Annotated in this window: 53 protein-coding genes, 1 pseudogene and 1 riboswitch (2 of these 55 running past the window's edge); of the genes and pseudogenes, 14 read left to right on the top strand and 40 right to left on the bottom strand. The window is 37.3% G+C overall.

Features of this window, described 5'->3' with window-relative positions:
• From MOK21_RS09575 to MOK21_RS09555, 6 genes and pseudogenes are all read right to left on the bottom strand, one after another.
• Positions 1–8, bottom strand: the start of a protein-coding gene (locus MOK21_RS09575; RefSeq protein ID WP_249073707.1) for a histidine--tRNA ligase. 1,273 nt of this gene lie to the left of the window's left edge; the window shows 8 of its 1,281 coding nt (coding positions 1–8); its start codon is at positions 6–8; its stop codon lies beyond the left edge, outside the window.
• Between the two features lie 698 nt (positions 9–706).
• Positions 707–841: a hypothetical protein gene (locus MOK21_RS23750; protein WP_283164668.1), complete on the bottom strand. Its 135-nt coding sequence runs from the start codon at positions 839–841 to the stop codon at positions 707–709.
• Positions 842–1,144: 303 nt separating this feature from the next.
• A complete protein-coding gene (locus MOK21_RS09570) occupies positions 1,145–1,531 on the bottom strand; it encodes a DUF5071 domain-containing protein (protein ID WP_249073706.1) in 387 nt (128 codons plus the stop codon).
• A 132-nt stretch (positions 1,532–1,663) separates the two neighbouring features.
• On the bottom strand, positions 1,664–2,101 hold the full coding sequence (locus tag MOK21_RS09565) for a VOC family protein (RefSeq protein ID WP_249073705.1): 438 nt from the start codon (positions 2,099–2,101) through the stop codon (positions 1,664–1,666).
• A 322-nt stretch (positions 2,102–2,423) separates the two neighbouring features.
• Positions 2,424–2,852 carry an NUDIX hydrolase gene (locus tag MOK21_RS09560; RefSeq protein WP_249073704.1) on the bottom strand — a complete coding sequence of 143 codons (429 nt, stop codon included), beginning with the start codon at positions 2,850–2,852 and terminating at the stop codon, positions 2,424–2,426.
• Positions 2,853–3,078: 226 nt separating this feature from the next.
• A pseudogene (locus MOK21_RS09555) lies at positions 3,079–3,252 on the bottom strand (VOC family protein); the annotation flags it as partial.
• Positions 3,253–3,977: 725 nt separating this feature from the next.
• Here MOK21_RS09555 and MOK21_RS09550 point away from each other — a divergent pair.
• Both MOK21_RS09550 and MOK21_RS09545 read left to right on the top strand, forming a co-directional pair.
• On the top strand, positions 3,978–6,077 hold the full coding sequence (locus MOK21_RS09550) for a hypothetical protein (protein ID WP_249073703.1): 2,100 nt from the start codon (positions 3,978–3,980) through the stop codon (positions 6,075–6,077).
• Between the two features lie 358 nt (positions 6,078–6,435).
• Positions 6,436–7,170, top strand: a complete 735-nt coding sequence (locus tag MOK21_RS09545; protein WP_249073702.1) for a hypothetical protein — start codon at positions 6,436–6,438, stop codon at positions 7,168–7,170.
• A gap of 154 nt (positions 7,171–7,324) precedes the next feature.
• Here the strand turns inward: MOK21_RS09545 and MOK21_RS09540 are convergent, their stop codons facing one another.
• Positions 7,325–8,560 (bottom strand): DNA polymerase IV, encoded by a 1,236-nt coding sequence (locus MOK21_RS09540; protein WP_249073701.1) that lies wholly within the window; start codon positions 8,558–8,560, stop codon positions 7,325–7,327.
• Positions 8,561–8,704: 144 nt separating this feature from the next.
• A complete protein-coding gene (locus MOK21_RS09535) occupies positions 8,705–10,102 on the bottom strand; it encodes an aminotransferase-like domain-containing protein (RefSeq protein WP_249073700.1) in 1,398 nt (465 codons plus the stop codon).
• A 133-nt stretch (positions 10,103–10,235) separates the two neighbouring features.
• Here MOK21_RS09535 and MOK21_RS09530 point away from each other — a divergent pair, with 133 nt between their 5' ends.
• Positions 10,236–11,399: an aminotransferase-like domain-containing protein gene (locus tag MOK21_RS09530; protein ID WP_249073699.1), complete on the top strand. Its 1,164-nt coding sequence runs from the start codon at positions 10,236–10,238 to the stop codon at positions 11,397–11,399.
• A 311-nt stretch (positions 11,400–11,710) separates the two neighbouring features.
• Here the strand turns inward: MOK21_RS09530 and MOK21_RS23745 are convergent, their stop codons facing one another.
• From MOK21_RS23745 to bioD, 5 genes are all read right to left on the bottom strand, one after another.
• Entirely contained in the window at positions 11,711–11,836 is a 126-nt protein-coding gene (locus MOK21_RS23745) for a hypothetical protein (protein ID WP_269079327.1), read from the bottom strand.
• Between the two features lie 727 nt (positions 11,837–12,563).
• Entirely contained in the window at positions 12,564–13,556 is a 993-nt protein-coding gene (gene bioB / locus MOK21_RS09525; protein WP_249073698.1) for a biotin synthase BioB, read from the bottom strand.
• Positions 13,557–14,114, bottom strand: a complete 558-nt coding sequence (locus tag MOK21_RS09520) for a biotin transporter BioY (RefSeq protein ID WP_249074088.1) — start codon at positions 14,112–14,114, stop codon at positions 13,557–13,559.
• Positions 14,114–15,517 carry an adenosylmethionine--8-amino-7-oxononanoate transaminase gene (gene bioA / locus MOK21_RS09515; RefSeq protein ID WP_249073697.1) on the bottom strand — a complete coding sequence of 468 codons (1,404 nt, stop codon included), beginning with the start codon at positions 15,515–15,517 and terminating at the stop codon, positions 14,114–14,116. The genes MOK21_RS09520 and bioA overlap by 1 nt, the downstream gene beginning before the upstream one ends.
• Positions 15,498–16,202: a dethiobiotin synthase gene (gene bioD, locus MOK21_RS09510; RefSeq protein ID WP_249073696.1), complete on the bottom strand. Its 705-nt coding sequence runs from the start codon at positions 16,200–16,202 to the stop codon at positions 15,498–15,500. Before bioD ends, bioA begins: the two co-directional genes overlap by 20 nt.
• 365 nt (positions 16,203–16,567) lie before the next feature.
• On the opposite strand from bioD, the gene MOK21_RS09505 reads away from it, so the two are divergent.
• From MOK21_RS09505 to MOK21_RS09490, 4 genes are all read left to right on the top strand, one after another.
• Positions 16,568–17,032, top strand: coding sequence for a hypothetical protein (locus MOK21_RS09505; RefSeq protein ID WP_249073695.1), 465 nt, complete (start codon positions 16,568–16,570; stop codon positions 17,030–17,032).
• Positions 17,033–17,171: 139 nt separating this feature from the next.
• Positions 17,172–17,891 (top strand): GNAT family N-acetyltransferase, encoded by a 720-nt coding sequence (locus MOK21_RS09500; RefSeq protein WP_249073694.1) that lies wholly within the window; start codon positions 17,172–17,174, stop codon positions 17,889–17,891.
• A gap of 130 nt (positions 17,892–18,021) precedes the next feature.
• The gene (locus tag MOK21_RS09495) at positions 18,022–18,720 is read left to right on the top strand and encodes an ABC transporter ATP-binding protein (protein WP_249073693.1); all 699 of its coding nucleotides are present in this window, start codon (positions 18,022–18,024) and stop codon (positions 18,718–18,720) included.
• A complete protein-coding gene (locus tag MOK21_RS09490) occupies positions 18,713–19,825 on the top strand; it encodes an ABC transporter permease (protein WP_249073692.1) in 1,113 nt (370 codons plus the stop codon). Before MOK21_RS09495 ends, MOK21_RS09490 begins: the two co-directional genes overlap by 8 nt.
• 53 nt (positions 19,826–19,878) lie before the next feature.
• Here MOK21_RS09490 and MOK21_RS09485 read toward each other — a convergent pair whose 3' ends face one another.
• The 4 genes from MOK21_RS09485 to MOK21_RS09470 all read right to left on the bottom strand — a co-directional run bounded on the left by MOK21_RS09485 (position 19,879) and on the right by MOK21_RS09470 (position 23,082).
• Positions 19,879–20,916, bottom strand: coding sequence for a beta-carotene 15,15'-monooxygenase (locus tag MOK21_RS09485; RefSeq protein WP_249073691.1), 1,038 nt, complete (start codon positions 20,914–20,916; stop codon positions 19,879–19,881).
• Between the two features lies 1 nt (position 20,917).
• Entirely contained in the window at positions 20,918–21,400 is a 483-nt protein-coding gene (locus MOK21_RS09480; RefSeq protein ID WP_249073690.1) for a MarR family winged helix-turn-helix transcriptional regulator, read from the bottom strand.
• Between the two features lie 213 nt (positions 21,401–21,613).
• Positions 21,614–22,012, bottom strand: a complete 399-nt coding sequence (locus MOK21_RS09475; protein ID WP_249073689.1) for a hypothetical protein — start codon at positions 22,010–22,012, stop codon at positions 21,614–21,616.
• A gap of 182 nt (positions 22,013–22,194) precedes the next feature.
• Complete coding sequence (locus MOK21_RS09470) at positions 22,195–23,082, bottom strand: AraC family transcriptional regulator (protein WP_249073688.1); 888 nt, start codon at positions 23,080–23,082, stop codon at positions 22,195–22,197.
• A gap of 110 nt (positions 23,083–23,192) precedes the next feature.
• On the opposite strand from MOK21_RS09470, the gene MOK21_RS09465 reads away from it, so the two are divergent.
• Positions 23,193–24,155, top strand: a complete 963-nt coding sequence (locus MOK21_RS09465; RefSeq protein WP_249073687.1) for a DMT family transporter — start codon at positions 23,193–23,195, stop codon at positions 24,153–24,155.
• Positions 24,156–24,166: 11 nt separating this feature from the next.
• Here MOK21_RS09465 and MOK21_RS09460 read toward each other — a convergent pair whose 3' ends face one another.
• Both MOK21_RS09460 and MOK21_RS09455 read right to left on the bottom strand, forming a co-directional pair.
• Positions 24,167–24,799 (bottom strand): LysE family transporter, encoded by a 633-nt coding sequence (locus MOK21_RS09460; protein ID WP_249073686.1) that lies wholly within the window; start codon positions 24,797–24,799, stop codon positions 24,167–24,169.
• Between the two features lie 893 nt (positions 24,800–25,692).
• On the bottom strand, positions 25,693–27,159 hold the full coding sequence (locus MOK21_RS09455) for an amidase (RefSeq protein ID WP_249073685.1): 1,467 nt from the start codon (positions 27,157–27,159) through the stop codon (positions 25,693–25,695).
• Positions 27,160–27,293: 134 nt separating this feature from the next.
• Between MOK21_RS09455 and MOK21_RS09450 the strand changes: the two genes are divergently transcribed.
• On the top strand, positions 27,294–28,025 hold the full coding sequence (locus MOK21_RS09450) for a response regulator transcription factor (protein WP_249073684.1): 732 nt from the start codon (positions 27,294–27,296) through the stop codon (positions 28,023–28,025).
• Positions 28,026–28,210: 185 nt separating this feature from the next.
• On the opposite strand, the gene MOK21_RS09445 is transcribed toward MOK21_RS09450, so the two are convergent.
• Positions 28,211–28,948 (bottom strand): tetratricopeptide repeat protein, encoded by a 738-nt coding sequence (locus tag MOK21_RS09445; RefSeq protein ID WP_249074087.1) that lies wholly within the window; start codon positions 28,946–28,948, stop codon positions 28,211–28,213.
• A gap of 501 nt (positions 28,949–29,449) precedes the next feature.
• Here MOK21_RS09445 and MOK21_RS09440 point away from each other — a divergent pair.
• The 3 genes from MOK21_RS09440 (at position 29,450) to nspC (ending at position 32,237) form a co-directional block, all read left to right on the top strand.
• Complete coding sequence (locus MOK21_RS09440; protein ID WP_249073683.1) at positions 29,450–29,656, top strand: hypothetical protein; 207 nt, start codon at positions 29,450–29,452, stop codon at positions 29,654–29,656.
• Positions 29,657–29,871: 215 nt separating this feature from the next.
• On the top strand, positions 29,872–31,101 hold the full coding sequence (locus MOK21_RS09435; RefSeq protein WP_249073682.1) for a saccharopine dehydrogenase family protein: 1,230 nt from the start codon (positions 29,872–29,874) through the stop codon (positions 31,099–31,101).
• Positions 31,098–32,237 carry a carboxynorspermidine decarboxylase gene (gene nspC, locus MOK21_RS09430; RefSeq protein ID WP_249073681.1) on the top strand — a complete coding sequence of 380 codons (1,140 nt, stop codon included), beginning with the start codon at positions 31,098–31,100 and terminating at the stop codon, positions 32,235–32,237. The genes MOK21_RS09435 and nspC overlap by 4 nt, the downstream gene beginning before the upstream one ends.
• Before the next feature lie 166 nt (positions 32,238–32,403).
• Here nspC and MOK21_RS09425 read toward each other — a convergent pair whose 3' ends face one another.
• From MOK21_RS09425 to aepX, 9 genes are all read right to left on the bottom strand, one after another.
• Entirely contained in the window at positions 32,404–33,615 is a 1,212-nt protein-coding gene (locus MOK21_RS09425) for an MFS transporter (protein ID WP_249073680.1), read from the bottom strand.
• A gap of 258 nt (positions 33,616–33,873) precedes the next feature.
• Entirely contained in the window at positions 33,874–34,461 is a 588-nt protein-coding gene (locus tag MOK21_RS09420; protein WP_249073679.1) for an O-methyltransferase, read from the bottom strand.
• Between the two features lie 540 nt (positions 34,462–35,001).
• The gene (locus MOK21_RS09415; protein ID WP_249073678.1) at positions 35,002–35,889 is read right to left on the bottom strand and encodes an amidase; all 888 of its coding nucleotides are present in this window, start codon (positions 35,887–35,889) and stop codon (positions 35,002–35,004) included.
• 43 nt (positions 35,890–35,932) lie between these two features.
• Positions 35,933–36,022: riboswitch (cyclic di-GMP riboswitch) on the bottom strand.
• A 232-nt stretch (positions 36,023–36,254) separates the two neighbouring features.
• Entirely contained in the window at positions 36,255–36,461 is a 207-nt protein-coding gene (locus tag MOK21_RS09410) for a DUF6366 family protein (protein WP_249073677.1), read from the bottom strand.
• 248 nt (positions 36,462–36,709) lie between these two features.
• Positions 36,710–37,201: a chemotaxis protein CheW gene (locus MOK21_RS09405; RefSeq protein ID WP_249073676.1), complete on the bottom strand. Its 492-nt coding sequence runs from the start codon at positions 37,199–37,201 to the stop codon at positions 36,710–36,712.
• A gap of 25 nt (positions 37,202–37,226) precedes the next feature.
• Positions 37,227–38,342 carry a M20/M25/M40 family metallo-hydrolase gene (locus MOK21_RS09400; RefSeq protein ID WP_249073675.1) on the bottom strand — a complete coding sequence of 372 codons (1,116 nt, stop codon included), beginning with the start codon at positions 38,340–38,342 and terminating at the stop codon, positions 37,227–37,229.
• A 554-nt stretch (positions 38,343–38,896) separates the two neighbouring features.
• Positions 38,897–40,003 (bottom strand): 2-aminoethylphosphonate aminotransferase, encoded by a 1,107-nt coding sequence (locus MOK21_RS09395; RefSeq protein WP_249073674.1) that lies wholly within the window; start codon positions 40,001–40,003, stop codon positions 38,897–38,899.
• Positions 40,004–40,131: 128 nt separating this feature from the next.
• A complete protein-coding gene (gene aepY, locus MOK21_RS09390) occupies positions 40,132–41,259 on the bottom strand; it encodes a phosphonopyruvate decarboxylase (RefSeq protein ID WP_249073673.1) in 1,128 nt (375 codons plus the stop codon).
• A gap of 4 nt (positions 41,260–41,263) precedes the next feature.
• The gene (aepX, locus tag MOK21_RS09385; protein WP_249073672.1) at positions 41,264–42,166 is read right to left on the bottom strand and encodes a phosphoenolpyruvate mutase; all 903 of its coding nucleotides are present in this window, start codon (positions 42,164–42,166) and stop codon (positions 41,264–41,266) included.
• Positions 42,167–42,429: 263 nt separating this feature from the next.
• Here aepX and MOK21_RS09380 point away from each other — a divergent pair, with 263 nt between their 5' ends.
• A complete protein-coding gene (locus MOK21_RS09380) occupies positions 42,430–43,200 on the top strand; it encodes a YheC/YheD family protein (protein ID WP_249073671.1) in 771 nt (256 codons plus the stop codon).
• A gap of 473 nt (positions 43,201–43,673) precedes the next feature.
• On the opposite strand, the gene MOK21_RS09375 is transcribed toward MOK21_RS09380, so the two are convergent.
• From MOK21_RS09375 to mce, 3 genes are all read right to left on the bottom strand, one after another.
• Positions 43,674–44,639: a hypothetical protein gene (locus MOK21_RS09375; RefSeq protein WP_249073670.1), complete on the bottom strand. Its 966-nt coding sequence runs from the start codon at positions 44,637–44,639 to the stop codon at positions 43,674–43,676.
• A 482-nt stretch (positions 44,640–45,121) separates the two neighbouring features.
• Positions 45,122–46,669: an acyl-CoA carboxylase subunit beta gene (locus MOK21_RS09370; RefSeq protein ID WP_249073669.1), complete on the bottom strand. Its 1,548-nt coding sequence runs from the start codon at positions 46,667–46,669 to the stop codon at positions 45,122–45,124.
• Positions 46,670–46,674: 5 nt separating this feature from the next.
• On the bottom strand, positions 46,675–47,088 hold the full coding sequence (gene mce, locus MOK21_RS09365) for a methylmalonyl-CoA epimerase (RefSeq protein ID WP_249073668.1): 414 nt from the start codon (positions 47,086–47,088) through the stop codon (positions 46,675–46,677).
• 125 nt (positions 47,089–47,213) lie between these two features.
• On the opposite strand from mce, the gene prli42 reads away from it, so the two are divergent.
• On the top strand, positions 47,214–47,309 hold the full coding sequence (prli42, locus tag MOK21_RS23740) for a stressosome-associated protein Prli42 (protein ID WP_283164667.1): 96 nt from the start codon (positions 47,214–47,216) through the stop codon (positions 47,307–47,309).
• Between the two features lie 20 nt (positions 47,310–47,329).
• On the opposite strand, the gene MOK21_RS09355 is transcribed toward prli42, so the two are convergent.
• From MOK21_RS09355 to MOK21_RS09320, 8 genes are all read right to left on the bottom strand, one after another.
• Complete coding sequence (locus MOK21_RS09355) at positions 47,330–48,307, bottom strand: aromatic acid exporter family protein (RefSeq protein ID WP_249073667.1); 978 nt, start codon at positions 48,305–48,307, stop codon at positions 47,330–47,332.
• A 223-nt stretch (positions 48,308–48,530) separates the two neighbouring features.
• Positions 48,531–48,971 (bottom strand): BrxA/BrxB family bacilliredoxin, encoded by a 441-nt coding sequence (locus tag MOK21_RS09350; protein ID WP_249073666.1) that lies wholly within the window; start codon positions 48,969–48,971, stop codon positions 48,531–48,533.
• Between the two features lie 234 nt (positions 48,972–49,205).
• Positions 49,206–50,303 (bottom strand): methylmalonyl Co-A mutase-associated GTPase MeaB, encoded by a 1,098-nt coding sequence (gene meaB / locus MOK21_RS09345; RefSeq protein WP_249073665.1) that lies wholly within the window; start codon positions 50,301–50,303, stop codon positions 49,206–49,208.
• A complete protein-coding gene (scpA, locus tag MOK21_RS09340; RefSeq protein ID WP_249073664.1) occupies positions 50,303–52,456 on the bottom strand; it encodes a methylmalonyl-CoA mutase in 2,154 nt (717 codons plus the stop codon). Before scpA ends, meaB begins: the two co-directional genes overlap by 1 nt.
• Entirely contained in the window at positions 52,453–54,144 is a 1,692-nt protein-coding gene (locus MOK21_RS09335; protein WP_349294138.1) for a methylmalonyl-CoA mutase family protein, read from the bottom strand. Before MOK21_RS09335 ends, scpA begins: the two co-directional genes overlap by 4 nt.
• A 133-nt stretch (positions 54,145–54,277) precedes the next feature.
• Complete coding sequence (locus tag MOK21_RS09330) at positions 54,278–55,621, bottom strand: dihydrolipoamide acetyltransferase family protein (protein ID WP_249074085.1); 1,344 nt, start codon at positions 55,619–55,621, stop codon at positions 54,278–54,280.
• A 481-nt stretch (positions 55,622–56,102) separates the two neighbouring features.
• On the bottom strand, positions 56,103–57,086 hold the full coding sequence (locus tag MOK21_RS09325; RefSeq protein WP_249073662.1) for an alpha-ketoacid dehydrogenase subunit beta: 984 nt from the start codon (positions 57,084–57,086) through the stop codon (positions 56,103–56,105).
• Positions 57,086–57,671, bottom strand: partial view of a thiamine pyrophosphate-dependent dehydrogenase E1 component subunit alpha gene (locus MOK21_RS09320; protein WP_249073661.1) — the 3' portion only. It continues 431 nt past the right edge of the window; only the last 586 of its 1,017 coding nucleotides appear in the window; the start codon falls outside the window, past its right edge — the gene reads right to left on this strand; the stop codon is at positions 57,086–57,088. The genes MOK21_RS09325 and MOK21_RS09320 overlap by 1 nt, the downstream gene beginning before the upstream one ends.

The following is a 57,671-nucleotide window of genomic DNA, read 5'->3' as shown; positions in this document are numbered from 1 at the left end:
TTTTTCATAATGAAAACCTCCTTATTTTTTTTGCAAATAAAAAAATCGTATAACCATAAAGCTCCCAAGTCGGCTTTATTTATACGATTCCACAAAGAATAGTCTTCCTATGCAATATTAAAAATTTAATAAAGATAGCAAGACTATTAAATATGATGATGTGTTGTAATAAAGTTATTAATCCTCGTTTTTAACATAATATTCCTCCCTTAGAGTTTAGAAAGACTATACCTCATATCCCCCAAAAAATCAAAACTTTTTATATATAGGGTCTTTACCACCTTCTAATTTCAAATGGTTCTATGAGATTTCTCAAGTTACTAATTATACCTTTTATTTTAGGTATCGATATGGGATTAAATACCCTGAATCAAGCTGAACCCCTTCGCTTCAGATGAATACCCGCGCTTTGGGGGGGAATTACCCGCGGAACGGAGTTGAATACCCGCGTTTTGGAGGGGATTACCCGCGGAACGGAGTTGAATACCCGCGCTTCGGGGGGAAATACCCGCGAAACGAACCAGAATACCCGCGCTTAATAAAAAAACGAGATAAACATTTCGTTTATCCCGCTTCCTTTACTACCCTTATTCTATTACTTCTTTGAACACTTGAACTTGCTCTGTGCGCTAATTGTAACGCAGTTGCTCAATTGTTCAGTTTGCATGACAGAACGCTTCAAACCATTTTAAGCCTTGCAAAAGAATTATTTATCTGCTTGTTCTTGCTTCTTTTTCAAATACTCCGCACGTATTTTTTCAAGTTGCTGCTTTTTATCAAATTTGGCAGGCTTGTTTTTTTCATGATACTTTGTCACAGCTGCCTTACCCTTTGTATCCAATTGATATTTCCCCACTTTGTTCACCTACTGTCTTTAAAGAGAATTTATTCAACAAATATAATATACCTTATTTTACTGAAGCAAACCTTATTAGTGCACTGTTAACCTTGCATATATCCTTAAAACATTAAAAACATAGCACCAAATGGTATTCATGATACTTATCTATTCAATTTTAAATTTGCTGAATCCTATATAGTCATCAATCAAATCGCTAATTTTGACCCAAAAAGACCCCTCTTATGTTAATTCCTTCACCACAATGGTTAAGTTCTTTCATGGGAGTTGAAAAGAGATCTTTTTTTAGATGGTATCCAAAATCTCTTTTGCGATTTTATCAAGTTCTTCTGCGAGTTCATTATGTGTAGGTGTTTCAGCAACTCTTGTTAAATACTCTCTAAACTGAACTCTTGACTTTCCTGGCAATTCAATAACCAAAAAGTGTAAAACAAACCACTTCCAATTTTCGTCATCTGAAGATAAAACATCTTGCACATGTGGGACAATTTCTTTTGGAAAAGTTAAAAGTAATTCTAATATGCTTGGTGCTACTGGCCAATTCATATCTTGAATCCATTCAAGAAGGTTAGGCAGTAAAGGCAATATTTTATCTCTATCCAAATTTTTAATCATTTCTACTCTAGCATTATCATACTTATGTCTGGGCAAAACATCCCCAATGATTTCCACACGTCAACTCTCCCTTAGATTTCTATACAGTGCAATCTAATTTATTGTAGTAGTCTTTATTAATCCGCATAGTTAACTCAATAAGAAAAGCTACCTTTACTTTGGAGCATGACATTAAATTCTTAACATTACTTATTTGATTTCCTCAGCCAACTCCAAAATTATTCCCTCTGGACCCCGAACGTAGCATAATTTATAACTTTCTTCATACTGCTGTATCTCACTAAAGATTTCCGTACCCTTCCTTTTCAATTTGGCAACAACAGCTTCGATATCTTCAACAGTAAATGCAATATGTCGGATACCCAGTGTATTTGCAAGGGGTTGCTGAATATCTTTTTCATCTGACGGTGTATAAAATTTGATTAGCTCTATCCACGTCTGACCTTCTGGCGTTCCTAATCCTACACACGATACTTTAACGTCATTAAGCCCAACTGCATATCCCATCAAATCTCCTTCCATTTCCCATTCCCCTTTCACCTCAAGTCCAAAATCGTGAAAAAACTCTTTAGCGGCTGAGAGATCATTTACAATTACTCCCACATGATCTATTCTTCGGATCTTCAAATTTCATACCTCCTATGTTCTTGTTATTTTGCACTATCCTGTATTCAAATTCTAGTATTAACAATGGGACGATAACTGTTTACTTTGATTATTTAACAATACTGCACAGTTAGTTGAACAAGAAAAAGATGGGATCTTTGTAGAACCCCATCTTGAGGTAAAACCCCCGTCATTTAATAAAGAAGATTATTGCTTCTCTTTTAACTATCTTCTTTAACTAAAGCATTCGATAGCTTAAGGTTATTGCTTCACAATTTTAGCTTTATTAAGAGAATGCTGATCAATTTGTACAAGAAAGAAGGTTTTTAACTTATTTAGCGATTTAAAGCAAATCGAATAATCCTTCTGGAACTAATTTTAATTTATTATTTGTAAAATCGCTAATTGGCTTCCAAAGCAATTTGAAGGTTGCACCATTATCTTCTTGCCCAAGAAAAGAAGTCTTTTCATAAAAGGACTTTTCAACAAATTCAGCATCATATACAAAAACTACTTCGTGTCCAAGGTCACCGTTAAATGTAAATATGTTTTCAATTGTACCTAAATAGTTTAAGTTAGTTATATCTGCCTCGATTTCTTCAAGTACTTCCCTCTTTAATGCTTCAGAACTTGTCTCCCCGTATTCAATTCCTCCGCCAATTGGTCGATAGAAATGATCACACTTTACTTCATCAATGCCTTCAGCGACAAGTATCGAATCGCCTCTCCTAAATACACAAATAGCTATGGCTCGAATTTGTTTTTTCTTCATCCTATACCTCCATTTCACTGCTTCGATAGGCTCACAAGTTGCTCCGTGCAAGTGTTTTTAATTAAATCAATAAATATTGTATAACTAACTTGCGTCTTTAGTTTAAATGGAAATCTTCACAATTTCTTCGCTCCATAAAGATTTTCTTCAAATGTGTTACACAAGAAAATGGCCCGATTGCAACAATCTTTACGAAAACAGCCTTTAATAAAGAAGTTATTACGAATTAAATTTGTACTTCGCACATTAAAGCATGTGTATTTCCTTCAGTATCTTTAAAGAAAGCCATCCACGTTTCTGTATTTCCCATTTTCGCAACAACATGTGGTTGGTCGATAAAGGACACTCCCTTTTCAAGCAATTCTTCGAAGGTTTTTTTTATATCTTCGACCTGAAAATATTATTAGCCTCATTATCTATTAATTCTGGTACAACGCAATGATAATCGGAAAAGTATTGGACTTATTTATCCCACATCCACCCTCCAACACCACCCCCATGAATCAACACTATGAGCGGCTTATGTAGATTACCGTACTCTTTATATTGCATTACTACACCTTCTTTCTTTGTTCTTGTATTCCCCGGGAAATAAACAGATTATTCTTACATATTTCGAATCATCCCTAAATGCAGCGGATAATTTTGTTAAAGTGTTACCATGTTTATAAGTTGATTGGAGTGGAGACTGGGCGACTCCTCGGGGATCAGCGATATAGAGGAACGAAGGCTAAAAGCATCACGTCCTGTGATAACGCCTTCGTGACCAACATCCTGTTGCCCCGACGCCCCAGGAAGCTCTGCTCTGTGCGAAAGCGAAGCGTCAGCTACAAATGTTTTATCTGTAGCGAAAGCGAAGCGTCAGCTACAAATGTTTTATCTGTAGCGAAAGCGAAGCGTCAGCTACAAAGCGCCCAGTCGAAACGGAAATCAACCACTCGTTATGGTTAAGACCTACATTTTTACACACTGTATTTATTTTACCAATTTTTAGTGTTTATGTGTCATATTTATAGTTACTGCAGCATATATAATACTTGAAACACATTTAGAATTTTTTGAAGCATTGTGGCTCTTGGGATTGAGGAAGAAAGACAAAAAATAATAAACATGGAGGTAATACAGATGGATCAAAACAAAACGAACGAAGCTAAAGAATTAGTAAAAGCCATTAACCCTTCTAGTTTAGTAGAATTTCCCCTCGCACCAATCAGTGGCTTATATGCATGGAGTGAACAGCAAATTCGTGAGGAACTTCGCCTTGATGTAGATGGATACTACCCACAACTGGTAGCAAGCGGAACGATTATTTCAAACCAGTCTTCTACTATTCATTGGATTGCTAAGTTGACAGCTAATGGTCCGGATACTTGGACAGGCAATATTCGAAATAAATACCTAGACGAACTACAATCATTTCCTTATACAAATGTAAAAATACAGGTAACACGCGGTTCATTGCCTGAACAGCATACAGCAGAAGTCGCATTTTTAATTGGAGGGGAGATAGACAGAACTAGCACTTTCCAGTTTCAAACTCCTTACTTCCACCCTGTGGAATTTGAATTCGATGCTGAAGAAGGTACAACACCAGTTACTACCTATCAAACTCACGCTCACCCAGACATGCCAACCTCTTTGCCGGATGAAACTTTATCCATTTCAGAAGTTTTTAAACGCACTGGGTTTGATGTAAAAATATCAGAGGGTAATAATATTGTTTCCAAAGACTATGCAGGGACTGATAAAAAGTGGAACACTCAAGAGATGCATGATGCCATGCAAGTATATTGGTCACATTTTGATAATAAGCCCCAATGGTCCATGTGGACATTCTTTGCAAATTCGGAAGCTGAAGAAGGACATGGTCTGGGCGGTATTATGTTTGATAGCATAGGTCCGAACCATCGCCAAGGGACTGCTATTTTTAATAATTCATTTATTGCTGATCCACCTAAAGGTGACCCCGCTCCTGAAGCTTTTGTACAGCGATATCGTTTTTGGTGTGCTTGCCATGAGATGGGACATGCTTTCAATCTCCTGCACTCTTGGCAAAAACATCTAGGTCATCCTTGGGAACCGTTGGAGCGCCCTCTTACCCCAGAACCTAAAGCGCTAAGCTTTATGAATTATCCCTACAATTTCGATAGTAAATCTGGTGGCAAGGAGTTCTTTAAAAGCTTTGAGTATCGTTTTAGTGATCAAGAGCTTTTGTTTATGCGACACGCACCTGAGCGCTTCGTACAAATGGGTAATGCTGACTGGGCTGTTGATCATGGTTTTGAGCAGCCAATCATGTCTATTCACCCGTCTTTTAATCTTGAACTGAGGGTTAACCGTAAAACTCCTATATTCCAATGGTTAGAACCAACAGTTATTGAAATCAAACTAACTAATACTTCAAATCAACCTCAGACAATCAATAAACATTTATTGTCTGATTTATACGGAATGTCTGTAATGGTTAAAAAAGAAGGAAAACAAGGGCGTCGGTTACTACCTCATGTTCAATATTTATGGAACATAGAGAACAAAGTAATGATGCCCGGTGAATCACTGTATGAAACCATTTTCGTTTCCGTTGGGAAAAATGGCTGGTTAATTGATGACCCAGGATTTTATAACATTCAAGTGGCTATGCAAATAAACGGCCATAACATCGTATCAAATAACTTAAGACTTCGAGTTTTACCACCTACCGGATACGATCAAGAATTCCTTGCTCAAGACTTTTTCTCTGAAGAAGTAGGCCGTGTTCTTGCATTGGATGGCAGTCGTTTTCTTGACAAAGGCAACGATATCCTTCGTGAGGTAACCGAAAAACTTAGTGACCATGCTGTTGCCCTTCACGCTCATATCGCTCTTGCTAAACCATTGGCGTTCGATTATCAATTCCTTGATTTCACAGGAGACTCAGATACAAGAGGTAAAATCAAACTAATACCTGCTCAACCAGATGAGGCACGTAAACAGTTTACTTCTGCTTTAACTAAGCACAACCAAATTGCTGCTAAGACACTTTCTAATATTGATTATCAAGAATATATGGGAACATACAGTGAATTTCTAAGTACCCAAGAAGAAAACAAGGAAGCCGCAGAGGTACAAACTGTCCTTTATCAAACGCTATCTGAGCGAAATGTTCTAGATAGTGTATTACAAAAAATCAAAGATCGTCGCGAATCCTACGAACAAAAGGAAAATGAACACTTTACAAATATATAAAATTTCTATCTTGATACGTTAAATACTATTCAATGGTATTTTAGATAAGAATAATAGAAAACCGTTATTTCGAAATGAAATGACGGTTTTCTGTTTGATTGGAAGTTGTTCTGTTCTTTTTGAACTAAAGCCCCTTTAATATAAACGATTAACCTTTTTACAAATCTACATCAAAATAAGTTCAAAAGAAATAAAGGCTCGTCGATAAATACTAGTAAGTGGTTTTTTACACTTATTCAATTTATTGTACAATTATATATTAAGTGTAAATTGCTGTTTGATAAATATTCATAGTGTCAAAACTGAAAAAACTAGAACACTTCAAATGCCTATAATTTGAAAGGGATGTAATAAAGTTATGAAGATCACTAATTTATCGCAAATACAATCTACCCCTGTATATTCAACGAATAAAAAAGATTCTATAAAAAGTGCTCAGTGTTATTTAGCAGAAGCATATGTATATTCTAAGGAAAGTGTTCAGACTTCCGAACTACTGTACAACTATACGCCAAATGAAGTAGGAATGAAGTCGAATGTCAATCTTGTTGCGAGTCGCTCCTTAAACACACCAAATTGGGACATCATCCCGACAAAAGGCATGAAAGTTCCCCCGCAGGATGTATTAATCAGCCAACTTAAAGCATTAGTTGAAAAATCAGTGCAGAATACAAATCGAGACGCCATAGAAGGATTTCATTACGAGAAGAATAAATTACACGCACAATATATTTCTTCCGTATCCCCTGACCGAAAAACGCTTCACAAACAAGCAATGCAAGCAATAAAAAAATTTGAGTCAGAGGAAACAACGCAGAACCGTGAAATGACGCTTGTAGATTATTTAATAAAACACGACAATATACAATTGGAAACAAATAATAGTCTTGCTGCAGGTGGCATGGTACGTCCTAGCATCAATTCTTTAGGTGGTTATGACTACGATGTCGTAGTTGGAGGGATTACGATACTAGGAAGCACAAATGGACAATGGCATTACGGAACGACTCCGGCAGAAGAACTAAAATCAAAAGAGTTTTATGAGCTCTATTGGTCATTTGTAGACGAGGCTAAAAATAATTTAAAAATTTGAAGTTAGTTGAAAGTTAAACTAGTTAGATGAAGATATATTTAATGAAAAGAAGTTTTCAATTCAGAAGCGGCAAATATCAAAGCCATCAATTCATTGATGGCTTTGATATCATTTAATTATACTCCAAAGAAACTAATCCTTCATTTGTTCCTTTTTACTTATGCTCGTCCCAAAAGTCCTTACTAAAACTCGTATTTGCTTGATATTTCCCTACTGGTTTGGCAATATCTGACCCCCGCAAAATCGTTCCTTTTCCAAACTTTTGCTCGATTTGATCAACCAGTTTAATGATTGGTTCATCTTTTACATGCTCTTCAAAGTTAAATAACGTTAGCTGCTGTGTCGTTTCTTTAATATCACTGACATTCGATACGGTAACTCCCAGTAATCGTACTGGCTCCTCATCCCAATGCTTATTAAATAAATACCAGGCATGCTCAACGATATCCTCTTTTGTATGAATCGCGTTATTGATGGACTTACTGCGTGTACATGTTTCCCAGTCAGCTGAACGAATCATGATACTGACAGTGACTCCGGCAAGTTTCTTAGCCTTTAATCTTTCCGCTACCTTTTCAGAAAGTGTTGCGATTACTTTATATAATTCATCTCTATCTGTCGTATCATAAGAAAGTGTTGTAGAATTCCCTACACTTTTCGTATCGTATATTGCTTCTGGATCAACAGGTCTGTCATCTTCGCCATTTGCTTTTTGTTTCATCCTTAGACCATTAATGCCGAAGTTTTGCTTTAATATATATTCATCTGCTACAGCTAGTTCTCCAATTGTTTTAATATCTAATTTACCTAATTTCTCCGCTGTACTTTTACCAATCCCATGCATCTCAATGACATCCATCGGCCATAACACTGTGGGCACATCACGCTTACGGAGTATGGTAATCCCCATTGGCTTTTTCATATCACTTGCCATTTTTGCTAAAAATTTATTCGGTGCAATGCCGATGGAGCAAGGGAGTTGCAGTTCGTTCCAGATTCTATCTTGCATATTTTGTACATGTTGCAAAACATGCTGGCCTTCCACTATAGGAAGTTGCAAATATCCTTCATCGATGGAAACTGGTTGGAGAATGTCGCTATACTCTTTTAACAAATTAAAAAAAGACTTGGACGCAGCTCTATATCGTTCGAAATTTGGAGGTAGTACAATTAGCTCTGGGCACTTTCGGCGCGCCTCTCCAACATTCATAGTTGTATAAACACCATTTGCTCTTGCTTCGTAGCTACACGTAATAATAATACCTCTACGCTCTTTAGGATTACCTGCGATGGCTACAGGTTTCCCTTTTAATGAGGGATCGTAAATTTGTTCAACAGAGGCATAAAAGCAATTAAGGTCAATATGTAAAATGATTCTTCCTTTATTCATATTTTGTCACCTCATTTACTTTGGCTTCCCCTTCAGACTGGGGCTATGCGCGTCTGCACAACGGCGCATAATAAATATTCATGAATAGTATTACGCCATCGTATCACCATTTTTTATATACCTTTATTATAAACCTTCCTTACATCAATCAACAAATGTATAATCACCATCACTTTCAAGTAAATCCTTCAAAATAATGAGTGCTTGTTCAAGCTGATTTTCAGGGGCAGTGATAGCCAAACGAACTGCATTAACTAGCTTCGCATTTCCTACGGCAAAACGTTCAGCTGCATATACTTGCACACCAGCTTTTGCTGCTAGCAATTCAAACTGAACGCTGGTGAATTTTTCAGGAAGTATAAGCCATCTGAAAATACATTCTTCTTCTCCTAATATGTTATATTCCCCTAAATATTGATTGACAAGGGCATTTTGTTGCTTGGCATACAAACGATGCTTCTCTAAAATGGTTTGTGCAACGCCATCATGAATCATCCTGGCGGTAAGCTCCACCATCAATAGGGACACTGAAATATTTATATTATACAGTGTCTCCATTATTTTTTTTCGTAGCGCTGGCGGTGTAACAATATAGGATAGTCGTAAACCAGGTGAGATCGTTTTTGATACACTAGCAATATAAATAACCTTTTCTGGTGCAAAGGAGGCTATTGGTACAAGTGGTTTCTCTTTAAGAAAACTATAGATCGCATCCTCAATAACGATTAAGTCTCTCTGCCTCGCTATTTCCGCTATCATTTTTCTTGTTTCCATCGACATTGTATGGGTAGTTGGATTATGAAAATCCGGAATAACATAAAGACCTTTTATATGCTCATTTTTACAAGCATATAATAGTCCCTCTCTTGTCATTTCACCGTTTCTTTGTTGGATTGCCACTAGTTGGATACCAAGCATATTTGCTGCTGTTTTTATCCCTGCATAGGTAATGGGATCTGTACCAATTCGATCTCCTGGCTGAAACAATGCAGCTAATGTACCAACAATCGCATTTTGTCCTCCTGCACCGAGCAATACAGGCTGATCTGTTTGAAAGTTGACCTTTTCCAAAAGCTTTATTGCTGCCTCTGTTTGCCACACATTTCCTTCAGGTCGTCCGTACTGAAATAATTTGCTGAAATTAGGGTCATTCATCATTTTTTTCATATAACGTGTAATATCCTCATTTGCATGATTTTCTGGCAGCACAGAACCCATTTCAATCATCTGAGAGGAATTACTTGTCGGTAATAAAATTTTGTTCGTCGCCGCATCGGATGAAACGAATGTTCCATTACCGATAGAAGCATAAATAAGCCCCTTTTGGCCACAAAGTTTAAAAGCTCTTGTAATCGTGCTTAAATTAACATCTAAAAAATCAGCTAACTCTCGCTGAGGAGGTAGCTTCGTGCCCGGTGATAATTTTCCATCCTTGATATCTTGTTCCAGTTGTTCAGCTATCGCTATATATAATGGAGCTGAACCTTTGCTTATATTCGGCTTCCAACTCATTGGATATTCTTCAAACGAATTCACTGGCATATTCTAAGCTAAGCTCCTTCTCTCTCATTTTTTGCATACAATATTTAATTGTCTTGCATACAATGATAATATTGTATGCATATGATGGCAATGATATAATTTTTAAAAAATCAGAAAAAGGGAATGAAAAATTATGCAATTTTCAGAAAAGATATTAAATACCCCATCCTCATTCATCCGAAATATTTTGAAAGTAACTGATTCAGAGGATGTCATTTCTTTTGCAGGAGGTCTTCCAAATCCAATCTCTTTCCCAATTGAGGCATTAAAGGCATCTGCGAACCATGCCATTACGGAAAATGGTAGTCGCCTATTCCAATACTCTTCTACACAAGGCTATGCGCCTTTACGTGAGTACATTGCGGCAAAATATCGACGAGTACATGGACTAGATATACATGCTGACGATGTATTTATTACAACAGGATCACAACAGGCTCTTGAACTACTTGGGAAAGTACTTATTAACAAAGGTGACGGAATCGTTATCGAGGAACCTGGTTATTTAGGTGCTATTCAAGCCTTCACATTAAGTGAGCCAACCTTCCATGGTGTAACTCTCGAAAATGACGGTTTAAACTTAGAAGAGTTAGAGAAAGCACTTCAACAACCAAATGTAAAATTCGTTTATACGGTACCAAATTTCCAAAACCCAACAGGTCTTACGTATTCCAAAGAAAAACGTCAGCAAATTTGCGAAATTATGTCAAAATATGATGTAGCGTTAATCGAGGATGATCCGTATGGAGAATTACGCTTCCAAGGTGAGCCATTACCATACATCGGTGCTGGTAAATTAGAACATAGTATTTTACTAGGTTCTTTCTCTAAAACAGTCACACCAGGAATGCGTCTTGGTTTTATCATTACAAAAAATAAAGAATTATTGCAGCATATCGAAACAGCGAAGCAAGCAACTGACCTACACACAAATATTTTCGCACAATATGTCATTTATGATTACCTAGCAAACAATGACTATATGGAGCATGTTCAAAAAATTATAGCGTTATATAAAAATCAAGCCGATGCTATGCTAAATGCGATGGAGGAGTTTTTCCCAGCACATGTGGACTACACACGTCCAGAGGGTGGTATGTTCATTTGGGCTACAATGAACAATGGAGCTTCATCAGTAGATGTCTTCCAAAAAGCGATGGAGCAAAAAGTCGCCTTCGTACCCGGCGATCCATTCTACACTTCTAAAACTGATGTCAATACAATGCGCCTAAATTATACAAATGCAACACCGGAAGTTATCCGAGAAGGTATTAAACGCTTAGGTAGCATTTTATAAGGGTGAAACGTAATCAGTGGTGGTTCTTTATCCTCCACTGATTTTGTCTTCACCAACGATTACTGCCCGTTAATGCGGGCTAAAGTGAAACTTTAATCAGTGGGGGTTTTCTTTCCCCACTGATTATTAGTCTTCACCAATCGGGCTTTTACGGGCAGTTCAACTTCCAGCTAATGCCTCGGGTTTAAGGTTTGTACCTAACGCTTCGTTTTCAGCAAATTAATTACTGCCCGTTAATGCGGGACAAATAAAAAAGCAACCTTTTTCGTGCGCTATTGCATCGAAAAAGGTTGCTTCTTTCATAACTAAAACTATTTTGTATACGTTAAAACTGCATTTTTCTTAAATTTTGCTAAAGCCTGTGTTGCCTCATCTTTGTTTGTATACTCAAAAATTCGAACGTCCTTTTTATCAAAAACTGTAATAACCCACATCATAAATTCTCCCTTCCAATTTGTTTTTGAAATATAACAACCACTTCAAACCGGGATACTTTTTACAAACTGTTTTATAACAATGCCTTACTTGATTCTTATTTTACGCCAATTTTTTTAAAAATAAAGTATTATGTGAAGCCCTTCACAAACTGTTCAATTTCAAAACGCTTTCATTGAACAATTTGTGAAAATCGGATTTTTCAAGGCATAAAAACGGTTCTTTTCGTTTTGGCATCCGTAACTTTTTATCTCTTATATGTCGGTTTTCGATGGATCAAAGCAGCTTTAAATTGGTACCCGAGCGTTTCCACGTTGGACCTTAGCACTTTTCTTGCCTACCTGAGCGTTTCCACGTTGAACCCGAGCACTTTTCTTACCTACCTAAGCGTTTCCACGTTGAACCCGAGCACTTTTCTTACCTACCTGAGCGTTTCCACGTCTAACCTGAGCACTTTTCTTGCCGAGCGTTTTCACGACGGACCTGAGCACTTTACCTTACCTGAGCGTTTCTACGATGGGATCCGTCCAACAGAAAAAGCCGTATGTACGCCTTTTCCACGACGCACATACGACTTTCCAATTCGATGATAATTAAGTAATAGTAGTAGATTTTATTTCATAAAGTGAAACTTTAATCAGTGGGTTTTCTTTATCCCCCACTGATTATTCATCAATCGGTATTAACGGGCAGTTCATTACTGCCCGTTAATGCGGGATAAGTTTTTATTTAGCAAATTGCTGCTTGCTTTTCCGATAATTCAATTTCAAAGCCTAAATCCTCAAGCATACGATAATCACTGTTTGCTTCTTGTCCTTCAGTTGTTAAATAATCCCCAACAAAGATACTGTTTGCTGCATATAAGCCTAGTGGCTGAAGTGACCCAAGATTGACTTCACGGCCACCAGAAATACGAATTTCTTTTGTTGGATTAATGTAACGGAACAACGCTAAAACCTTTAAACAATAGCGAGGATTTAATTCTTTCGTCCCTTCCAATTTCGTACCGTCAATCGCATTTAAGAAGTTGACAGGGATAGAATCTGCGTCTAATTGATGTAGAGCACGCGCAATATCGACAACATCCTCTTTTGTTTCTTTCATGCCAATAATGGCACCTGAGCAAGGTGAGATGCCATGCTTCTTTGCAATTTCAACCGTATTTACACGGTCTTCATACGTATGGGACGTAGTAATATAAGAGTGATGGCGTTCAGATGTATTTAGGTTATGGTTGTAACGATCCACCCCCGCTTCTTTTAATTGCTGTGCTTGTTCTTCTTTTAATAAGCCAAGACAAGCACATACTTTTAAGCCATACTTCTCTTTAATTTCTGTAACAGCTTCACTTACGACATTGACATCCTTGCGAGTTGGCCCACGACCACTTGCTACGATACAGTAAGTGCCAATTTTATTGTCAAAAGCTCGTTTTGCCCCTGCTAAAATTTCTTCTTTCGTAATGAATGGATATTTTTCAATCGGTGCTGTTGATTTAGATGACTGTGAGCAATAGCCACAATCCTCTGGACAATATCCGCTCTTTGCATTCATAATCATATTTAATTTTACTTTTTTCCCATAGTAGTGCTTACGAATTGCAAAGGCACCATCCATTACCTTCAATAGTTCATCATCATCACTATTTAAAATGGCAAGTGCCTCTTCATTGCTAATGATCTTCCCATCAATAACTTCATCTGCTAGCTGTAACCAATTCATTTAAACATTCTCCCTCTCTACTTTTACAATTTTTAAAGATTTTGCGGAATTAAATACTTTGTAAAGTCGCTCCGCCAAAAATGCAGAAGCTATCGCTAAGCAAAAATCGGCAACAATACTATTTAAAAAACCAACTACGAAAATATGTGACCAGCTCGTTTTCACGTGTAACCAGAAATTCAAAGACACATATAAGTACGGAACTGCCACCCCATAAATAATCATTAGCCCAACAATATTTGCACAAATAAAATGTTTTTTCGTTGGTTTATCTACTCTTTCAATCATCAAACCAATTACGAGGGCGGCCAGTGCAAAGCCAATCAGGAAGCCAAATGTTGGTTGTAATACATAAGTGATTCCCCCACCCTGTGTAAAAACTGGCAAACCAACTAAACCAACCCCTATGTAAACGAGCTGACTTTGTAATCCATTTCGACTACCGAGCAAGCTTCCTGCTAAAAAAACAAAAATAATTTGTAATGTAAAGGGCACGACTGGTAGCGGTATTTTAATAAATGCGCCGATTGCGGTTAATGCGGCAAACATTGCAATCATCACAAGTGACAGTGTTGATTGTCCTTTGAACAACTTACTCCCTCCCGCTCCTCAAAAAATTGCATAATCGTCTCTTTTGTTGTCTCAATCATAAAATCCATTTCATCATCAGATATAATGTATGGTGGCATGAAATATAATATATTGCCAAGAGGACGAATTAGTAGACCTTTTGCTAAGGCGCGTTTAGATATTTGATAGCCGATGCGTTCCTCACTAGGAAGTGGCTCCTTAGTTTCACGATTGGCGACTAATTCAATAGCGCCAACTAGTCCCACCTGTCTATATTCACCAACAAATGGCAACTCTTCAAACGCCAGCTGAGCAAGCTTACGCATACGTTCACCCTTGTTTTTAATCATGTCGATCACATGCTCCTCTTCAAACATCGTCAACACTTCTAGGGCTACTCGACAAGCAAGTGTATTACCAGAATAGCTATGAGAGTGTAAAAAAGCTTTCATTGTACCGTAATCATCATAGAATGCATTGTATACATCATCCGTCGTTAACACCGCAGATAGTGGCAAATAACCACCCGTTAAACCTTTTGATAAGCACATAAAATCTGGCGCAATACCCGCTTGCTCACAGGCAAATAATGTACCTGTACGACCAAACCCTACTGCAATTTCATCTGCGATAAAGTGAACATCGTATTTTGTACAAAGTTCTCGTAACCGCTTCAGGTATATTGGAGGGTACATTTTCATCCCTGCAGCCGCTTGAATGAGTGGCTCAATAATAATAGCTGTAATTTCTTCATGATGCTGACTAAGCTCATCTTCCACAAATTGTATACATTGCGCTTTACAGCTTCCAGGATTCTCTCCAAATCGACATCTGAAGCAATCTGGTCCTTGGGCACGCACGGTATCCAATAACAGCGGCTGATACACTTCGTTATATAGCCCTACTCCACCAACAGATAAGGCTCCAAGTGTTTCACCATGATAAGCATCTGTTAAAGCTAAAAAACGCTTTTTCGTCGTTTTTCCCGTTTGCATATGATATTGAAAACTCATTTTGAGTGCTACTTCTATTGCCGACGAGCCGTTGTCTGCAAAAAATACTTTATTTAACCCTTCTGGCGTTAAGGCAACTAATTTTTCTGCTACCTTAATGGCAGGTTCATGTGAAAAATTCGCAAAGATCGTATGCTCCAATGTAAACGCTTGATCGCTTAATGCTTGACTTATACGTGGATTCGCATGTCCAAATAAATTTACCCACCAGGAAGATACGGCATCTAAATAGCGATTATTATGTTCATCGTATAGCCATACACCTTGTCCTTTTTTAATAACAATAGGCGGATATTGCTCATAGTCTTTCATTTGTGAGCATGGATGCCAAACATGCTGTAAATCTCTCGTCTGTAAATCAGTTAATGATTGTTTCATATTTGACCAACCTTTCAAACAAAGATGAGTGTGAAATAGAAAAGTCAACAACCTCTGAAATATCGCCAAGCTTCGGGATTGTCACATATGGCAATTCATGTTGTTGTAAAATCATCTTCACATTATCCTGTTCCATCTGACTACCTGTATCTCCATTAAATACAAGGCCGAGAACCTCAACATTACGAGCATGTAATGCCTCAAGTGTAAGCAATGTATGGTTTATCGTTCCTAGTGTTGTTCGTGTGACAAGAACGACCGGAAGCTTACTTTGAACGATTACATCAAGAAGCATTTTTTCTCCATATGTATCTAGCGGGACAAAAAGCCCCCCTGCTCCCTCACAAATTACGACATCGTAGGCTTGCTGTAACAGCTGAATTTGCTGTAATAAATGCTCCACATTAATTTGCTGTCCCTCCAGCTGTGCAGCAAAATGTGGTGATGCGGCTTCTTTAAACGAATAGCCATTTAAATCTGCTTGCTTTAGACTTTGAATTGAATACTTTTCATACATGGCTGTATCGTAGTAATAGCATTGCCCATTCTCACAAACTTCTCCTGTTTGCACGGGCTTATAAGGTGTCACTTGTAGACCATGCTCTTGTAATTGACGCATCAGCAATGTAGTGACAACCGTTTTACCTACATCGGTATCTGTTCCTACAACCCAAAAATGTTGCATCGTTAACCTCCCCCTCTCTTTAAGTTAACCATTAACACTTTTTAAGTTAACACATATAAATTTATTTTGTAAATAATATTTCCATATTTATTCAAAAATAGCTCTTTTCCGTACGGAAGATAGAGAATTTTGTGATAACTCAGCAACCTTTTACTTCAACAAAAAACACTAGATTCTTACCTTGAGGCAACATCAAAATATAAAATCCAATTAATTTATCAACTTTAAAAGTCTTGTTGCATAAATAAATGTAACAAGATTTTTTATTTTAACTCACGATCAAATCTACCTAAATTTCAATATTTTAGAAAAATAAAAGGATTATACTCTTCGGTCGTAGTATTAATCTAAACGGGGGTGGCTGTATGTTTGGTATTTTTAAAGAGTCAGAAAAGATTATAGATACTTATGAGCATGTTGGCTTTATTTTAAAATCTGCGCTTACATACGAACTAAAAGATTTACCAATTCGCTATGAATTTTGGTATCGTGTAGCTATTCGTCAGGAAGAATTGCGAGCATTAAATATGGAACATCGTGCAAAGAGCTTGATGACTACAGCAGTAGGACGTTTTCACCAATCACAATATGAGGGAACGAAACAAAAGTTAGCAAAGCTTGAACGGCTTGCAGATCTGTATAAAACATTTTGCATTGAAGAAGAACGAGAAGCATTAAATCATCGACTCTTTTTTCATAAAGAAGAGATTTCTGAGCTATATGAACATGTCCAAAGTAAAGAGCTATATGTGTATTGTGATGCTGTACATCAACAATTTTGGGATGCAGTGTGTGAAGATCTATTAAATGCAATCGCTCACCTAGATTAAGAGGTGCGTTTGGGCAAGGGGCTTTCGGTAAAAATTATTGTGGAAATTTCCTTGCCTAATGGTCTTAAGCTTTTCGGCTCGCGGGGTACGTGCCGGTAGGAAAATGAATGTGAGGTATTTTAAAAAGAGGTGGAATTTCATGGATAAACTTCTTCAACATCTACAAAGGGTTGGCGTACATTACCTAAAAAGTGAAAATGTCCTTATGTTAGAAATTTCAGAAAATAGACTTCATCTTGCTTCTGAAATAGACAGGCTTATACACGAACTTTTAGGTGAATTACAAAGTAGTAGACTGGAAAAAGTTAGATTCGAGTGTCCTAAAATTCTTTTAGATCACTTAAATTGTACGAGGGCTAAAATGGATATCATTGGTGAAAGAGTTATATATAAGAGATCTTTCATGTCACCATTAAATGTTTCGACACAAGATTATGAAGTATGGTCATTTTCAGATGATAACTCTATCCTTTTTTTATCTGAAGTGATGGGTACAAGTTTTAGTGATGCAGAAACCTTTTTAACTGGAATGAACACCGAACTCCCGTCACAAGTAAAGGAAATGTTTACAGTGTATATAGTTAACAATGAACCTGTTGGTGTAGTTTTTCCTCATATAGAACCAAATACAGCGAATGAAGGACGCATTTTTTGGATAGGCATTCATCCTAAATTTCTGAGGACAGGATTGGGAAAGAACTTACATTCAATAGGATTATACAGATTGAAAAATGATTTTAAAGCAATGTCTTATTTAGGAATGACTCAAATTGACAATATGCCAATGAGAAATATAATGGTTTCAAATGGATGTATTCAAAATAATAACACGGTAATTTCTTTACAATATTCGATTTAGGACGATGCAAAGCTCTTTTCGTTGGTCCAAGTTTAAGTAATTGCATTTGTTGTAATTCCGAACAAGAAATCACTCAAAACTTGAAACATTTTCCTCCTTTGTTCGTAAATAAAACAAAGAGAGGGAGTGAATGGCAATAGATATTAACATACATAAAGGTGGCTATGTAGAGAACGAAGCCATTATTACAGACATTCAATTTCAAGTAAACAGTGGTGAGCTTGTTGGGTTAATTGGTTCTAATGGGGCAGGTAAAAGTACAACCTTACAAGCAATGATGGGAGTACTCCCAATAGTGGATGGTCAAGTGACACTAGGAAATTATGGCTACGTACCGGAAAGACCCATTTTGTATGAGTATTTCACATTGTGGGAGCATATCGATTTTTATTTACGTGTAGCTGATAAAGAAAATTCTTTAACAAATCGCGCGAATGAATTACTAAAGATTTTCCAATTGGATCATAAGCTACACGATTTTCCAACAACGTTTTCCAAAGGTATGCAACAAAAAGTGATGCTTATTTTAGCATTTCTTGACGAGCATTCTACCTATATTTTAGATGAACCATTTATGGGACTAGACCCACAGGCAATGCGTAAACTCTTAACAATTTTAGAAGAATTAAAAGCGCAAGGTGCTGCCATTTTAATGAGTACACATGCACTCGATACGGCAGAAAAAATCTGTGATCGTTTCATATTAATTGATCATGGGCGAATTTTACAGCAAGGTACACTCGCATCGTTACGCTTAGCGGTGAAACAGGACCAAGCATCGCTTCTGGATATTTTCGACATACTGCTTGAGGAAAATCACCATGACTAATTTAGCGCAGCAACGACGAAAATTAGAGCGCTCCAACAATTTCAAGCTACTGGCAAACATTATCGATTGGACAGTTGCCTTATATATTGTTGTACCATCACTAGTCATTGGTTTTTTTCTTTATAAAGACTTTATCTTAACTATTAGTACGTCTTGGATTGTACATATTCCGCTAGTGATTTTCATTGTACTGTTATTTATTATCACAAGTATCGAAACTCTTCGTACTTATTTGCAGCAAGCCGATCGTCTTTTTTTAATCCAACACCGAAAACGAATGATACAGTTAAAACGCGCTGGCCTTTATTGGACGCTAAGTAAGCACCTAATTATACTTAGTTCTGCCCTTGCTTTATTAGCGCCCATTTTTATAATCGTTCATCATGTAACCATACTAGAGTTACTCGTTTTACTACTACAACTATTTACGTCTAATTTTACGAAGGTACTTTTACAATTAAAGCTTCGTAAATGGCAGCAACTACTAAGTAACATTTTATTATCAATAATCGGTACAATTTGCTTTTTATATGTACCTATTATTATTACTTCACTTATTTATCTAATTCTTCTTGTATATTGCACAAGCTATTATAATAGACATTTTATCAATAGCACTAAATATTTTGATCAGCAAGTAGAGCTCGATCAAGCAGCTTTTTATAGATGGCAAAGTATTTTATTCCGGATTGCCCCTGAACTTCGAAGTCAGTTAGTACCGAAATTAAAAAAGCCTCGCCTACTATGGAAAAATTCAAAGCGCATGTTTCAACGTTCCGATTATTTTATAGAGGAATTAGTATGTAAAACGATGCTTCGCCAAAAACAGTATCGCTTTGGATATCTTCGTTTTTTATTGAGTGGTATTGGACTCATCATTATTGTGCCAGTATGGGCAAAAATAATCATACTTGGCATTCTTTATTTTACTTTACGCTCAATGATGCAATCGGTCATCCAACAAATCTTCGAGCATAAAATATGGACAATCTTTCAAGTATCCCAAGAACAAATTCAGGTAGCTAGCAATCGATTGCTAAAGGGATTTGTAGATTTGCCAATATTGTGTGTTCTTATTATTTTAATTATTATTTTAATCTTATAAATCTGATCCAAACAAAACAGGTGCCAGCTTCGTTTGCTAGCACCTGTTGTTTATTATTTATTATCTTCCATTCCCTGTAGAAGCATTTTTCTAAATTCCTGAGCTTGGTCAGCTTTAATCGCTACATTGTTATAACGTTTTTTAAACCCCAGCATGAAAGTTACTTCCACAGGTTCCTTCATTCTTAACATAAACTGTGGGTATACCGCTTCAAAATCACGGGCAATAAAATCAATTGTATCCTTGGATAATTTTCTTTCCAACTGTTCCTTATCCTCAATAAGCTCTTCAATTTGGTCAAAGCGAATTTCCGCTCGTTTCATTAATCCTAAAGACAAATATAATTTATCAGATGTTACATAGACAGGATTTAAGCGAACGGCTTGCATATCCGCTAAAAAAAAGAGAACAGAGTATACATTTAAAATAAGTAATAGAATAGAAAGAATCATTGATTTCTCATGTAGCCACCAATGAATCCCTATCGTTTCAATGGCTATTCCATGGATTAGCATAATGATAAAGGCAATATAGCTCGAATTTTTATGCAAAGTTAAACCAGGGTGCTCTTTTCTCTTCCAGCTTGCAAAAGCATAATAAAATACTAAAAAATCTGCGCAAAGCATTTGAATAATCGGATGCTTTGGTGCATGTTTTTCAACTGCTTTCGGAAATGAGAACAGATCTGGTAAAGTAGTGGATCGCACATCCGCCAGAATTTTAGGCATGTAGCGCACAAGCGTTGCAACGAGTAAAATTTCTAATAGAATAAGCGTACCTTCAATCGCAAACCCAGCCCAAGTCACCGCAACAAATGGCTGCAAATGTTCTATTGGAATAATAAAACGGGCTGCAATACAACCAGCCGCTGCTAAAATAATCGCTTGTTTTATAGAAAACTGCCCTTTATACAGCAGAAATAAAACAGGCATAATCACAACAAAATCAATTAATGAGCCAAGCACAACGCCATTTGTTTCAGAAGGTAAAATTGATGAACCAAGTCCAGTGTTATAAAGTGTGTAATTGCTGGTAAGTACGACTAACAAAAATGCTAGCCATATATTTTGCTTTTTCTTCAATGCCATCATGTTAACTCTCTCCCTTTTCATTTATTTCATGAATAATTCCTTCCTTTAATACAATTTGGTTTAACTTTTGAACAATCTCTTTTAATTGCACGACTTCACTTAACTCAAGCTTCGAATAATATCTTGAGATAATAAAACGTTTGATTTCTTCCTCTCGATCAAAATACTTAAGGCCTGAAGTATCGAGACTTACAAATATTTCACGTCGATTTTCAGGATTAATGCTGCGAGATACATATTGCTGCTCTTCAAGTTTGCTAACAAGCTGTCCGACAGCACTAGAAGTTATATTCATATAACTTGCGATTTGCCCAATTGTCACTTGGCTATTTTTTTTAATAAAATCTAAAAGAATTATTTGTTTAGGAGATAATTCATCACTGATTAAATGTTGATGTAACTTTATGAAATGGCTATCCATCGAATAAATAGCTTCATTTATTTCCTCCACATGCTTATAAATCAGTTCTTCATTGTTTGTCATAGTGCATTCAATCCTTTAAGTAAGTTAATAATAAAGGTATCTTTACTATTAACTTCACTTTATTTTAAATAGTAAATACTGTCAATAGTTTCAGTAATAAAATGACGTTTCTATTTCTATAATTTTCAAGAATTTTTCACATATCTTAACGAAATCAAGGCAAAGGCAAATGCAAAATTAAAAGACCTCCATAATGAGAGGTCTCTTTAGCCATTACTCTTCTACAATATCTAACTGCTTGTAATAGTTCTCTACAATTGGATGAATATCTGGGTTTGAATCGTAATAGGTATTGCCAATTTGATGTAGCGTGAATTTAAATTCTTTTTCGCCATCAAAAAGAGCAATACTATATCGCCAACCTACACTTTTTTCTTGATTATCTTGTGGAGTAAATTTTATATTTTTAATCAGATCTAGAAATTCACTAATTTGTTCATGCTTCGTTATCGTTTTAGAATAACCGGTTGAACCATCTTGAATAATCACTTTGTGCACTTTTTCAATTTTTGCATCCTTATAAAAATCTTCTAATGTTTGCGTTTTTTCATTAGAACAAGCAGAAAGTAAAAATAGAATGACGAATAACATCAGGAACATCGATTTTTTCATTGAACCACCTCCAAATTTATTCTACTACCTATTAGAAGGATTAAAATACAAATAGTTACATTACAGAAATGATCATAACAAAGATGAGAAACTATTATTTAGACCAAAAACAAGCCTTTGCTTAGGATGAAGCGATTCATTGTAAACATGGGTATTGGCTCTGTCTATTTTCCATTGCTATGCTATTCTTTTTCAAAAAAACATTTACGATAGGCATGTGGGGAATAGCCTGTATATTTCTTAAATTTTTCAATATAGTAACTTACTGTACTAAAGCCTGTTGTTGTCGCAATTGTAGTGATAGACTGATCGCTATCACGTAAAAGCTCCATACTTTTGCGAAGACGATAATGTAGTAAATATGTGAATGGTGTGATGCCGACCATTTTTTTGAAAAAGCGACTACATTCTGCACGGCTTAAAAAAACATGGGCAGCTAGATTTTCTAAAGTTACCTTCTCCTGATAATGGGCATGTAAATAATCAATCATATCCTTTGCGCGCTCATGCTGCACAATAATGGCTGGGTCTAGGATTTCTTCTGTTAGCATTGATTGAGACAAAATCGTTTCCCAAATGACTAATAACTCTCTCCATATCTTTAGCTCATAAAAAATGGCTTGCTCTTGCAGTAATTTCGCTACGATTTCTACTTTTTGCGCCAATTGACCTGAGAGCTTTACGTAAGGTAGTCTATTGCTCGTTATATATGGGAGTACATATTTAGTGGCAAAAATACTGTCCTTGTGCCCGCCTAATAGTAACGGATCCACGTTAATACAGAAAGTTGTTGCCTGCTCTACTTGAAAAGGCTTGGCTTCATGTAGACCTGATGCATTGACAAAAACCCCCTCCCCCTCCTCAAGTACAAATACATCCGCTCCTACTCGGTATTCCACAAGACCGCTTTTCACATAGACAAATTGAATTTCTTTATGCCAATGTAACGGTACGAAATCTAAACTATCTAGTTGCAAAACCGTCTCATACAGAGCCACTGGAAATTCCTTCGTCCCATGTAACGTTAATTCTTGTAAATCCTTCGCAATTTTAATATGTGTTAACGCCATTACTTCGTACACCTCAATATATTGATATTTTTAATGTTATAAATCGATATTTATTAAGCATAACATTCCTTATAATTGCTTTATATTGATAGTTTAGGAGATGTTTTACGATGAATCAATCTACACAGAAAAATCGCACGCTTGGTTTTATTCTTGTCATTCTAGGGGCAAGTTTTTGGGGTGTTGGCGGTACCGTCGCACAAAAGCTATTTCAGCAGGAAAATATTGAGGTTGGCTGGCTCGTTTCCAGTCGTCTTCTGTTAGCCGGTCTAATGCTCATAACAATCTACAAAATTACACATCGTAAAGAATCTATTTTTGTGATGTGGCGAACAAAGCACAATGCTTTTAGACAAATTTTATTTAGTTTACTTGGCATGCTGGCTGTTCAATATACATATATGATGTCGATTGCTATAGGAAACTCTGCTGTAGCGACTTTATTGCAATACTTAGCACCACTCTTTATTATGGCCTATTATTTAATAACGAAGCATAGTCAATTGACAAGGCAGGATGGCATCGCTGTGACTTTGACACTTGCCGGCACTTTTTTACTACTAACAAATGGCTCGCTGTCTACACTTTCTGTCCCAGCGATGGCCGTGTTTTGGGGAATTTTATCCGGTCTTTCTGCTGCTTTTTATACGTTATATGCTGTTCCACTCTTACAGCAGTTTCACTCATTGCTCGTTGTAGGATGGTCAATGCTTATTGGTGGTATTGTGATGAGCCTTTTCCATCAGCCATGGCAAATTGACATGTCCAATTGGGCATTTTCAACAATCTTATACTTTCTGTTTATCGTTGTTTTTGGGACAATGCTAGCATTTTGGTTTTATATCGCAAGTTTACATTATTTATCGCCGAAAGAAACAAGTTTACTTGGTAGTCTGGAGCCCCTTACAGCTGTTATTACAAGTGTTTTCTGGCTTAAAATTGCATTTGGTGGCTTTCAGTTTATTGGGACAATGCTTATTCTCTGTATGATTTTATATCTCACAGTTTTTCAGAAAAAGCACGCTCGAGAGTCAAATTCCTATAAACGAACAAGAAAAAGTGCGATCTTTTAGGATCGCACTTTTCATATATAGATCTTAATAGCTTGTATAAATTCATAGATAAAATAGCCGGCAAAGCCAATTAGTAATAAGCCCGCAACCATTGTAAGTGACTTAATGACCTTACGACTCATCGCTCTACGGCTAACCGAAACAATGGCCATCAAACTTATATCATGTAACAATATGCCACTCAGTACACCTGCAGCAATTACTAAAAAGTTTGCTGACTCGCCTTGCCCATAAGATTTAGCTAGTACAACACCGAAAACATTTACCCAAAATACTAGATTTCCAGGCGAAATGGCAACTAGTAAACCATTACGATAAGAAGCAAAAAATGATTTCGTCACTTTCTCTCCGGCAAGCGTAATATCATGATCAGCATTTTTGATTGAATCGAGCCCTAATAGAAATAAAAATCCTGCCCCAATAATCCACATAGGAATTTGAATGATCGGCATTGCTAAAATGGACGCTAGTCCCATATACAATGCAAAAACCAATACAACATCAATCGTCATCCCACCAAGCCCGACAGCCCAGCCATGCATAAAGCCATTTTTTAGTCCCTGTTTGGTCATTTCTACTGTAATGGCTCCAACAGGCATGGCAATCGCAAGTCCTACTAATACATACGCTACATATAAACTCAAATAAACACTTCTTTCATGCAATAAGATATGTTTCATACGTCCGTTTATAGTTTTATTATAGCATAAAAATACATAAATAGAACATTATACTAATATTTATTCATTTCCTTGCTATTACTTTATTAAATTATTTGTATGATGTTATTGGAAAACCTATTCCTATTGCCATTCGAGTTTTTAAGATTGGGCAACTTCTTTTAAATCAGTTAGGTAAACTTTTTATGGTGTAACACATATCGCAATCCCCTTTTAGTGTACTTTCTTAATTTTGACGACATAAACGTAAAACATGATTTAGATCAATATCTTCAAGTAAATGTTGCGGTGTCCAAGGTATATAGATGTGTGGCTTTACGCCTGTATCATCATTTCGTTTTACTAATACACGTTTTACTTGTCTTAATCCTACATTCCAATTTTGTCTTTCTGGTACAGGATCCTCTAAAATTTTCGAATTGAGATTTTCAAAATTTGAATTATATCTTCGAAAATTTGCGTTTTACTGTGGATCGTATCATTCCATTCCTTTGAATTTGGATGTATATGCAAAAACAAATAAAAAATCCCTCTGAAAATTTCTTCAGAAGGATTAGTTAATAAATTTATTGTGTAAAAAAATAAGTCTACAATGAGGTAAGCATCATAAAAGTATAATAAATGAACAGGCTAATCCTATTTTTATCACTTTACATTTAAAATAGAATTATTTGCCTCATCGTCCATTCATCATCCCTTCAACTTTAGTAGATTAATTATAACGTTTGATTTTTGAAAATTAAAATTTATTAACTATTATCGCATATAAACATTGTATGGAGAATCGTATCAAATAATATTAGTTTTTTAAGATGTACGTAAAGTAGGTACAAGAAAAAATCTTGCACCTACTTTTTTTATGATGTCGCAATTTCCTTAACTTCTGCACCCACGTGTACGGGTGGTTTTCGATCTTTCCACGGTGCAGATTCTTCTAATTGTTTTCCAAGCTGAAGAAGGGTTAACTCATCTGCGAAACGTCCTGTAAATTGCAGCCCTATTGGTAAGCCTGACGTACTCATTGCAAGCGGTAATGATAATGATGGTTGCCCTGTTGCATTAAACAAATTTGTAAACGGTGCGTATGTGAAAATTTGCTCCGACCATTCAATTGCTGAAATGTTTGGATTATCCGCATTTAACTCACCAATTTTCGCTGGTAATGTGCCGATTGTTGGGCTTAAAAGCACATCATAATCTGTAAAGAATGTCGCTACTTGACGTGATACAAGTGCATTCGTATTAATGGCTTCTAAAAGTGTGCTAGCTTTTAAATCTTTGCCGTATTCATAGCATTGCCAAATGGCCGCTTCAATATTATCGCGCGAAGGTGTTTTACCTGTTATTTCCGCTGCTCCCTCAATCATTTTATAAATATTCGCTGTCCATATATTTACCGTTGCCCGTAAAAATGGTGCTTGATCGTAAACTGGTCGAGCTTCGACTAATTCATGCCCTAATGCTTCTAATAAATTTACGGCCTTATGCACGGCCTCAATACATTCCGGATCAACAAATGCACCAGAATTTGTTTCTGTTGTCCAGGCGATTTTAAGTGGGCGTACCTTTTGCTGAATGGCTTTACTGTAAGGAATTTCTGGACTTTGAATAATCGAGTAGCACCCTAAGTCTGGCCCAGCTACTTGGTCCAGTAGTGTTGCGGTATCACGAATGGTTTTTGTTAGCGCAAATTCAATGGCTAACCCATTTAATGCCTCACTATTATAAGGCCCCATTGGCACTCGACCACGTGAAGGCTTCAAGCCAACGACTCCACTGCATGATGCAGGAATACGAATGGATCCGCCACCATCATTGCCATGAGCGATTGGGACAATGCCACTTGCGACAGAAGCGCCTGCACCGCCACTTGAACCACCAGGGCTATGCTCTAGATTCCATGGATTACGAGTTGGCCCATAAATGACAGCTTCCGTTGCGGCATTATAGCCGAACTCTGGTGTTGTGGTTGTACCGCTTAATACAAAACCCGCGTTTTTAAAACGTTTCATTAATTCACTATCGACAGACAATACAGCTTTTTCTGCTACACGACTTCCCATACTATGCGGCACACCTTCCGCATGGAGGACAACTTCTTTAATTAGAAATGGTACACCTGCAAATGGTTGATCATCATGTAAAGTTGAAATCGCTTTTTCAGCCTGTTCCTCTAACACGCTGACAACTGCATTAATCGAAGGATTAACCTTTTCAATACCTTGTAGCGCTAATTTTGTAAGTTCTTCTGGTGTCACTTGCTTTGTTTTCACTAACTCCGCTAATCCAAGACCATCATAGGATGCATATTCTTGTAAATTCATCTGATCACCTCATAATAGTTTTGACTTACAAGTTCATCTTAAGTTGAGACGAAAAAAATTGATATTACCCAAAAGGATAATTTCTCACGAACAAGAATATATGAACTTAAAGCAGAAAATAGGAGGAATTAATATTGCATGAACATAAAGAGGTGGAGTTTTTATTAGAAGCAACGTTTAAGATTTCGAATATGAATATGCAACAAACAAGCGAAAACTTTAAATTGAATATGTTGCAAGTATTGAGTGAGTGTTTTCAATATGAACATACAGTATTTTGGGAAGTGGCAGATGGGGAATTAAATGAACACCCTGTCTGTTTCAATGTGGAGACTTATACAGTACAAAATTACCTACATGAATATAAATATTACGATCCTTTACACCCAGTGAATATGCAAAATCAACCCGATATTCAATTAATGCAACGAAATGAAGTCATATCGATGAAAAAAAAGCGGTATTATGTTGAGCGCTTTTTACAAAAAAATGATTTTATAGACGAGATGGTTATGTATCTATACAATCAGCAAAAGCCAACAGCCGCTATTGGCTTTTTGCGAAAATATGGAGAAATACCATTTACAGAGCAGGATAGTCAAAAGTTATCTACTGTAAAGCGGATGATTGAAAATGTCTATTTATTAAATCAATATGTTCAGCCAGGTGAATCATTGCAAATTACACAACGTGAGAAAGAGCTGTTAATTTATTTATGTAAGGGATGTAAAAATGCAGAAATCGCCACTTATTTATATGTTAGTGAAAATACAGTAAAGAAGCATCTGCAAAATTTGTATCGAAAATTTCAAGTAACTTCCCGAACGCAGCTTGCATTAAAATATTCGGAAAGCTTGCGGGCATAAAAATAAGATGTTAGTAATCGATAAAAACCGAGTGCTGAATCAGAAGACATTTATATAATAATAAACCAGGCAAAGGTTTCACTACCAATCTCTGCCTGGTTTTATTAATTGCTATTCAATAATCATTTCCCCCACTCATTGCAGCAAATCCGTCTAACAAGCTTAAGTCGGATTCCCTATTCCGCTTATAACAATTGTTTTTTCCATTGTGACAGTACATCATTGGATTTCGCAATGTCTACTTTTAATGAAACCTGTTTATTAGAGCAACGTTTCTTAGCCTTCTCCCACGCTTCTTCAAGAGCAGGTAAATAGCTTAAATTTTTTGTAGCTGCGACAAGCTGTAAAAAAATATTCCCTTGAATATAGTACCAGCGGGGGTTCATGCTATCTAAATGAATAGCTTCTTCAATCAGACGTAATGCTAAGTACGGACTGCCTTCATTTCGACTCAAAAACTGCGCGAAGGCTCCCCAGTAAAGTGCTTTATTCGGCTGTAGTTTGATCGCTTCCGCATATTGCACAAGCGCTTTATCCTGCTCCTTAGCAAGAGCAAAATACTCAGCCATCGTATAGTAAGCATTTGCTTGTGCCTCGACCGAACCAGCTAATAATTCATCTACTACTTTTCCAAATTGCTCTTCATCCTCACTTCCTATGTACGCAGCGAGTACATCGCGCTCTGGATAAGAGCCATCCGTACGTTCAACACTTTGCTTTACTTTTTCAGCAGAAGGAACTGGCATATTTGCATATCCGTTCGCTTCTAACAATGAGACGTGCTGCTGAATTGTTAGATATGCTTCATGTTCTGTAAACTTATTATCAACTAACAGTACTTTGGCTAATTCATAGCTTTCTTTCACATGACCATTTAAAAATAATTCATTTATTTGTTGAACTTGCTCATCAAGCTGTTTCATCACTATTAAAATCCTCACCTTCACCAAAAGAAAAGTCTTATAGGTAGTTTACCATCTTTAAATCTAAAACAAACTAAATAGAAATAATTTTTCTATAATTCTTTTAATTTAATATCGAATCAATAAATCAGTGAGGGTTGATTTCCGTTTCGACTTGGCGTTTTCTCGAGGGAATCCGATGAGCCGCTTCACTCGCGTTGCTCGGCACGGGGTTTCGCCGCTTGGACATGGTTTTCAGCCGCTAACTCATGGCTTTCCGCCGCTAACACGTGCCTTTTCGCCGCTAAACTCATGCCTTTCGCCGCTAAACTCATGCCTTTACTCGTGCCTTTTCGCCGCTAACACGTGTCTTTTCGCCGGTAAGTCATGTCTTTCCATCGTCTCATCAGTGACGATAATACCCCGATAAAAAAACATTGGATAAAGTTCTGAATTATGAGATAATTGAAGTGTATTTTCGTTTTTTGAGAACATGAAACTATATATAGGAGGGCTTGTGCTATGAATAGACGATTTCATTTTGTATCGCTGATTATGGGAAATTTGTTAACACTAGGAGCTATTTTCATTTATGCTATGCAAAGTCAAGTAGATGTGGCCTTCAGCACATATGCCCTTGTGATGGGGTTTTTAAGTACTTTACTCCTAATCTTTTTTTATTTATGGAAGGATGAAAAACGACAAATATCGAATCGTTTTTTTAAATAACGTTTTCCGAATTTTCCCTTTTACACTTTAGAGTTAAGGGGATTTTTTTTCATGAAATGCTTCTTTATTCGTGGCGTTCCCCTTTGAATTCGAACGATTATTATTGAAATATAAAAAATTTTGTAGAAAATTTAAAAAGAATCATTGAGTAGTGATTCAATTTTCTGTATAATCAGCTTGTTTGACAATACTTATTTGAATTTGGGGGTAGACAATTGGGTAAAGCATTGATTATAGGTGCTGGCGGAGTGGCCAGTGTTGTGGTACACAAGTGTGTTCAAAATTCGGACGTATTTGAGGAGATTTGTATCGCAAGTAGAACTGTTTCAAAATGTGACGCTCTAAAAGAAAAACTAGATGGCGGTAAAACAAAGATTCATACTGCACAGGTAGACGCAGACAATACGGAAGAGGTTATTGAACTTATTAAAGCCTTCGGACCAGAAGTTGTTATTAATGTGGCACTACCTTATCAAGACTTAACGATTATGGATGCTTGCTTAGCGACAGGTGTACACTATGTGGATACTGCAAACTACGAGCCACCTGAAACGGCAAAATTTGAATATAAATGGCAATGGGCTTATAAAGAGAAGTTCGAAAAAGCCGGCTTAACAGCTTTACTTGGTAGCGGTTTTGACCCAGGTGTAACAGGCGTTTTCACAGCTCATGCACAAAAACATGAATTTGATGAAATCCACTACATAGATATTGTAGATGCAAATGCTGGTGATCACGGTTACCACTTCGCGACAAACTTCAACCCAGAAATCAACATTCGTGAAATTACTGCGAATGGTCGTTATTGGAAAGAAGGCGAATGGGTAGAAACTGCACCACTTGAGAAAAAAGAGGTTTATAACCTACCAGAAATCGGACCAAAAGATATTTACCTTTTATACCATGAAGAACTTGAATCACTTGCTAAAAACATTAAAGGCTTAAAGCAAATTCGATTCTGGATGACATTCTCTGAAAAATACTTAACACATTTAAAAGTATTAGAGAATGTTGGTATGACTTCTATCGAGCCGATTGAATTTGAAGGACAAATGATCCAACCAATTCACTTCCTTAAAGCTGTACTACCTGATCCAGCATCACTTGGACCACGTACAAAAGGAAAAACGAATATCGGATGTATTATTCGAGGTCTAAAAGATGGTAAGGAAAAAACTTATTATGTATACAATGTTTGTGACCACGAAGAATGCTATAACGAGGTAGGTTCGCAAGCTATTTCTTATACAACTGGCGTACCTGCAATGATCGGTGCAATGCTTGTGATGAACGGTCAATGGCGGAAACCAGGTGTTTGGAATGTAGAAGACTTCAATCCAGATCCATTCATGGATGCATTAAATAAATGGGGTCTACCATGGCAAGAAAGCCATAATCCAGAATTACTTGACCTTGAGTTAGATGCAAAGGAATTAAGTCGATGAAGCCAATAGATTTCTCAAAAGTTCCATCCCCTTCTTACATAGTGGATGAACGATTATTAACAAAAAATCTAGAACTTTTAAAATCGATTCAAGATAGAACGGGTTGCCGTATTTTACTTGCCTTAAAAGGATTTTCAATGCATTCAACCTTCCCATTAGTGGGGGAATATTTAGCGGGGATTACGTCCAGCTCATTATTTGAAGCTCGACTCGGCTATGAAAAAATGGGCAAAGAAGTTCATGTCTATGCTCCAGCCTATGTGGAGCATGAAATGGACGAACTTCTTGGTTATGTGGATCATATTGTGTTTAATTCATTTAACCAATGGCACCAATATAAGGACAAAGTAAAATCTGCTGGTAAAACAATTGAGTGTGGTATTCGTATCAATCCTGAGTACTCTGAAATTGAAACAGAACTTTACGACCCTTGCTATACGAATTCCCGTCTTGGCACAACTTTAGCCAACTTCGATAAGTCACAACTTGACGGTATTGATGGCCTACACTTCCACGCTATGTGTGAGCAAAACTCTGATACGTTAGAGCGCATTATACAAGTTGTTGAAGAAAAATTTGGTGATGTATTACATCAAATGAAATGGTTAAACTTTGGTGGAGGTCACCATATTACCCGTGAGGATTATGATGTAGAAAAGCTTGTGAATATCATTAATTACATTCAAGACAAATATAACCTTCTCGTATATTTAGAACCAGGCGAAGCTGTTGCACTTCATACAGGTTATTTAGTAGCAACTGTTCTCGATGTACAAAAAAACGGTATGAACCTAGCCATTTTAGATACATCGGCAACTTGCCATATGCCAGACGTTCTAGAAATGCCGTACCGCCCAATGATTATCGGTTCTGGTCAACCGAATGAGCTAGCTTACACATACCGCCTGGGCGGGCTTACATGTCTTGCTGGTGATGTAATTGGCGATTATTCATTCAAACAGCCTTTACAACCAGGAGATCGTCTAGTATTTACAGATATGGCGCATTACTCAATGGTGAAAAATCATATGTTTAATGGTGTAAATCTTCCATCAATCGTTTCTTATAACGATGAAGAAGGCCTTAAAGTCATTCGTGAATTTAAATTTGAAGACTATAGCGGTCGACTTTCATAAACAAAGAAAATCCTCTCCAATAGTCTGTATAAACAATTAGTACATCACTTTTATAAGTGGTGTACTTTTTTATTAAAACAATAAGAAGGACCATCAAAAATGATGGCCCTTCTTCACAAACTATTATTCAGACCTTAAAAAGCTAATAAATCCTTCATCTTTAATTTTATTGTTCCAAAACATTTCTAACAAACAATGGCTTGTTTTTATAAGCAATTGTACTTACTATCGCAAGTAATAGCCCCGAAATAACGAATACAATTCTAATTCCTAACAAATCTGCTAATACGCCCATAACAAGAGAGCCAACGCCAAAAATCCCAGTTCCGATAGCACCTAATGAGGTATAAACAGTTGATAACTGTTCTTTTGACACACTAGTTTGTATAACCGTTTGTTGAGGAATTTGTTTAATTTGTCCAAAAAGCCCTACAAGGAGCGATAAAAGTAAGGAAATCATTGGAATGCTGTTTATGCTAAATAATATTGTGAATAAGAAACTTGCGAATGAACCGACAAAAATAAAGGTTGCTATTTTCCTTCCAACAAAAGAGGAAAATTTAATACAATAAGCACTTCCTAAAATCAGACCTAAGAAGTTAGCTCCATTAATAAATCCCCACCATTTTTCACCGACGTTCAAAGCATCGTTGACAAATACATATAAAATAGCAGCTATCCAAACTGTTGCTGCAATTGTTTCCAAAAATTCTATCCAAGCAATTCTTCTTAAAACTGGCGTGTTAGATAAAGTTCTCCAACCCTCTTTAATCTTTTCTAGTTTCCCTTTTAGCTCGGTTGTTTCATGATTGTTTACACTTTCTAAAAGGCAAAGTATTATGCTTGCCATTACAAATAAACATCCAACTAACCAAATAAGTTGTTGAGAGCTCATAATCATGAGCAATGAACTTCCTACGAACCACATACCTGCTTGTATGATCTGCGTAATTGTTTCTGCAATTCCATTAGCTTGAATTAGATGTTCAGGTTTAACATAGTACGGCGTTAAAGTCTGTCTTATTGGATTTGCACATCCATCAAAAAAAGCAATCAATCCTATTATAAAAAAGATAAAATAATAATTAGCTACTGTTAAACCAATTAACAAAAACCCTAGAATAAAGAGTAAAATCGTTTTTGTAATTTGAGATCCAGCAAGTAACCATTTCAGATTGAATTTCTCCACCAAAAGAGGTGTTAGCAGACTAGATATAAACATAGAAGAAGCAATCGTAAATGGTACAAACGATGCTGCAAATGCAGAATCTGTTAATACAAAAATTGTACTTATAACACCTACTATATATAATACATCGCCTATATTAGCGAGTGACTGACCCAATAGTAATAAAGAAAAATTTCTATTCAATTTCATTATATTTCCCCCGATATTTCATTCGAATTTTGGCTTAATAGAGGAATATTAAATTGGACTATTCATTAAATTTGCCTCCTATCATATATCGGATAAATCTGGGGGAAGTAGATTTATCACAAGTTTTGTATCACCCATAAATATTTATATGAATTATAGCATTTTTTCAAAATATTACAAATTAGAACAAAAAAGTAGATATAATCTACAAACGCGTAGAATAAATTCTCCCTTTTCGTTTACTTCACCCAAGGATGATCACTTTATCTTCGTTGCTAGTATTGCAGATGAAGTTGGTGTTAAGTAAATTTCTGTTGCTATCAATCCACTATGGTTTAGCCAATATTCCCTAACTTTATCGGGTTTCCCTTTCCATTCATCCGGAAAATGCTCTTCAGGAGTAAAATCGTCCATAAATAACATTCCTCCGATATCTAATGTATCGAATAATAGTTCTCCTTCAATCGTTTTTGCAGCAGCTGCATCGGCAAAAATAAATTGAAAAGGCCCTTTCTCTTTTGCAATAACCTCTTTCCAATCTCCACAAATAAATTCCGCTTGATTATGTCTAATTTGATTGGCAGTAGCATCAATTTTTTCTTTTGAATGATCCACCGTAATAAATTTTACTGTTGGAGCAATGGTAGAAAGCATCCAAGAACTTCCTACACCAAAACCAGTTCCAACCTCAAGAATTTCCCCTTGTGTTATTTGTCCAACGAGAACTGATAATAGTCTTCCAGCTTCATCTGAACAGGAACCTTCGAAATCATTTCTTTTAGCTAATAACTTGCTAGCCTGAACTAATTCCGGAATATATGTATTCGAACGATATAAAGTAGACATTAGATTTACCACCTTCATTATGGATTTTTCACTATCTATATTCGCGGATTCTTCTTTAAAAACCTTCTTAAGCAAACCCGACCAGTTAGTTGAATAGCAACAATCTTTTATGTAATTATTTAGGTATGACAGGAACCCAAAGCTCACTATTAGGCACTTTATCAGGAGCTAAATGATGCTCAATTCAAGGCAGGTCAAGCGCGGGTATTTCACTCCAAAGCGCGGGTATTCTGCCTCGTTCCGCGGGTATTTCACTCCAAAGCGCGGGTATTCTGCCCCGTTCCGCGGGTATTTCACTCCAAAGCGCGGGTATTCTGCCCCGTTCCGCGGGTATTTCACTCCAAAGCCGGTATTCTGCCCCTTTCCGCGGATATTTCACTCCAAAGCGGGGTATTCTGCCAATTCATACCCTGAAGTATACAAAAAGAGGATAGATAGAGCTAATTTTCTTAAGCTCATCTATCCTTTTCATTTCTATACATATATTGTGTTACATATAAGAATTTTCATTAATTAAACAGTTTTAGTTAGAGAGGACTTTTACGGTTGCATATTCATCCAACTATCAACATGATGAATGGCAAAACCATTAAAGCTTATTTTATTGGCATACTGTTTATGAACTTGTGCTAACTGATTATTCATATAGGCTTCCCCATCATCATAAAAGGTAATATTATTCCCTTCATCAGAAGCTCCTGTTTCCACACCAATAACAATTGATTTATTGACTTTTTTTGCATAGTTTATTTCATGTTCAACAATGTTAATAATTGCTTTAGCAGTATCTCGATAAGCCATTATCGAAACACTTTCTACCTGATCAATCACCCAATCAGCTAATAAACCTTGTCCAAATTGGTTTTTGTATGTGATCTCGTCAAACCAAAATGGCAGATCAACTTCCAATGGTAATTGTAATTGATCGCTATCCCCTTTTGCTCTAGTAAGAAGCGCTTGATAGGACTCAACCGTTTTTTCTTGGTTTGAGCTCCAACCACTATTTAAGTAGGGCTCTACATCGAGATGAACGCCAGAAAATCGCTCAGTTGCGGATGCATCTTCATTATATGTACGTAACCAATCAAATAGCTGATCCTGCATTTTATAGCCCTCTGCTGAAACCCAGCTTGCAGAACCATCCAACGCATATACTTTTATACCTTTTGATGTTGCTTTATTGATAAAACTTTTGTAATCGTTACTTGCTATTTCACTATTAATTTGTAAATATAATTTATTAACTTGTTTACTTTCTAAAAATGAGAGTACCCCTGATTCATTTTCGACAATTTTTGTCGTATCCCATAACCAAGTAGCTCTATCTTGCATGGCCTTTGCGTCTACCTTTCCCATTGTTAATCCTAGCGTACTTACAATTGTTACTAAAAAAACAATGATTGCTTTTGATAGTGAACGACTTCCCATTTATTACATCTCCATTCTCTTCGCCGAGGCTCATAGAACAGAACCTGGCAACCTGACAATCATGCACTAATAATAGTGTTTAGACTCATGGCTTTGCGTCCTTCCCTTTCGGTGAAGTTTGCCTTTTACAGTAGTTTTCTTACCCTAAATAATACGACGTTATAGTGAAATTGTCTGTAGGTAAAACGCATAATTTTATTGAAAACTTTCAAAAAAGATACTATGAACACAGGTTATTTTTACTATATAAGAATAAAAACAAGAAGATGATATTCAGGGGACATTTTGAATAGAATGATGGTGAATAGATGTTTGGCGTGGCAATTGGGGGTTATGGAATGCACTATTAATTCCTTTCAATATCTCTAACTGAAAAACAATTTGTATGCAATATAGCCTATAAATAATACAACAGCTACTAGCAGCGTTTCCTTCCAACCCATACCATTTAAATTCCCACCACTGCCTCTATTTATGCCATCGTTAAGAGCACCAGTAGGATTGTTTTTTAATTCATTTTGTCTTAAACGCTCCCTTTTCTCTTCTAGTGTTTCCTTTATCTTTGAATCCATGTGGCAAATACCTCCCAAAATATTATTTACTTATTTATACTAAAGATACATTCATAATTATGCTTATTTTTATGAGTGAAGTGCTCAATGGAACTCAAACACTCGTTTTAGTGATAGGCTTAACATTCGACATCGTGTATTCATTTTCCTTTTATTGCATGGAAAAAGAAAGACAGAATCACAAATTTGTAATTCTGTCTAAAACTTCAACTATGGTGTGTATGATTGTATGGAATTAACTCGTAGTTTTATAAAGCCTCTACGTTTTCTTTTTCATTTTCAAGCATTTTGTGCAAATAATTAATTATTTCACGTATACCCTCCAATGAATTGACAAGTATTTTCGGATCCACGTATGTAATCATACGATTTTCAAGATTTGCTACAGCTGTAAAGTAACGTGTTTTTGAATAATTGACAAGTCCCATCTGCTTTAGTACCGACTCATCAAAATCAAGAATTTCACGAGCTTCTGTTACAAGTAATCCATAGTTCACAACATCCGTGTTTAACACAATAATCCGTGCCGTTGTAGCATTAGAGGCACGATTATAAAGAATACGCTCAAAATCAAGCACAGGCACTAGCTCGCCACGAATTCTTGTGAAGCCTAGAAGATAATTAGGCAAATGAGGAATCGGTGTTACTTGCTCTAACTTTTCAATCGAAATCGCTTGTTCTACAGGTACTGCATATTCCTCTGTACCACAAGCAAAAACTACAGCCTTTACATTCTCCATGCGGTCACATCCTTCGAAACTGTTGTTATTTTTGCGCAGACTCTTTTACGATTTCAACTAGTAAATCTGCTAATTTTTCTAATTCTTCTACTGGGATTTTTTCATTTGTTGTATGAATGTCCTCATACCCAACAGAAAGATTTACTGTAGGGATGCCAAAACCTGCAATAACATTAGCATCGGAACCGCCGCCTGAAATACCAAGCTTCGGTGTACGATCGATGTTGCGAGCGGCTGCCATTGCCACTTGAACAACTTTATCTGATTCTGTGACACGGAATCCAGGATACATTAGCTTCACTTCAACTTCAGCCTTTGCTCCTAATGAAGCAGCAACTTGCTCAAACGTCTCCTGCATATGCTTAGTTTGAGCATTTAACTTCGCTTCGTCGATTGAACGAGCTTCTGCAAGAATCGTTACTTCATCACATACAATATTTGTTGCTTGGCCTCCCTCGAAGCGACCAATATTGGCTGTTGTTTCTTCATCTAATCGACCTAGCTTCATTTGTGCAATACATTTGGAAGCAACCGTAATCGCTGAAATTCCTTTTTCTGGAGCAACACCAGCGTGCGCAGTTTTCCCAATTATTTTAACGAAAATTTTAGCTTGGAACGGAGCTGCTGTAACAATTCCTCCTACTTTGCCATCACTGTCTACGGCAAAGCCATATTTCGCTTTAATTTTAGATGGATCTAACTCTTTAGCGCCAACAAGTCCACTTTCTTCGCCAGCAGTAATAATAAATTCTATATCACCATGTTCAATATTTTGCTCTTTTAAGCGTTTAGCCATTTCAAATAGTGCGGCCAGACCAGCTTTGTCATCAGCACCTAAAATTGTTGTACCATCTGAAACGATATAGCCATCTTCACGAAGAGATGGTTTAATCCCTTTACCTGGAACAACTGTATCCATATGAGAAGTAAAATATATTGGTTCGACATCTAATGAACCCTTTAGAGTAGCAAGTATATTACCTGCTCCATGCCCGTTACGAGTATGGGCGTCATCTTGTTCTACTGTAAAACCAAGCGCTGTTAATTTATCGATTAAAATCGGCGCTATCACTTCTTCATGTTTTGTTTCTGAATCGATTTGTACGAGCTCAAAAAACTCTTCTACTAAACGACTTGTCATGTTGTAGGACTCCCTTAGTTTACGTGGTTTTCCACGTTATAGTATATGTATTATTTTAGCACAACGTCTAAAGAGTTGAAATAATTCGCTTACAGGAACTACGGTATTTTTAGAAAGGAATATCAATTACTCTTTGGCGTAAATAGTACAACTCTTCGGTAAAACTAGGGGTTGATTTCCGTTCCTACTAGGCGCCTTCCTGAGGGCGCCGGGCCAACTAATGTTTTCTGCGCGAAAGCAGAGTGTTAACGTAGCGACACGAGGTTGGTCACGAAGGCGTTATCAGCTGATCCCCAAGGTTTCGCCCAGCCTCTGTAACTTTTGAAAAAAGATTGAATATAATCGATAATCCTCTATTTTAGGATAAAAATAAGCCTCGTATTTTGAACAAAGTTTGATCAAAATACGAGATTTAACTTGTATATCGCTAATCATTTTTATAAACGAAAGATTGGTTTTTCCAGAATATAGATCTTCAACTAAAGCACCCTATAACAAGGAAAAGCAAATTTATTAATATCACCTACATAAGATGTTAGTTTTCCACTGTTCCGTCAACAATTCAGGTTTTTAAGATATGTTTCTAATAAAGTTAAAAAGTGCTCGATATCATCTTTGCTTATATCACCAATGTTGGCTACCCTAAAAGAATTTAATTGATAAATTTTTCCAGGATATATCGTTATCCCATTAGCATAAAAATAATCATGCATTTCTTTAAAATTATACTTTTCACTTTCGGGCTCTACTATTGCTGTAATAATTTTTGAATGGTGTTCCACAGGGACAAGATATCTTAAACCGAGTCTAGAGAGGCCTTCTATTAAGGTTTCCCAACATTGAGAATATCGTTCATATCTTTCTTTCATTCCTTCTGCTTTTAATTCTACAATCGCCTGTTTTAGCGCATAGATAGTTTGTATAGGCGGAGTAAAGCGCATCTGACCCGTCTCGATGAAATGGGTATATTGAGAATAAAGATTCAAGTAATAATTTGTCGGCTTTTTTGTCTTTCCTTTTTCTAGTTCGCTTTTTTTAGCTATAACAAAAGAGACTCCTGCCATTCCTTGAAGATTTTTATTGGAACTAGCCGCCAAATAACTTATTTTCATTTTACTCATATTAATAGGAATAGCCGCAAACGAACTCATTGCATCTACCATCATATTAATCTCATTTTCTTCACAAATGGAGCCAATCGATTCTATATCGTTTAATAATCCCGTTGTTGTTTCATTATGCACGACAGCTAGAAAAGAAACTTTTCGTGGAATGCTTTGAATAAATGAATGTAACTGATCTAATTTTATCGGTTGATCGGGTGGACTTACAAATTCAATCCAATCTAGCTGATAAGCTTCTGCAATTTCACACATTCTTTTACCATAAGCTCCGTTATTAATGATTACTATAAACCCATCAGTCATTACTGAACTCAAGATTGACTCTACAGCAGCAGTACCTGAACCACCGAATAAAACGGTTGAATATTGATTCTCTTCTGAAACTAAGCTAGTAATTTCAGAAGTAACAAATTGTAATAATTGGCTGAAGTCATCTTCACGAGGGCAAATATCAGGTACCACTTGTGCATATTTAACCGTATCTGTTGTAGTGGCAGGTCCGGGATTCAGTAATATATTTCTTTTAATATTCTTCACGGTACTCCTCCCTTAAATTTTATTACACTTTTACCGCGGTTCGGATTATCTCGCTCAACAAAGTTTCAGTACGGTAAAGAGGCTTCTTAAAGGCAAGCTTAACCTACTAATATTCATTTTCAGAGAAATTATTTAATAAATCCCTGTAGACGAGTTTTAACTTCACTTGGAGTAACTTTTGGGCGTCCTAGATTTTTTTTAGATCCCTTTGAGATTTTCAAATAAATAAAAGTGAGCCCTTTTGTCATTTTCCATTCTTGAATACACATTTCAAGCTCATGTAAATTGTGGATATAGTATGCATTTTCATACCCGCAATCTGCAGCAATATTGACAAAATTAACATTGTGAGAAACGGTATTTTGCCCTCCAGTTGAATCGTGAACTTGATTATCTAGAAGAATGTGGAGCATGTTTTCAGGTTGATAGTAGCCATTTGTAGATAAGCTCCCCATTCGCATAAGGAGGGAACCATCTCCATCAATAACAACTACATCTCTATCTTTTCGCGTATAGGCTAATCCTAAGCCTAAAGAACCGACACAACCCATGGAACCAACCATATATAGATTATTATCAGAATCCTCAACCTCATATAGTTCTCTTCCCGTTTTACCAGTTGTTGCCATTAATACTGTTTTCATATCTTTGAGACCATTTATCACTTTTAAAGTGTCAAAACGACTTGGCATTTCATCTAAGTCATTTTTTTCACTTTTTTTCATATTTTTATGATTAAGACGTTGCTCTATCTTCAATTTCTCACTTGTAAATGTTTCTTTTTTCACTACAAAAAAGAATGGTTGATTTGCTTCAATCCACTTGTTAGCTTCTTCAAGCTGTCCCTTAGCCTCACTTTCATCAGGAGATAAGAATTGCCATTTTATTTGCATGAGATCTAATATTTGTGTCGTAATTTGTCCCATTAATTCATGCTGCGGTTCATCATTCAATCCGGGTTCTCCACGTAGACTAACAAACCCAAGTATAGGTATTTGGAAGGGGTAGTTTAAGGAAGTCAAAGGGGAGATACAATTAGTTAGACCGGAGTTTTGCATTAAAACAACTGATTTCCTTCCCCCAAGGTATGCTCCTGAAGCAATGGCTACAGCATCACCTTCGTTGGCTGCAGCAATATATTCACACTCATTTATGGAATAGTTAATAAGATTCTTTAAAAATGAACATGGGACCCCACTGTAAAAATCAAAACCAAGTCTTTTAAGCTCATTTCCAAATTCATTTGTATTTAACATACCATCACTCCGTTCCGGGTTGTAATTGGTTATTAGTTGATGGCAAATACTTCTTCTCTGCTTTTTGAAGCTCCTCAGCATTTTGGAGTCTAAAAATCTCTTGCACGCTTACGATCGATTTTTCTACTTGAATGAGACTTTCATCTTTTAGGATTTGTTTGGAGATGTTCTGCATAGCAGTGATCGATGCTCTTAAGTTATGGTTAGCCCAGATTGCAGTACTTATTCCTACTTTTCTGAATTCATTAGTTGGGGTTGTATAATATTTTGTTGGCACAATAACTACCGGATGCCTTCCACTCCATTCTTTCATAAATGCTTCAATTTCTTTAAAATCCGACTTTTTACTATGCACAAGAATTGCATCGGCGCCTGCCTTCCTGTAAGCTTCCGCACGTTTAAGGGCTTCATCTAATCCCAAGCCTGCAATAAAAGCCTCGACTCTAGCTACAACCATAAAGTCTTCATCCTCTTGAGTATCTTTCATTGCTTTTATTTTCCCGCAAAATTCTTCAATTGATGCGAGAGGTTGTGCTTCCCCATTAATAAACGAGTTCGTTTTCGGGAAAATTTTATCCTCAATACAGACTCCAGCAATGTTCAATTGTTCTAGTTTTCTAACTAACCTCCGAGCATTATTAAAATTCCCATATCCTGTATCCCCATCTAATAGGATGGGAATTGTTGTCGTATCACTCATAAAATCAAGTATCTCTAATACCTGCGTCCATGATGCTTCATTATTATCTCTTACACCCAATGATCCTGATATAGATAGACCACTCGCCCAAATCCCTTTAAAACCAACTTCCTCAACAATTTTTGCGGAAAGACCGTTATGGGCTTCCATTAAAAACTCAAGTTTATCTGAATATATTATTTCTTTTAATTTCGTCGTTTTTTTCAATATCTTCCCTCTCCTTATTCGACATATCATATTATCATATGGCTACAAGTAAAGATTTATAGGGCAGATACATTAGATACTAATGATTTTGAAGTCAAAAAAATGGAAGTATAAAGATAAAGAGAGAATAATTACGTTACCAATTCCATCCACCCATGCAAGATAAATCAATTTATATACAATACAGTAATCACCATAAGTGAAGAGGACTACCCTATTTATACAAAAGAAATAAAAATACCTTACGAAATGAGGAGAGTTTATTGAAAAACGCACTAGGAAAATGGGAACAATTCTTACTTTTAAATCAAAATTCTTTAACAACTAACTTCATTCCAGAATCAACACATTACAGTCTAGAAAACTTAATCTATTTATTAAATAAGTATGAGTATGTTTATGTGAAACATAATAGCACTGGGCAAGGAAGAGCGATTTATAAAGTCTACAAAAGAAAAGATGGACAGTATTGTTTTAATGGATTTACTATGCAAGGCGAAGAAATTAATAAATGTGTGGCAACAATTGAGGATTTCCATCAAGTTCTACACCCATATGAGAAACATGGTAAATTAAGCGGAAATTATATTATACAGGAGGGGGTCATGAGTCTAACCCCTAATGGAGATTCAATTTCCATTCGTGTTCATGTTCAAAATCTAAAGGGAACATGGGTAATTAGTGGAATGTACGGAAGAATTGCAACTGAGGATCATGGGATTGTTAATTCAAATCGGGGTTCTCAAGTAATACCGATTGATGAATTATTATCAGTTTATATGATGATGGACAATACAGAGAAAGATAAAACAATAGACTCACTAAAAAAAGATTCTATTTTAGCATCTGAAGTAATTGAATCCCACTTTCCTTGTAGAGAATATGGCATTGATTTTGGAATAAATCATAAAGGAGAACCTATATTATTTGAAGTAAATACAACGCCAAGCATAAGTAGTTTTGCCAAAATTGATAGGGCGATCTGGAAGAACATTGTTGAGATTAGAAAAATGCAAAATGAAGGCGAAGATTGAAATGTAGTTATTTTTCATGTTAGTCACCAGCATATTTCTATCAATTGACAGACATCAAACAATTACTTCCCCTATTTACTCCTATTATAGTTAAAGGAAAGAAGAAACTTAATTGCATCCGTTACTTGTGAACGATTAGGAATTTACCTTAAAGGAAAAATGGCACTATGTATGTTTATTTGTCGATTTTTTCAAACGCGAACTGGTTGGTGCAAGTTCGGGGAGACACAAAGACGCAGCGCTTATGTATATAGCATTGAGCAGTATTAAAGGCATAAGCGACTGCAACAATGTATTATCTGTGCGAAAGCATAGTGCTAACGTTGTGTCAGCAACATTTAACAATAGTTGCGAAAGCGAAGGCAGCGGTCCGATGCTCAATCACAGGAAAACGGGCTTGAAAAGGAAACCACAATCATCCCATTTGCTAATCGAAGAAAAACCTGTGAAAAGAGGAAGATTCTTTTCACGGGTTATTTTATATTGACGTTTTGAAAGATCGCTTCTTTTTCTTTTTGTAGTGACTGCAAATAGTCACCCGCTTTATTACGTTTATCCTGTAAACGCAAGATCGTATTATGTACATCATCTTGCACACGAGAAACCTGCTCTCTTGCAGTAGATATTTTAGAATGGACTGACCAAGCAGAGAAAATATCATCAAAGAAATAATCCGCAAATTTTACAAATCCATCTGTTTCAATTGCTAATGATTTCGTTGACATATCATGTACATCCAGTAGTTCGTTATGGAAACGCTGTAATGCAATTTGAGCATTATGAAGATAATTTTCAGACTTATCAAGTGCATCATGCTTTAAATGTGTAGCAATGAGTCCCCCACCAAAGAACGTATCCCACGTTGAATAACCATTTGCCGAATGCAAGGATTCTGCAGCTTGTCCAAGCTTAGTAAGTGCTGTTTCACCGGCTACTTCTGCCTCGTCTATCTCTAAAATTAGTTGTTTCGTTAACATTTCTTCATGCGCTAATTGATCAAGCTTTTTTGCCTGTTCAGGCTCATGTATTTGTAAGTAGCCTTTCTTTTTAGCATTTAATTGGGATAAAACTTCTTGCAGCTCCTGTTCATTAATTTGCGTAAGTTTAGTATTTAATTGTCCTAAATCATCTATTAAATCAACTTCCATCTTTTTTGCTTCATTTATTTTTAGTTCAAGAATGGCTGCTTTATCAATTTTTTCTGCACGTAGCTCATCTTGTTGCCCTGTCCACGTCCGAATCATATTCATAAAAGAAAAGCCTTCTAACTTATCAAGTTTCAAACGAATTTGATTGAGAGCTTTAGAATGATTGTGAATTTCTTGTTGTGTACGCTCGATTTGCTTTTCTATTAAAACCTTTTGTTCACTTAACCTACTAGCAGTTCTTAATTGTGCGTAAATCTCCTCTTGTTCTTTTTGTAATTGTTTCCATTCCATTCATCTCATCTCCTCTTACATATATGTACGAATGAAATGAGGATATGTTTCAATTATCTGTCATTTCTAATTAATCTTTTATTATCAAGCGTATTTATTAACTTTTTTTATCCATTCCAATTAATTAGAAGGCTATGATTTCCGCTACGTTAGCACTACGCTTTTGCAATTGCTTCTAACGTTTCCTTTTGCACATTAAACATTCATGGCTGAGCTATTAAATTATCACTATAAATTAACGTGAATGTAAGAAGATACATGCTAAGTGAAATGTTGATTGGAGTGGATACTGGTCGACTCCTTGGGGATTAGCGTCACAGACTGGAGAGCAAGCGAAGCGGGCAGTCGGAACGGAAATCAACCCCTCTTTTTGACGAAAAGTCATACTTTATTTATTAGGTTACTTTAATTTCATTGTCACAATAGTTTTTCAACAACATGAAAGCCCAGTAATCGAATGACTACTAGGCTTGTACAATTTCTTATAGAGGAATGTTGCCGTGCTTTTTCTCTGGACGTGTTTCTTGTTTGTTGGATAACATATCTAGCCCTTGAATTAGCTTAATACGTGTATCACGTGGATCGATAACATCGTCTACCATGCCGCGAGATGCTGCCACGTATGGGTTTGCGAATTTTTCTTTATATTCTTCAATTTTCGCTGCACGTGTTGCTTCTGGATCTTCTGATTTTGCAATTTCACGAGCGAAGATAATGTTTGCTGCACCTGCTGCACCCATAACAGCAATTTCTGCGTTAGGCCAAGCAAATACTAAGTCTGCCCCAATTGATTTAGAGTTAAGCGCAACGTATGCACCACCGTATGCTTTACGTAGAATCACTGTAATTTTAGGTACCGTTGCTTCTGAGTATGCATAAAGGATTTTCGCGCCATGACGAATAATACCGCCATGCTCTTGTTTAACGCCTGGGAAGAAACCAGAAACATCTTCAAATGTGATGATAGGTATATTGTAAGCATCACAAGTACGAATGAAACGAGCAGCCTTGTCTGAAGAATCAATATCTAATCCTCCAGCTAATACTTTAGGTTGGTTACATACAAGACCAACTGATTCACCAGCAATACGCGCAAAACCAACTACTACGTTTTTCGCAAACTCTGAATGAACTTCCATAAATGAGCCTTCGTCCACTATTTGCTCAACTACTTTACGTACATCATAAGGACGAGTTGTTTCGATTGGTACAGCATCCACGATTTCCGGACGATAGTCATCACCCTCTGGACGTGCCTGACGCGGAGCTTTTTCTTTATTATTTTGTGGTAAGTAGCTTAATAGTTTCTTAATTTGATTAATAGCTTCTTCTTCAGATGGTGCGCGGAAGTGTGCGTTACCACTTACAGCATTGTTTACTTTTGAACCACCTAAATCTTCGGCTGAGATTTGTTCACCTGTTACAGTTTCGATAACTTTAGGTCCTGTAATAAACATTTGAGATGTTTTATCAACCATTAGAATGAAGTCTGTAATTGCTGGAGAATATACCGCTCCCCCAGCACATGGCCCCATGATGACTGAGATTTGAGGAATTACCCCAGAGTAGATTGCATTACGATAGAAAATATGACCATACCCATCAAGGGAAAGTACACCCTCTTGAATACGAGCGCCACCAGAATCATTAATACCGATAAATGGTGTACCATTTTTAGCAGCTAGATCCATCACTGTTGCCATTTTTTTGGCGTGCATTTCACCAAGCGCTCCACCAAAAACTGTGAAATCTTGAGAGAATAAGTATACTGGACGTCCATTAATTTTACCGAAACCAGTTACTACACCATCACCAGGGCCTTCCATCTTTTCCATGCCGAAGTCTACTGTACGGTGTGTAATGAATGGGTTGATCTCAAAAAATGTACCTTCGTCTAGTAATAATTCAATACGCTCACGAGCAGTTAATTTGCCTTTATCATGTTGCTTCTCGATGCGCTCATAGCCGCCACCAAGTTCAATTACTGTCTTACGGTCATACAAGTCATTAATTTTGTCGAACATATCCATACTGATCACTTTTCCCCTTTTCCACTTTTATCGCATAATTCATATAACACACCGAAAGATGATTTCGGATGCATGAAAGCAACCTCTGCACCACCAGCACCTGGTCCTGGCTCCTCGGATAGAAGACGTACGCCTTTTTCACGAAGCTCAGCCATACGCTCACGAATTCCTGTTACACCGAAAGCAACATGGTGGATACCCTCTCCACGTTTTTCGATATATCCGTGAATAGTACTTTTTTCACTCATCGGTTCTAATAACTCAATTTTCACATTACCCGCATCAATGAATGCAACACGAACCTGTTGAGATTCTACTTCTTCCACTTTTAGCAACTTTAAGCCTAAAGTTTCTGTATAATATGTAATGCGTTCATCAAGATCGCGGACTGCAATCCCAATATGATCTACTCTCTCCATGGTGACATCTCCTTCTGTTATGGTACATAATCTATTTTACAGACTTTTTCGTCAAAACTCTACTACTTGAGAAATTTTTCAGATTTGATAAACTATTTATAAGAAAAGAAGGAGCGAACGAGCATATGAGTAATAAAAAATTTCAAAAAATCGTTGTTTATACTATGGTCGCAATCATGATAATCTCATCTCTAGCATTCGGCTTATCAATGCTAGTATAATGAAAAGCAAGGCGTCCGCATTATTGCGGGCGCTCTTTCTTTACCTTCAATCCCTTGAAAGTCTGCTTTATTTCTAAATATCGATCCATTTCCTCTATAAATTGATAGAGTGCCGCTTGTGCTAGAAATTGTTCATGATTTTTCGGTAAAGGTAATTGGGCGAAATCTATTTTTACTTGCTCTAATTTCTCTCTAAAACGACTAGCCGTATTTCCAGAATGTACATGCTCACCAAGGTCCTGCAAAAAGTCAGCAACGATCACTGCCTCTTGTACTATAACAGGTAAGGCCGTTATTTTTGGAAGAACCCTATCGATAATTTCTAGCTGCTGTTCACGCATATCAAAATAAACGTAGTAGTCATTTTCTCGTCTCGTAAAATGATTTTCAACATCTTTAAACGCTAGGGATTTCGCACTATTTAAAGCTTTAATCGCTTCAATAATTTCCTTCCCATCCCACGATGTATCGCCTTCCCTTAAATAGTTGGCAATTTCTAAAAAAATCTTACTGTAAAGTTCCTCAATTTTAACTCGGTAGTAATTTAATTCCTTTTGAATGTCTGGCATATACATATTTATAGCTATTCCCGTACCATAACCAATTGCCATTAATGCGAATTCATTATACACAAGTGCTAATGAAAAGCTTTTAGCCGCATAAATATGCATGATAATAACTGCACTAGAGACAAAGCCATCTGCAACCTTTAATGACACAATTGTTGGTATAAATACGATTAGCATAGCTGCTAATGTAAGCGGATGATAAGAAAATAGCTCAAAGCTCAAAAATGCATAAAACATTGCGATAATACTTGCGACAAATCGTGTATAAGCAGCATGAAGAGATTTTCTCTTCGTTGGTTGTACACATAATATTGTTAGAATACCAGCAGATGCATAAGAAGCTAATTCAAAGTATTGAGCAATGGCAATAGCGATTGCTGCACCAAATGCCGTTTTTAATGTACGATAGCCGATTGAAAACTTCTTCAAGTCGACTGCCTCCTATCTTTTAGTACTCTACTTATTTTATTCATTTCAAAGAAAACTATAAGCTAATCGTTTAGCCAATATTACAAAAATTCTAAATGCAATTCTACTGGAATCAGTGGAGAAAGCGATGCTAATTCGAAGAACTTTTTAGAAGTAAGTCTCCGCAGACATTTTATAGCCTGCGGAGTTTTTTGCTAAATATAGCTTTTTTCATTGAATAAAATTAAAGTTCGTCGCAGTATTCCTCAAAGTTTGCTTGTAAGTTTGTTACTACTGACATTGGGTCATGCCCCTCAATTTCATAGCGTCCAACTTCTGCTACTACTTGTCCATCCTTTAATAACACAAATGATGGGGAAGATGGTAAATGATCTTCACCGAAGTGATAACGAGCAGCTGCAGTCGCTTCTTTATCTTGACCAGCAAATACTGTTACAAGGTGGTCTGGACGTTTATCGTAATGTACGCATTGTGCTGCTGCTGGACGTGCGATACCTCCTGCACAGCCACATACTGAGTTTACCATGACTAATGTTGTACCTGGACGAGCAAACGCCTCTTCAACGGCTTCTGGTGTGCGAAGCTGTTCATAACCAGCTGCCTCAATTTCTCCGCGTGCTGTTTTTAAAATCTCTTGCATAAATAAATCGTAATCCATATTCATATAGCGATAGCTCCTTTCAAGTTCGCGTCATCATCATCCATTATGCACCGGCATAATTGCGTCCGGATCAGCTTTGTCGTAGCACATGCTGATTCCGTGACAACCGCCGGAAGCTTTAACTTCATTTAACTGAACGAAGTTAAACTTACTAGCTTTAGATATTCGACACTCATACATCTCCTATCATAGCAGTTAGTGACGAATTTGTGCACCTAGTTGCTCATAAACGGCAGATTATTTCTGTGATTGTTCATCGCTAAATAAACGATCTACACCTTGTGTTACTGTCAACTGTCCATTTAAAATTTGACGTTCTAAAAGTTGCACCTGAGCTTTTCGTTCTGGATTACCATAAAACATATCGATTAAATGGTCGGTAATCATCGACTGAAACCAATCTCTCGTCTGGTTCTGGCGTCTGACAGACCAATAATTATTTGCCTCAACGATTTTTCTGAATTCCCCTATTGTACTCCATACTTTGTCGAGACCACGTTTTTCCCAAGAGCTTACAGGCATTGCTGTGGACATCCACCCAGGAGTTGCGGGTTGAAGGAAATGTAAAATTTGCTTATACTCCGATACTGTTTTTTTCGCAAGGCGAACATTATCACCATCAGCCTTATGAACAACAATGGCATCTGCTAACTCCATAATGCCCTTTTTCATGCCTTGAAGCTCGTCACCAGCACCTGTTAAAACTAACAGTAAGAAGAAATCAACCATACCTCGGACATACGTTTCACTTTGTCCAACGCCAACGGTTTCTATTAAAATGACATCGTAGCCAGCCGCTTCGCAAACAAGCATCGTTTCACGTGTCTTTTTATGAACACCCCCTAGGGTACCCGCTGATGGAGAGGGACGAACAAATGCATTGGGCTTTTTCACAAGCTCCTCCATTCGAGTTTTATCGCCTAGTATACTTCCTCCCGATAAAGAAGAACTTGGATCAATCGCAAGGACTGCCACTTTTTTTCCCATCTCACAAAGCATCGTTCCGAAAGCCTCAATGAATGAACTCTTTCCCGCACCAGGAACACCAGTTATCCCAATTCGGACACTGTTTCCTGTATGTGGCAGAAGCTCTTGCAGAAGTTCTTGTGCTTGCACTTTATGTGTCGCATTGGAACTTTCAATGAGTGTAATAGCTTTTGACAAATGTGTACGAGAGCCTGCACGTACTTCTCGTGCAAGCTCCTGTAAGTTTAAATTGTCTGCTTTTTTCTTTCGGAATTTTTTCGGTGTACCATATTGCATTCCGTCGTGAGTTGCCTCTACTCCGTTCATCACAAATAGCGCACTTTCAGGCATTCCTTTGTTTTTGTCCATTATTCAGACACTTCCTCATAGCCTAAACGTTTGTAAATCTCTTCAATAATCTTTTGTGCCGATACAGGAATAACTGTACCCGGTCCAAAAATCGCTACTGCGCCTGCGTCATATAGGAATTCATAATCTTGTGCTGGAATTACACCACCAACAATAATAATGATATCTTCACGACCTAGTTTTTCTAACTCCGCTACTAATTCAGGAACTAACGTTTTATGACCAGCTGCTAGTGATGATACACCAATGACATGAACATCGTTTTCAACAGCCATTTGAGCTGCTTCAGCAGGTGTCATAAATAATGGTGAAATATCTACGTCAAAGCCTAAATCAGCATAACCTGTTGCCACAACCTTTGCACCTCGGTCATGTCCATCTTGTCCCATTTTCGCTACTAAAATACGTGGGCGACGACCTTCGTTTTCAAGGAACTCTTCTGTCATTTGTTTCACTTCAGCAATTTGCTCTTCATCTGAAAAGTTTGCTGAGTAAACACCAGAGATTGAACGTATTACTGCCTTATGGCGACCGGAAACAACTTCGATTGCATCAGAAATTTCTCCTAAAGAAGCACGAGCACGCGCTGCATCGACAGCTACTGCTAATAAGTTTTCTTCTCCATCTTGTGCCGCTTTCGTTAATCGAGCTAAATGTTTTTGTACTTCTGCTTCATCTCGAGCTGCCTTCATTGCCTCTAGACGTTCAATTTGCTTTTGACGAACTAATGTATTATCAATGTCAAGAATGTCGATAGGTTCTTCTTTTTCTAAACGATATTTGTTAACGCCAACAATCGTTTCTGTTTTAGAGTCGATTTTCGCTTGACGTTTTGCTGCAGCCTCTTCGACTTTCATTTTTGGAAGACCTGTTTCAATCGCTTTCGCCATACCGCCTAGTTCTTCGATTTCTTCAATTAATGCCCACGCAGATTTTGTAATTTCGTCCGTTAATTTCTCCACATAGTACGAACCGCCCCACGGATCAATAACTTTTGTCATCGCTGTTTCTTCTTGTAGGAACAGCTGTGTATTACGTGCAATACGTGCAGAGAAATCAGTTGGTAGCGCAATCGCTTCATCAAGTGCATTTGTATGCAGAGATTGTGTATGCCCCATTGAAGACGCATTAGCTTCGATTAATGTACGTGCCACATTGTTAAATGGATCTTGCTCTGTTAAAGACCAACCAGATGTTTGTGAATGTGTACGAAGTGCTAATGTTTTAGGATTTTTGGGATTAAACGTTGACATCATTTGTGCCCAAATTCGTCGTGCTGCACGCATTTTTGCCACTTCCATGTAATAATTCATACCGATGGCCCAGAAGAACGATAAACGTGGTGCAAAGGCATCAATATCAATTCCAGCTTTTAGCCCTGTACGAACATATTCAAGACCATCTGCTAATGTATAAGCAAGCTCGATGTCATTTGTTGCACCAGCTTCTTGAATATGGTAACCAGAAATCGAAATAGAGTTAAATTTCGGCATAAATTTCGCTGTATATTCAAAAATATCTGCAATAATTTTCATCGACATGGCTGGTGGATAAATGTATGTGTTACGAACCATGTATTCTTTTAAAATATCGTTTTGAATCGTACCCGCTAATTGGTCTGGTGTAACGCCTTGCTCTTCTGCAGCAACAATATAGAATGCAAGAACTGGTAATACAGCACCATTCATTGTCATAGAAACTGACATTTGATCTAAAGGAATTTGGTCAAATAATATTTTCATATCCTCTACAGAATCGATCGCTACTCCAGCTTTACCAACATCCCCTGTAACCCGAGGATGATCTGAGTCATAGCCACGGTGAGTTGCTAAGTCAAAGGCAACAGAAAGACCTTTTTGACCCATTGCTAAATTCCGTTTGTAGAATGCATTTGATTCTTCAGCTGTTGAGAAACCAGCATATTGGCGAACAGTCCAAGGACGAGCTACATACATAGTAGGGTATGGACCGCGCGTATTTGGCGCAATACCAGCTACATCGTTTAAATGTTTTGCCTCTTTAATATCTTCTTTTGTGTATACTTCTTTTATTTCGATACCTTCATTGGTCATGAATTTTTCTTCAGACGCTTGAGGTGCTTCTGCTGCTAAAACTTTTTCGATTTCAACTGCACTAAAATTTGGCTTGCTCATCGTTGGACCTCCTTCATGCTAGCGAACACTGCGTTTAATTTTTCGATGATGTTTTGTCCTGCGAAAATAAAGCCGTTTAAACCATTTGCTAACCAAGCTTCTTCTTCGTCTTTAAATTTACCTGCAACGTCAACTATGACGTTAGCTGGTTTGCCTGCTAAAATGGCTGGTACTAATTCTTTTGCATTGTCATCATTACCCGCAATTACCACATAAGTTGCTTCCGTAGTGTTTAACCAAGCTAATGCTTCTTCAACTGTAGCAACTGGTTCACTTTTTTCTGGAACTAAACCTACAGTGTTTAAGAAACCTGACACGAAATCAGCACGTGGTTTTGAGCTTTTTAGTGTGCCTAATGCCAAAATTCCAGTTTTCACATTTGCCGCTGTCATTTCCGCACGTAGCTGTTCGAAAGGTATTGCAATTCGTTTAATTTTTGCAAACGCTGTGTTCGTTTCGCTTTCAAGCACATCTGCTGGATTAGCATAAATATTTGTACCGATTAAGGATTGCTTACGTGTTTGTACCGATTGGATACGAGCTTGATAAGATTTTTCTAGTTCCTCCGTAAGCTTTCCAGATGCAGTGTAAGCGTCAATGCCGCCAGCTGCTTCAATTTCTAAGAATAATGCCCAAGATTCTTTCACAAAATCTGCTGTTAATGACTCAATAAAGTAAGAGCCACCAGCTGGGTCTATAACTTTTAAAACATTTGTTTCTTCTTTTAAGATTAAGGATACGTTTCGTGCAATACGAACCGATTGATCTGTTGGTTTCGTTAATGCATCATGGGGGTGAACTGTAAAGACATCCGCACCGCCAATTAAGCCCGAAAGCGCTTCATTTGCCGAACGTAATAAGTTTACATAAACATCTAGCTTCGAGAAGCTTCTTAACGATGTTTCGGCAATAGTTGGAACTTGTACACAATTCGATTCTCCATAAGCGGATGAGAACGCTTTCCAAAGTACTTTAAAAGCACGGAGTTTGGCAATCTCTGTAAAGAACTGTGTATCAACTGCAAAGGATACATAAAATTTCTTCGCGAACGTTTCAAAGCTTTCTTCTTGATTTGCGTATTTTGCAGCTAATGCAAGTGCATATGCTAACTCTTGCACAGCGTTTGCTCCCTCATTATGATAAACCGTTGTGTCCGCACCGATTGAGCGCACGCTCGGGAAATCATTTAAAGAGATTGGATTTTTCGATACGATGAAACCTTTTACAGCTTTACGCTGATCAACTGCAATTTTGTCGAATACTGCTAATAATGGGTCATTTGAATTTTCAACCGTAATTTTAAACGAATATTCTGAGAAATAAGTCGCTAATTGTGCCAATACTTCTTCAGTCCATTCAAAATTTACACGGCTATCAATTGTTACTACTTCATTGCCTCGAGCTAAGCTATCATCAAGCTGTGCGAAAAATGCCTCGCTTGTTTCAGCATATATTTGCTGTGCCACTCGAAATGCTTCGTTATTTTGTAGGGAACGGATCGTAGCAACTTGTTTATCAAGTTCTTCACCAAGTTTTGCTACTAAACTTTCTTGGGTGTAAAGAGGTTCTAATGTAATACCTTCACTCGTTTTCGTTAAAAGAGACTCGAATGGTTTCCCTTTTAAAGCCTTGATTGCTGCATCTTGCCATTCTGAATAAGACGGCTTTTCAAATTCAATATTTTTCATGTTGTTTGACATGCGGACGCTTAATCAGCTTCCCCCCTTAGTAGTTTCTATTTGTTATTCTACATGACAAATTGCGACTCGCAAAGCAAAAAAAAAATCGGAAACCGTTATACAACAGGCTTCCGACAAGTCATCAGTAGACTGACGTTGAAGATTTATTTGTATTTTCGAGTATTTCTTTTACTCTATTTAGGAATTTACCGCAGACAAGTCCATCAAGAACTCGATGATCTAAAGATAAACATAAATTCACAATATCTCGTGCAGCGAACATTCCACCAGGTAAAACAACTGGTTTTTTTACAATACTTTCCACCTGAAGAATAGCTGCTTGTGGGTAATTAATGATGCCCATCGACTGAATGGAGCCGAAAGCACCGGTATTATTGACCGTAAATGTACCACCATTTACATCATCCATCGCTAGTTTTCCGGCCCGAACTTTCGCTGCAAGCTCATGAATTTCTTTGGCAATACCTTTAACCGACTTTTCATCGGCGTGTTTTATAACAGGAACAAACAAAGCATCATCTGTTGCGACTGCAATGGAAATATTTATATCATGCTTTTGAATAATTTTGTCGTCTGCCCACATGGAATTCATCATCGGGAATTCCTTTAGAGCTTGAGCAACTGCTTTTACAAAGAAAGCAAAATACGTAATATTAAAGCCCTCTTTTTGCTTAAACTCTGTCTTTATGCTATCACGGTATGCTACTAAATCCGTAACATCCACTTCCATCATCATCCATGCATGGGGTACTTCATGAACACTACGTAACATATTATTGGCGATAGCACGTCGTACTTTCGTTACTGGAATTTCAATATCGCCTGCTTGAATTGGTTGGGCAGGTAGGGCTGATTTTGTATTTTCCTGCGATGGACGTGCTATAGCAGGTCCTGATTGCGGTTCGGCTGAATCGACTACAGGCGGTGCTTCACTCGTAGAAGTTGGCACATTTCCTGTTGCAATCAGTTTCATTAGGTCTTTTCTCGTAATACGGCCACCTTCACCAGTACCTGTGATTTGCTCAAGCGCAATATCATGCTCTTGTGCAAGTCGAAGAACAGCTGGTGAAAAACGTACTTTATCCGGTCGAACTGTTTTTTGCGGTGCTTTTGTAACCGTAGCTTGCTGCTGCGTCTCTTGTTTCTTTTGTACACCTGCATTTAAAATGGCCGTACTTACTGTTGATTTTTTTGGCGGAGGCGGAGGAGGTAACTCACTGTCACCCGTTATTTCAACGGAACAAACGATTGCACCAACCGGTAATGTTTGCCCTTCCTCTGCAAGCAGCTCTGTAATGACGCCTTCAAAAGAAGACGGGATTTCTGCATTTACTTTATCTGTGACAACTTCTGCTAGTGGATCATATTTTTTTACCGTATCACCTGGCTGAACTAGCCATTTTTCAATCGTACCTTCTGTTACACTTTCGCCGAGCTGTGGCATTGTAATATTTTGAATAGCCATCATCTATTCCCCCCATCAATTATGCCTAGGTGTAATTGTATATATCAAATTACTATCATATTCATAAAAAAACTCATCACCATAAAGTGGGGTTGATTTCCGTTCCGACTGGGCGCTTTCCTTTCGCTCAGAGCTTCCTGGGGGCATCGGGCCAACAGATGTTTTTGCGCGAAAGCGTAGTGCTAACGTAGCGACAGCAGAGGGTTTTGTTTGTGCGAAAGCGCAGCGACAGCAACAGCACCGATGTTGGTACGAAGGCGTTATCACAGGATGTGATGCTCTTAGCCTTCGTTCCCCTATCGCCAATCCCCAAGGAGTCGCTCAGTCTCCATTCCAATCAACTTATATATGTGACATAAACGTGAAATATCATCCCGAACTTTCGATGAAGAGTCTTAAAATATCTGTGATATTTATAAACCCTTCTTTTATAAGCTTCTATTTACCACATGAGTGGATATCAGAAATAAACTTTGCTATATTAGAATGCTGCTAGCTCTCGCATTGCACGCTCTACTTTTTCAGGGTTGATCATAAAATACTTTTCCATTGTAGGTGCATACGGCATAGCCGGAACATCTGGTCCTGCAAGGCGTTGAATCGGTGCATCGAGCTCAAATAAACAATGCTCTGCAATGATTGCTGCAACCTCACTCATAATGCTGCCCTCTTTATTATCCTCAGTAACTAGTAAAACTTTACCTGTTTTACTTGCCGCCTCAACGATTGCTTCCTTATCAAGTGGATATACCGTACGTAAGTCGAGGATATGCGCTGAAATACCATCGGCAGCTAAGCGCTCTGCAGCTTGTAATGCGAAATGGACAGCTAAACCATACGTAATAACAGTCACATCTTCCCCTTCCCGTTTTACATCTGCCTTACCAATCGGCAGTGTGTAATCGTCTACAGGTACTTCACCTTTAATGAGTCGATAAGCACGTTTATGCTCAAAAAACAGTACTGGATCCTCATCTCGGATTGCTGCTTTTAACAAGCCTTTTGCATCATACGGTGTAGATGGGATAACAATTTTCAACCCTGGTGTTCCTGCGAAGAGTGCTTCTACAGACTGCGAATGATAAAGCGCTCCATGAATTCCTCCGCCAAATGGTGCTCGTATAACCATTGGACAAGTCCAGTCATTATTTGAACGATAGCGGATTTTTGCTGCCTCAGAAACAATTTGGTTAACGGCAGGCATGATGAAATCTGCGAATTGCATCTCTGCGATAGGGCGCATCCCATACATCGCCGCACCAATACCGACACCTGCAATGGCACTCTCTGCAAGCGGCGTGTCAAGTACACGATGTTCACCAAATTGCTCGTAAAGACCTGCTGTTGCTTTGAAAACACCACCTTTGCGACCAACGTCCTCTCCTAAAATGAAAACACGCTCATCACGTTCCATCTCTTCCCTCATCGCTAATGTAATCGCATCAATATAAGACATCACTGCCATTACACGTCACCTCCGTCCACTGGTGCATATACAAATTTCAAAGCATGCTCTGGTGTTGCATACGGAGCAGCTTCTGCATAATCTGTTGCATCATTTACCTCGGCCATGACACGCTCTTCTATTTCAGCACGTAGTTGTTCTGTCAAAACTCCAGCATCCATGAGATACTTTTCAAATAACAAAACGGGATCCTTTGCTTTTCCTTCTGCTATATCCTCTGCAGTACGATATTGACGATCATCATCATCCGAAGAATGAGCCGTTAAGCGATACGTCACTGTTTCAATTAAACTTGGACCTTCCCCACTACGTGCGCGATCTGCCGCTTCTTTTACTACCTTATAGACTTGTAATGGACATTTCCCATCAACAGTCACCCCTGGCATACCATAGCCAATACCGCGATCCGATACTTTCGCACAGCCTAGTTGACGTTCAACTGGCACAGAAATTGCGTATTGATTATTTTCTACCATTATAATGACCGGAAGCTTGTGTACCCCTGCAAAATTCGCTCCTTCATGGAAATCGCCTTGGTTTGATGAGCCTTCCCCGAGTGTAACAAAAGAAATAAAGTCTTCTTTT

It is taken from the genome of Lysinibacillus sp. BPa_S21 (genome assembly GCF_023337795.1).
Taxonomy (GTDB): Bacteria; Bacillota; Bacilli; order Bacillales_A; family Planococcaceae; genus Lysinibacillus.
This window is presented reverse-complemented; position numbering and strand designations above follow the sequence as displayed.

Bases quoted from the DNA above. Each gene is read 5' to 3' on its own strand.
- MOK21_RS09325 (WP_249073662.1), bottom strand. From the start codon at position 57,086: ATGGCAGTGATGTCTTATATTGATGCGATTACATTAGCGATGAGGGAA.
- MOK21_RS09465 (WP_249073687.1), top strand. From the start codon at position 23,193: ATGAATCAATCTACACAGAAAAATCGCACGCTTGGTTTTATTCTTGTC.
- MOK21_RS09410 (WP_249073677.1), bottom strand. From the start codon at position 36,461: ATGGATTCAAAGATAAAGGAAACACTAGAAGAGAAAAGGGAGCGTTTA.
- scpA (WP_249073664.1), bottom strand. From the start codon at position 52,456: ATGAGCAAGCCAAATTTTAGTGCAGTTGAAATCGAAAAAGTTTTAGCA.
- MOK21_RS09400 (WP_249073675.1), bottom strand. From the start codon at position 38,342: ATGACAAGTCGTTTAGTAGAAGAGTTTTTTGAGCTCGTACAAATCGAT.
- MOK21_RS09485 (WP_249073691.1), bottom strand. From the start codon at position 20,916: ATGATGGCATTGAAGAAAAAGCAAAATATATGGCTAGCATTTTTGTTA.
- MOK21_RS09505 (WP_249073695.1), top strand. From the start codon at position 16,568: ATGTTTGGTATTTTTAAAGAGTCAGAAAAGATTATAGATACTTATGAG.
- MOK21_RS09550 (WP_249073703.1), top strand. From the start codon at position 3,978: ATGGATCAAAACAAAACGAACGAAGCTAAAGAATTAGTAAAAGCCATT.
- MOK21_RS09455 (WP_249073685.1), bottom strand. From the start codon at position 27,159: ATGAATTTACAAGAATATGCATCCTATGATGGTCTTGGATTAGCGGAG.
- MOK21_RS09545 (WP_249073702.1), top strand. From the start codon at position 6,436: ATGAAGATCACTAATTTATCGCAAATACAATCTACCCCTGTATATTCA.
- MOK21_RS09420 (WP_249073679.1), bottom strand. From the start codon at position 34,461: ATGTCTACTTTATATCGTTCGAATACATATATTCCGGAATTAGTTCAG.
- MOK21_RS09490 (WP_249073692.1), top strand. From the start codon at position 18,713: ATGACTAATTTAGCGCAGCAACGACGAAAATTAGAGCGCTCCAACAAT.
- MOK21_RS09520 (WP_249074088.1), bottom strand. From the start codon at position 14,114: ATGATTGCAATGTTTGCCGCATTAACCGCAATCGGCGCATTTATTAAA.
- MOK21_RS09405 (WP_249073676.1), bottom strand. From the start codon at position 37,201: ATGGAGAATGTAAAGGCTGTAGTTTTTGCTTGTGGTACAGAGGAATAT.
- MOK21_RS09415 (WP_249073678.1), bottom strand. From the start codon at position 35,889: ATGGGAAGTCGTTCACTATCAAAAGCAATCATTGTTTTTTTAGTAACA.
- prli42 (WP_283164667.1), top strand. From the start codon at position 47,214: ATGAGTAATAAAAAATTTCAAAAAATCGTTGTTTATACTATGGTCGCA.
- MOK21_RS09530 (WP_249073699.1), top strand. From the start codon at position 10,236: ATGCAATTTTCAGAAAAGATATTAAATACCCCATCCTCATTCATCCGA.
- MOK21_RS09440 (WP_249073683.1), top strand. From the start codon at position 29,450: ATGAATAGACGATTTCATTTTGTATCGCTGATTATGGGAAATTTGTTA.
- MOK21_RS09540 (WP_249073701.1), bottom strand. From the start codon at position 8,560: ATGAATAAAGGAAGAATCATTTTACATATTGACCTTAATTGCTTTTAT.
- MOK21_RS09350 (WP_249073666.1), bottom strand. From the start codon at position 48,971: ATGAATATGGATTACGATTTATTTATGCAAGAGATTTTAAAAACAGCA.
- MOK21_RS09445 (WP_249074087.1), bottom strand. From the start codon at position 28,948: ATGAAACAGCTTGATGAGCAAGTTCAACAAATAAATGAATTATTTTTA.
- MOK21_RS09470 (WP_249073688.1), bottom strand. From the start codon at position 23,082: ATGGCGTTAACACATATTAAAATTGCGAAGGATTTACAAGAATTAACG.
- MOK21_RS09560 (WP_249073704.1), bottom strand. From the start codon at position 2,852: ATGAAGAAAAAACAAATTCGAGCCATAGCTATTTGTGTATTTAGGAGA.
- MOK21_RS09500 (WP_249073694.1), top strand. From the start codon at position 17,172: ATGGATAAACTTCTTCAACATCTACAAAGGGTTGGCGTACATTACCTA.
- MOK21_RS09335 (WP_349294138.1), bottom strand. From the start codon at position 54,144: ATGAAAAATATTGAATTTGAAAAGCCGTCTTATTCAGAATGGCAAGAT.
- bioB (WP_249073698.1), bottom strand. From the start codon at position 13,556: ATGAATTGGTTACAGCTAGCAGATGAAGTTATTGATGGGAAGATCATT.
- MOK21_RS09370 (WP_249073669.1), bottom strand. From the start codon at position 46,669: ATGGATATGTTCGACAAAATTAATGACTTGTATGACCGTAAGACAGTA.
- MOK21_RS23745 (WP_269079327.1), bottom strand. From the start codon at position 11,836: ATGATGTGGGTTATTACAGTTTTTGATAAAAAGGACGTTCGAATTTTT.
- MOK21_RS09480 (WP_249073690.1), bottom strand. From the start codon at position 21,400: ATGACAAACAATGAAGAACTGATTTATAAGCATGTGGAGGAAATAAAT.
- MOK21_RS09495 (WP_249073693.1), top strand. From the start codon at position 18,022: ATGGCAATAGATATTAACATACATAAAGGTGGCTATGTAGAGAACGAA.
- nspC (WP_249073681.1), top strand. From the start codon at position 31,098: ATGAAGCCAATAGATTTCTCAAAAGTTCCATCCCCTTCTTACATAGTG.
- MOK21_RS09375 (WP_249073670.1), bottom strand. From the start codon at position 44,639: ATGGAATGGAAACAATTACAAAAAGAACAAGAGGAGATTTACGCACAA.
- mce (WP_249073668.1), bottom strand. From the start codon at position 47,088: ATGGAGAGAGTAGATCATATTGGGATTGCAGTCCGCGATCTTGATGAA.
- meaB (WP_249073665.1), bottom strand. From the start codon at position 50,303: ATGGACAAAAACAAAGGAATGCCTGAAAGTGCGCTATTTGTGATGAAC.
- MOK21_RS09330 (WP_249074085.1), bottom strand. From the start codon at position 55,621: ATGGCTATTCAAAATATTACAATGCCACAGCTCGGCGAAAGTGTAACA.
- bioD (WP_249073696.1), bottom strand. From the start codon at position 16,202: ATGCAACATTTTTGGGTTGTAGGAACAGATACCGATGTAGGTAAAACG.
- MOK21_RS09535 (WP_249073700.1), bottom strand. From the start codon at position 10,102: ATGCCAGTGAATTCGTTTGAAGAATATCCAATGAGTTGGAAGCCGAAT.
- MOK21_RS09475 (WP_249073689.1), bottom strand. From the start codon at position 22,012: ATGAAAAAATCGATGTTCCTGATGTTATTCGTCATTCTATTTTTACTT.
- aepY (WP_249073673.1), bottom strand. From the start codon at position 41,259: ATGTTAAATACAAATGAATTTGGAAATGAGCTTAAAAGACTTGGTTTT.
- MOK21_RS09425 (WP_249073680.1), bottom strand. From the start codon at position 33,615: ATGAAATTGAATAGAAATTTTTCTTTATTACTATTGGGTCAGTCACTC.
- bioA (WP_249073697.1), bottom strand. From the start codon at position 15,517: ATGAAACAATCATTAACTGATTTACAGACGAGAGATTTACAGCATGTT.